This window comes from Alcaligenes pakistanensis, assembly GCF_014652815.1.
Taxonomy (GTDB): domain Bacteria; phylum Pseudomonadota; class Gammaproteobacteria; order Burkholderiales; family Burkholderiaceae_B; genus Alcaligenes; species Alcaligenes pakistanensis.
In genome coordinates this window covers 161,816-219,486 of record NZ_BMZN01000001.1, presented here as the reverse complement: position 1 = coordinate 219,486, position 57,671 = coordinate 161,816, and the positions used below count along the sequence as shown (strand labels likewise).

Genomic DNA, 57,671 nt, shown 5'->3' with positions numbered 1-57,671 from the left:
TCGAGGACTACTTTAAAGAGCAGCCTCAGGTCGAAAACATCATTGCCGTTCAGGGTTTCAGCTTTAACGGTAGTGGTTTGAACTCGGCTATCGCGTTTGTGCCCTTGAAGGATTTCAACGAGCGCAAAGGCAAGGAAAACTCGGCTCAGGCTATTTCCGGCAAAGCCATGGGTCAGCTGCTGTTTGGTTTGCCAGACTCGATGGTGATTGCGATTGTGCCACCGGCTATTTCTGCTCTGGGTAACTCCTCGGGTATTGATATGCGTCTGGAAGATCGGGGGGGCTTGGGGCATGATGCGCTGATGGCGGCAGCCGACCAGTTGCTGGGTCTGGCCAAGCAAAGCCCTGTGTTTGATCCGCAGAGCGTGCGTATCACAGGCTTGGGACCGGGCAAACAGATCCGTCTGGAAATCGACCGCGACAAAGCCGCTGCATTGGGTGTGAACTTTAGTGAAGCCTCGGCCTTGATTGGTGGCGCTTTGGGCTCTTCCTTTGTTGGTAAATTCACCAACCAGGGCCGGGTGCAGAGTGTCTGGGTACAAGCCGATGCGCCATACCGCATGACCATCGACGATGTACTGAAGCTGAACGCTCGCAACAGCGATGGCAAAATGGTGCCGTTGTCCGCTTTCGTGACGCAGACGACCGAACAGGGTCCTGTGCAGATCGTGCGCTACAACAGCTACGAGTCCGTGCGTATCAGTGGTGGTCCGGCGCCTGGCTACACCTCGGGTGAAGCCATGATCGAGATGGAAAACCTGATGAAGCAATTGCCTAACGGCTTGGGTGTGGACTGGACCGGTCTGTCTTATCAGGAACGTCAGGCTGCAGGTCAGTCCGGGATCTTGATGGGTCTGGCGATTCTGGTGGTGTTCATGCTGCTGGCAGCCTTGTACGAAAGCTGGGCTATCCCGCTGTCCGTGATGCTGGCTGTGCCACTGGGTATGCTGGGTTCGGTCTTGCTTGTATCCGGTCTGGGTATGCCTAACGACGTGTACTTCCAGGTGGGTATCGTGACGGTGATTGGCCTCTCAGCCAAGAACGCGATTCTGATTGTGGAGTTCGCCAAGGATGCCTACGCACGGGGTGCAACCCTGATCGATGCAACATTGGAAGCCTCCCGCTTGCGTTTCCGTCCTATTTTGATGACCTCCTTCGCCTTCGTGCTGGGTGTGGTGCCTTTGGCTACCTCCTCTGGCGCAGGTGCCGCCAGCCAGAACGCGGTTGGTCTGGGTGTGTTGGGTGGGATGTTGGCCGCAACACCGCTGGCTGTCTTGATGGTACCGACCTTCTTTGTCGTCATCCTCAAGCTCTTTAAAACCAAACCTCGTCTGTTTGGCGAAGCCGCTAAATTGCATGAGGAAGAACTGGCCAAGCAAGGTGCGCAAGAAGCCGGTTCGCAAGGAGGACAGCACTGATGTCTAGCATGTTTTTACGTAGCCCCTTGGTGCTGGCTGTGGCGTTTGCCTTGTCGGCTTGCTCGCTGGCGCCCAAGTATGAACGGCCCGACGCTCCTGTGCCCGCGCAATTCCCTCTGGCCCAGCAGGGCCAGGCGGATGCGGGGCAGGTGGCTGACCTGGGCTGGCGCGAGTTCTTTACGGACCCACGTCTGCATGCCCTGATTGAGCAGGCCGTGGAAAACAACCGCGACTTGCGTATCGCCACGCAGCGTATCGAAGAAGCACGTGCCATGTACGGTGTGGCGCGCAGTGACCAGTTGCCCAGCATTGGTGTGCAAGCGGCCCAGCAGGCCACTCATACTCCGGCCGAGCTACGTCCAGCAGGCCCCAATTCCGCTCCGGTGACGCGTACCTATCAGGCGGGTGTGGGTATTACAGCTTTTGAGCTGGACTTTTTTGGTCGGGTCCGTGATTTGGCTCGCGCGGCTCGTGAACAGTTCTTTGCGACCGAGCAGGCTCAACTCACAGCGCATATCGCGCTGGTAGCGGGTACCGCCGAAGCCTACTTTAAGGTGCGTACGGCTGAAGAGCTGCACGCCCTGATGACCAGTACCTTGCGTAGCCGTCAAGAGACACTGCGCTTGGTGCAATCCTCGTTTGATGCAGGTACGGTGTCTGCACTGGACCTGAATCAGGCCAAAGTGCAATACAACACGGTGCTTTCTGATATGCAGGCCGTGGAGCGGGATCGCCAGCGTGCCCTGAACGCCTTGCAAGTCTTGTTGGGTAGTGAGATCCCTGGCGACCTGCCGGCCGGCTTGCCATTTACCCGTGCGCAGCTGATGCCCAGCTTGCCCGTGGGTCTGTCGGCAGAACTGCTGGAACGTCGTCCTGATATTGTGGCTGCCGAGCACGTTCTGCGTGGTTCCAACTACAACATCGGTGCCGCCCGAGCTGCCTTCTTCCCACGTCTGAGCTTGACAGGTTTGTTGGGTTTCATGAGCCCCGAGATGGGGGGGCTGTTCAGTTCGGGTAACCGTTACTGGCAATTCCAGCCACAAATTACGATGCCGCTGCTCTCAGGCAGCACCTGGGCCAATCTGGATCTGGCCGAGGCTCGTCGTGATATCGCCATCAGCGAATACGAGAAGACCATTCAGGTGGCCTTCCGTGAAGTGGCCGACGCTCTGGCGGGCGAAGCCACCTATGGTCAGCAGATTGATGCTTTGCAAGCGGTTGATCAGGCCGCCAGCGAAGGTCTGCGTCTGGCCAAGCTGCGTTACGAAGTGGGTATAGACAGTTTCTTGCAGGTGCAAACGGCTGAAGTCAGCCTGTACAGCACTCGTCAAGCCTATATTCAAACGGGTTTGAATTCCCTGATGAACCGGGTGGAGTTGTACAAGGCTTTGGGTGGTGGCTGGACAGCAGAAACTGTCAAGCCTGAAACAAAGGCCCAGGACGCCGGGACAGCGCCGGAATAAACAGGCGATAATACGTCTAGTCATTCATCCCTGAAACTACGGAGGTCCTTGGGGAATGTTAGAACTGGGCGTCAATATCGATCATGTGGCGACGCTGCGCCAGCAGCGTCTGACCACATACCCTGATCCAATTCAGGCCGCTTTGCGAGCAGAAGAAGCCGGAGCGGACCTGATCACCTTACATCTGCGCGAAGACCGGCGTCATATTCAAGATGCCGACGTCGAGGCCATGCGCCCCGTGCTGCGTACCCGGATGAATCTGGAATGCGCCATCACCACCGAAATGCTGGACATCGCTTGCCGCATCAAGCCCGATGATGTCTGCCTGGTTCCCGAACACCGTGCCGAACTGACCACCGAGGGTGGGCTGGATGTGGTCGGCCGTCTGGATCAGGTCACAGCTGCTGTACAGCAGCTGCAAGCAGCCGGTATTCGCGTCTCGCTTTTCATTGATGCCGACCCTGCTCAAATCAAGGCCGCTAGCCAGGTGGGGGCGACCGTGATTGAATTGCATACCGGTACCTATGCGGATGCTCAAACGCCTGAGCAGGCCGCCAGCGAGCTGGAGCGTATTCGCGCTGGCATCGCTCAGGGTGTGTCGCAAGGTTTGCGTGTGAATGCGGGCCATGGCCTGCATTACGGCAACGTACAAGCCATTGCTGTCTTGCCGGGTCTGTCTGAACTGAATATTGGTCACGCCATCGTTGCCCAGGCTGTCTTTGATGGTTGGGAAAAGGCGGTGCGCGATATGAAGGCCTTGCTGGTGCGGGCCTGCGCCCCTGGCCAAGCCTGACTGAGCCCTGCCTTCAAGGCAGGGCACTCTTAACTGATTCTGGAAACACGATGAGTACTATTGATTCTTTATTGTCCCGCCGCTCCATCAAGCTGGTGCAAGGCCCCGGCCCGGGTGAGCAAGAGCTGGACCTGATTTTGCGTGCCGCTATGTGCGCGCCCGATCATGGCCGTTTGCAGCCCTGGCGCTTTTGCCTGATCCGTGGCGAAAATGTCCAAGCCTTGGGCGAGTTGGCTATTGCGGCCAACGAGCGTGCCGGTAATCCTTTGACTGAACAAAAAGCCGCCAGCGTACGTGCCTGGTTGGCCAAAGTCCCCATGTTGATCGCCGTGGCCAGCCACATCGATCATGGTGAAGAAAAAATCCCTGAATTGGAACGTGTGCTGGCCACCGGTGCTGCTGTCAGCAATATGCTGCACGCCGCTCATCAACTGGGCTTTGGTGCGTTCTGGAGTACTGGTCTGGGCACCTATGGCGAAGAAGTCCCCGAGGCCCTGGGTTTCGATTCTCTGGATTATCAATTTCTGGGCTTTGTGTCTGTCGGTACGCCTATTCACAAGCTGGGCCCTGCACAACGTCCCGAGCCCCAACAGTTCCTGACTGAGTGGCAAGCGGCCTAAGCGCTTGCCTGATGTTGAGCCGAATCTAAGATAGCGTCGGTTCACTGGCCTCACCCTGGTGGTGACTGCTGTGTGAAGTGAGAAGCCTGAATCCTGACTGGATTCAGGCTTTTTTTTGCCTGATGTTTTGGCAGTCAGGCCCACTGCCTAGAGAGGGACGGCGCGTGAATGTTCAAGCCCTATAGCCGCGAGGCGTAAACGGTTTCTGCTACGGCCTAGGGTTTGTACTGATAGGCATGCTTAGGGCCCGCTTTTATCATTATTCCATAGATCAGAATGACATTCCGTTAAACGGAATATCGATAGGAAAACAATGAAACGAATCAGCCCACAGTACCTGATGCTTCCCGACGGAGCCCAACTACATTACGTAGAAATGGGTCAGCCCTGCGCGTCGCGTCCATCGGTATTGATGTTGCACTCCTTGTTTTTCAATGCCGATATGTTCCAGCCAATGATTCAGTCATTGCAAAACGAATGGCACATTATTTGCCCCGATCACCGCAATCAGGGTCTGAGTACAGCCGGCCAAAAGGCCGCCACCATGCGTCAGCTGGCAGAGGACTATGCCTTTCTGGCTCAAGCTTTGTCGCTTTCTTCCTTACATGTCGTCGGCAGTTCCATGGGTGGCTATGTGGCTCAAGAACTGATGCAGTGCGCGCCGCAGCTCGTTTGCTCCGCCGTCCTGTCCTGCTGCACTTCCTTGGCAGAGCAGCAAAAAGAGCGCTTCGACCAGTTGGAGGCGCTACTGCGTCGCGATGGTGGTGCACCGTATGCATCGACCTTGTTGGAAACCATGTTTGGGGACGCGTTTCTCAACAGTACAGAACCGGCTGCGCTTGTCCAACGCGAGCAGTGGCGCAGTTTCTTTGGGGCTTTGCCTAGCGATATTGCCAATTCGGTGAACGGTGTGTTTTCCCGTCCTGACTACCAGTCCTATTTGGCCAGCAACCGTACCCCTCATTTCTTGATTAGTGGTGCCCTGGACAGAGCAAAAAAACCAGCTGATATGGAGCATATGAACAGCTTGCTTCCTGACAGCACGCATACGGTGTTTGAGCATTCAGGCCATACCCCGCCGGTGGAAGCGCCTGAGATGTTCGCACGACAGATTGAGCATTTTTGGAATCAAGTTAATTAATGTTGCAAGGATTAATTCATGCAAGCTAATGAATCTACTGTGCTGCCCAGCGCAATGGCGTTCGGTGAAAACGCACAGCCGATACACGATATTGCGTCTGACCAGCCCAGCCAGTTTGTCGTCAATGAAGGTGCTGTGTTGTTACGTGGCAGCGAGAGCCGCTCCAGCGGTAGCAAGGCTTTTCCGGTGCGTGAGGTCTGCATGGAAAGCGGCGCCCGTGACATGCAGGAAATGTTCTTCGGCCCGTTTGGAACGCTCTATAGCTTTTCCACCATCCATGTTTCCGCTGCACGCGCCACACCCTACACCTTGGGGTATGTGGATTTTCCCAATGGGGTGCGTGTGCTCGCTCATGTGCGCTGTGAAGACGTGAGTGCTTTGTATTGCGATATGCCCGTCAGCACCGCCACAGATGGCGTTGACTGGTTTGTAACTCCTACCTCGGCGGAGAAGTAAGGTGAGTGAAGCGTATGTAGTGGGCGCAGCCATGATTCCCATGGCACGTCATAAAGAGTCCAGTTATACCGGTTTGGCCCTGCCAGCCATCTTGAACGCCATGGCCAGCGCAGGCGTGCAGGCTGATGAGATTGATGCCGTGGTCTGCGGCCATGCCTTTGGCGGTATGTTGACAGGGCAGCGCCTGGTGAAAGAAATCGGCATTGGTACAGTGCCGGTCGTCAATTGCGATAACGCGTGCTCGGGTGGCGCAACGGCTATTCATCTGGCCTGGAAAGATATTCAGGCAGGTCGACACGATATCGTGCTGGTGATTGGTGTGGACAAGCTCACGCAGTTCGGTGGCGGCACCTTACCTTTGGTGCAGGAAGACCCTGAAGTGCAGCAAGGTTTGGTTATGCCAGCGGTGTATGGCATGCGTGCTCGTCGCTACCTGCATGAGCGCAATCTGGGACCAGAGATCTTGGCGCAAGTCAGTGTCAAGGCGCGTACTCACAGCAAACATAATCCCTACGCACAGTACCGGGATGCCCTGACTGTCGAGCAGGTGCTGGCATCGCGTCCAATTTGCGACCCGCTGACCTTGCTGCAGTGTTGTCCCACAGGCGATGGCGCTGCGGCCCTGATCATGGTGTCGGAACGTGCCTTGAAGCGTTTGCAGAAACCGGCCATGCGCGTTGCGGCTTCTGTTCTGCATTCCGGTCAGGCGACTAGCGGTTTTCGCGATATGACCCGTCCTGAGATCTCGGCTGAATCCGCCCGTGACGCCTACAAAATGGCGGGTATCACGGCTCAGGATCTGGACGCTGTGGAACTGCATGACGCGTTTACAATCGCCGAACTTATTTATTACGAAGCACTAGGTTTGTGTGAAGTTGGGCAGTCTGCTCAGTTCTTGCTGGATGGCCGTAGCACCTACGGCGGCGACGTGGTGGTGAACCCCAGTGGCGGTTTGCTGGCCAAAGGTCACCCGGTCGGAGCAAGTGGTGTCGCCCAAGCCGTGGAAATGTACTGGCAACTGACACATCAAGCTGGAGAACGTCAGGTACCCGATGCGCGTTATGCCCTGACTCACGTCACGGGCGGCGGGATTGCGGGCCTGGATCACGGTGCTTGTGCAATCCATATTTTTGAAGCCCAGGTATGACCACACAAAACACTTCTACTCCTGCTAGCTCAACCGGAACCGTGAGCCGTGCGCTACAGCTCTTGGCTGTTTTGGCCGAATCCAATGGCCCGGTCACCGTCAAGCAGGTGTCCGAGCAAATGGGCTTGGCCCCGTCAACGGCTCACCGCTTGCTCAATCTGTTGCGCAAAGAGGATTTCGTTGCGGTCGCTAGCGGTGGAAGTGGTTTGTACAGCATTGGGCCTGAGTTTTACCGAGTAGCGGCGCAGGTCATGAGTGCGGAATCCAGACCGGCGCTGGCGCAAAAGTCCTTGGATGAGATTGCCTCCGAGTTCAACGAGACCGTGTTGTTTGGCATGTATGCCGTCAGTGAGTCGGCGATGAACTTTGCGGCCATCGCCAGGGGCGAGCACAAGCTGCAATACCAGATTGATCTGCATAAACCCATGTCCCTGGTGTGGGGAGCGTCCGGCAAGGCGATTCTGGCTTACCTGGATCAGGACACGATAGAGCGTGTCTATGCCAAGGCCGAAACCTCGCCCGCCCAGGATGCGCCTTTGCCACCTTTGGAGACCTTGCTGGCAGATCTGCTGGAGGTACGCCAAAACGGCTATGCCCACAGCATGAGCGAGAAGCTGCCCGATGCACGCGGGGTAGCTGCACCTGTATTCGATAACCGCGGGATTGTGGGCTGTATCTGTTTGACCATGCCAACCACCCGTGTACCCAGTGCTGGTTTGAGTGCGATTACTGAAGCCGTTATTCACCATGCCGAAAAATTGTCCGAGATGTTCGGATACCGACATAGAAAAACCAAATGATGAGTTCTAGCACTACCGCCCAGCCTTTGGCAGGCTACAAGGTCATCGATCTGACCACGTTTTTGTCTGGCCCTTTCTGCACTCAGGTGCTGGGGGACTTGGGCGCTGAAGTGGTCAAGATCGAAGCACCGGAAGGTGATTCCAGCCGTGGTATTCCACCGCATTTTGTGGGCGAGGATAGCGCCTACTATCTCAGCATCAACCGTAATAAAAGCAGTCTGGCGGTCAATTTGAAAACCGCCGAAGGGCTGGACCTGGTTCGACAACTCATCCTGAAAGCGGATGTGGTTGTGGAGAACTATCGTCCCGGCGTGGCAACACGTTTGGGCCTGGACCCACAAAAGCTCTGCGAAGAGCGACCCGGCCTGGTCTGGGCCTCTATTAGTGGATTTGGTCAAACCGGGCCTGATCGTGACAAACCTGCGTACGACATGATCGTGCAGGCCTTGTCCGGTGTTATGAGTTTGACTGGAGAAGAGGGCAGACCTGCCGTACGCCTAGGCATTCCCGCTGGTGATACGGTGGCTGGCCTGTACGCGACGATCGCCATTAATGCCGCCCTGGCCGACCGGGAACGGAGCGGGAAAGGACGGATTATTGATGTGGCCATGCTCGACTGCCAGCTCGCCATGCTGTCGTACCAAAGCGCCTATGCCTTGATCGCCGATGTAATCCCCGCCCCGCAAGGCGCCAAGCATGATTCGATCCCGACTTACCGCTCGTTCCGCGGTGGCGATGGTCGGGAGTTTGTAGTCACGGCCAATACCGACAGAATGTGGCAAGGCTTGTGCCGTGTACTCGGTTTGGAGCGCCTGATTGAGGATGAGCGTTTCCAAAATGGCTCCAGCCGCCTGAAGAATAAAGAAGCGCTGTGGGAGTTGCTGGAAAATGCGTTCGCCCAACAAGCGGCTGCCTATTGGATTCCCTTGCTGGAAGAAAACAGTGTGCCTGTTGCACTGATCCAATCAGTACCTGAGGCTTTGGCGCACGCCCGCGCTTCAGAACGCAGCATGATTCTCGCGCTGCAAAATGAAGAGCACAGCATTGAAGTAGTGGGCAACCCCATCAAGTTTGTGGGCGCAGAGCCTGTGCCATCCAGCTTCCCTCCTAAGAAGGGTGCGGATGATATGCGTGTCTTGAGTGAGTGGTTAAGCCTGTCGGCTGATGTTGTGTCGTCTTTGCAGCGTGACGGCGTTCTGCTGAATAGTACGTGTACTCAGGCATGACAGCGCCTCTTGCCACGCTGCACTACCCAGGCTCCTTATTCGAGGTGGATAAGGGCACGGCAAGCGATGAGTGCGTGATTGCTTTGCACTCCATCGGGGTCGAAGCCCATTCATTCAGCAAATTGTTTGACCGCTTGGCTGTGACATATCCCTGCCTTAGCTACGATTTGCGTGGTCACGGCACGGCGCTGGCACTGTCGCAGTTTGACTTGAATAGATTGGTGGACGATGCCGTTCAGGTGGTGGAGTCGTGCCGCTTTGCCAAGGTCCATTTACTGGGACACTCCCTGGGTGGGGTGATTGCTGCTTTGGCGGCCGCCCGATTGGGTAACAGCATCTCGCATAAGGTGCAAAGTCTGAGCATTATCGCCAGCCCCCCTACGGGTTTAGCGGTGTTTGGCGAGCGTGCCCAGGCCATGCAGAACGAGAGCCGTCAGAGCATTGTAGAGAGCACGTTGCAGCGCTGGTTTGGCGGTTTGGAAGAAAGCCCCGCGCTTGTGGAGGCCATGCAGTACGCAGAGCAGCAACTGAACCGTGTTCCGGTCCAAAGCTTGGTCAGCAGTTGGCAAAGTCTGGCCCAGTTTTCTGGCTATGAGTCGTTGGGGGCACAGTTGCCCGCCACGTTGCTGGTGACCGGAGATCAGGATCTGTCTACGCCTGTCGCTGCTATGCAAGTCATCCTGGCTGCCTTGCACCAGGCCGACAAGACAGACACTGAGTTACACATTATTGAGGGGACAGGGCATATGTTGCCGCTTACCCCGCCCGATACCTTGATTGATGCGCTGATGACGCATTTCACCGTATCTGGAGCCACACACTTTCGCTAGGAACTGCCATGTCAGATTTTGTAGGTCGAATCGCTATCGTAACGGGCGCCGCAGCTGGCATAGGCCAGGCTGTCTGCCAGCATCTTTTAGAACTGGGCGCCATTGTGGGTGGAATTGACCGCCAGCCAGAGGGAATCCCTCAGGGGGTGACCCCCTTGATTGCCGACGTGACGGATCAGGAGTCCCTGAATCAGGCCGTTGCCGGATTTGCCCAGCAATATGGCCGTCTTGATGTATTGATCAACAATGCCGGTGTGAGCTTTGTGGGCACGATAGAAGATGGCAGCGATGAGGATTGGCTGCGTATTTTCAATATTAATGTGCTGGGCTATATGCGCAGTACCCGTGCTTGTTTGCCGCATTTGCGTCAGTCGAACACTGCTGTGATCGTCAATATGTCCTCGTGCACGGCAATCAATGGTTTGCCCGAGCGTGCCCTGTATTCGGCCAGTAAAGGAGCAATCCAGTCCATGACGCTGGCCATGTCAGCCGATTTGATTGCCGAGCATATCCGTGTGGTGGGCATTGCCCCCGCAACGGTAGACACTCCCTTCATGACCGAGCTGGCCAATCGTACCGCCGACCCCGAGGCCAAGCGTAATGAATTTCATCGACGCCAACCGACCGGGCAAATGGTACAGCCCGAAGAGGTTGCCCGTCTGGTAGCGCACGTCGCCCATCCGGGGGCGCTGTCCTATACCGGCACCATCATCAATATTGATGGCGGTATGGCCACATTGCGCATGCCTGCCTGAACACCTTAATACCCAAACAAATAAGGAACTATCGTGAGATTTGAAAATAAAACAGTGCTGATTACGGGTGCCGGCCAAGGTATCGGTCGTGCCTACGCACACGAATTCGCCAAGGCAGGTGCAGCGGTTGTGATCGCTGATTTGAATATTGAAAAAGCACAGGCTGTTGCAGCAGAGATTCTGGCGGAAAACGGCAAGGCACTGGCGGTGAAAGTAGACGTTTCGGACGATAAAAGTACGGCCGAGATGGTGGCGCAGGCGGTGAAGGCCTTTGGCACAGTGGATGTGCTGATCAACAACGCAGCCGTTTTCTCTACCTTGAAAATGAAGCCCTTTGAAGAAATCGATGCGGACGAGTGGGATTTCGTCATGGGTGTGAATGCCCGTGGCGTGTTCAATTGCGTCAAAGCCGTGTCGCCTTTCATGAAAAAACAGCAAAGCGGCAAGATCATCAACATTTCTTCCAGCGTTGTCGTGACGGGCCGTGCGAATTACGCCCACTACGTGGCCTCCAAAGGCGCCGTTGTCGCCTTGACCCGCGCGCTGGCTACCGAGCTGGGCGAGTACTGCATCAATGTGAATGCAATCAGCCCGCACGGCATCGTGACCGAAGTTCCACGCGACACCATTCGTCCAGAGCAATGGGATGCCATCATCGCCGCCCAGACCCTGAAACGTAAAGGGGATGTCAGCGACATGATTGGCGCAACCATGTTCCTGGCCTCCGATGACAGCAAGTACATCACCGGCCAGACACTGAACGTGGATGCTGGTCTGCGTTTTAACTAATCCAATTTAGCAAGAGGGCTTCCAAGCATGAGTGCACATAACTTTACCGTCACCCGCTCTTCAAACCGCAAACATCTTATCGCTGTGATTGATGGCCCGAACATGTCGAGCCTGGGTAAGCGCAGCAAAAAAGTCTATGGGAATATCCAGTCCTTGGATGAGCTCAAGGAGTGTGTGCGCAATTTTGGTGAGCAGCTGGGTGTAGAGGTGGAAAATTTTTCGTCCAACCACATGGGCGATATTTTGGAATACATACACGAATCTGCGCACCGGGTGGATGGCTACCTTATCAATCCGGCTGGCTTGACCACCATTGGTGAGGGTGTGCGCCATGCATTGGAAGACACCGAACTGCCCGTGATGGAAGTGCACTTCTCGAATATTGCTGCCGGTGCAGGCGCTGCCCGTGGTTTGGGTGGTGGCAGCATTCAGTCCAGCTTCACGCATACCGCAACCGGTATTTGTATGGGCATGCGTCATTACAGCTACCTGGCTGCACTGACCGCGCTGACCTTGGCCCTGGATGACCAGAGCTTCCTGGGTAGTGCATTGGCTCAGTCGTAATCCCTCTTCTTACATAACATTAATACGGAGGAAGACATGAAAAAGTTTTCTCTACTCGCTACCATTTTTGCCACGGTTGGTCTGTTCAGCAGCGCAGTTGCACAAGCCGAAATCAAACCTGTCACACTGAAATTTGCCCATATCTATGCGGCACAAGATCATTGGGGTCAAACCGCAGAACGCTTTAAGGCGGCGGTAGAAGAGCGTTCCGGCGGAAAAATCAAAATTAATATTGATGCCAACGGCTTGACCGGTGACTGGCCCCAGTCCATCGAGGGCTTGCGCATGGGCACCAATCACATCGTGCTGCAAAGCGTGGGCGCCTTGGACCGTTACGCCAAATCGGCCGGTGTTGAAGCTTACCCTTACCTGATTCGCGATATGGATCACTACCGTGCTGTGTATAACGGCACAGTGGGTCAAGAGCTGTACGACCAGATCACCAAGGAAAGCGGCTTCAAGCTGATGGGCGCGGCCTACCGTGGCGCACGTTACCTGACTTCGAATCGCCTGATTCAGAACCCGGACGATTTGCACGGCCTGAAAATGCGTGTTCCGCCACTGCGTATGTACCGCAGCACCTGGACCACACTGGGCGCCAGCCCGGTGCCGATGGGCATGGCTGAACTGTTCACCTCCTTGCAGCACGGCATGATCGATGGCCAGGAAAACCCCCTGGAAGTGATCAAGAACGTCAATCTGTTTGAAGTGCAAAAGAACGTGGCTGAAACCCAGCACACCATTGGCGCCATGACCTTGATCTACTCGGACGCTTACTTCAAGAAGCTGCCGGAAGAAACACGGCAAATTTTGCAGGAAGAGGGCGAGCGTGTGATGAAAGAAGCCACGGATCGCATGATCGTGGAAGAAGAAAACATGAAGCAGTTCCTGATCGGCAAAGGCATGGCATTTAACGCGGTAGACCGTGAGGCTTTTGGGACCAAGATCCAAGCTATGGATGCAGAGTTCCCCGAGCTGCAGGTCTGGCTGGACAAGATCCGCGCTGTTCAATAATGAAAAAATCGGGGCATGGCCTACCGTCATGCTCCGACCCCACTGGTAAAAGTTATGACAACTAACAACGTACCGACCAAAACAGAAAACTGGGCTGATAAAACCGCGTCTGTAATTGAAAAGGCGCTGGATTGGATTATCGGCACCATGATGTTTGTAATGTGTGCGGTTATTGCATGGCAAATCTTCTCGCGCTATGTCCTGAAAGATATGTCCTCCTGGAGTGAGGAGGTTGCCCGCTTCTTGATGGTGTGGATTTCCTTGCTGGGCAGTGCGGCTGTACTGCGCCGTAGTGGTCACGTCACGGTCACGATTTTGCTGGACCACATTTCAGCAAAGCTCAAACGGCGCGTCTTAGTTATTCGCGACCTGTTGATGTTGGCTACCTTACTCAGCATCACCTACTACGGTTGGGAATTTGCGCAAATCAATGCCGTTCAGCTGTCGGCCGCTATGGATATTCCCATGTCCTGGGTATATGCCTCTTTGTGGCTGGGGATGGGCTTGTGCGTAGTGATTTTGCTGTTGATCCGCTTGGGCACGCAGCCTGACTGGACCTCTGGCAGTACCGATGAGCATCCCTAAGTACGGAAAATACCTTTTATGATCACCGTAACCTTAATTACCCTTTTGACGCTCATCCTCATGCTGATCGGTATGCCGATTGGCTTTGCTATCACGGCGGGCGTACTGGCTGCCTTAGTGGCACTGGGTGACATCAGCCTGATGGCGGTTCCCCAGCAATTGTTCAGCGGCCTGGACAGTTTTTCCTTGCTGGCCATTCCTTTCTTTGTCTTGGCTGGTAGCTTGATGACTTCCGGCGGCCTGACCAGTCGACTGCTGGATTTTGCCAATGCCTTGTTGGGTCGCTTTAAAGGCGGCCTGGCCATGAGTGGCGTATTGGCCTCTGGCATGTTTGCCGGGATCTCCGGTTCCGCCGTGGCCGACACCAGTGCCCTGGGCCGCATCATGATTCCAGCCATGATTCGCTCTGGCTATCCTCCTGGCTTTGCCGGTGGCGTGATTGCTGCAGCGAACGTGGTGGCCCCCATTATTCCGCCGTCCATTCCGTTCATCGTTGTGGCCGTGCTGACGGGACAATCGATTACGACCTTGTTCCTGGCAGGTGTCGTGCCAGGTGTGCTGTATATGTTGTCCATGCTGGTGATGAGCTGGTGGATCAGTAAACGCAATAATTTCCCGACTCAAGGCAAAGCCTCGGGCCGCGAAATCTGGACGACGTTTAAAAATTCTGCCTTCGCGCTGTTGCTGCCCGTCTTTATTCTGGGTGGTATTCGCAGCGGCATTTTCAACATTACCGAAGCGGCCATCATGGCTGTGATTTACGCCCTGGTGGTCGGTACGCTGATCTACCGTCAGATCACGTGGAAAATCTTTGTCGATAGCTTGGTCGGTGCGGCCCATACCACCGCCGTGATCATGATTATCGTCGCAGCAGCACGTGTCTTTAGTTGGTTGTTGGCGTATGTCAGTATTCCTGAAGCCATTTCCGCCTTTGTATTGGAAAACATCAGCAACCCCCTGTTGTTCTTGTTGTTCGTCAATGTGCTGTTGCTGATTGTGGGCATGTTCCTGGAAACCAACGCGGCCTTGGTGATGTTGATTCCTGTGCTCTATCCCATTGCCATGAAACTGGGCATTGATCCTACACATTTCACGGTAGTTGCAGTGGTGAACCTGTGTATTGGTTTGATTACTCCACCAGCTGGTCTGTGCCTGAACATTTCCTCTTTGCTGGCGCGTATCTCTTTGGAGCGCGGTGTGGTCGGGATTGCTCCTTTCCTGTTTACCGCCTTGGTCGTGCTCGTTATTTTGACCTTGTTCCCACAAGTTTCGGTGTGGCTGCCTAATCTGATGGCTGGCTCTTAACCTATCTTGATGCGGGTGATGTATTGCTGCTTCTCAGACCCCTAAACGGGTTTGAGAAGCTTTTTTTGTGCAAGCGTCTGTGCGTTCTGGCTGCTGTGCTAGTTGCGTGAACCATGTACTGAGCAATGAGAGCCCTCCAGACCATCCAGAATCGGGCAGTCCGGCTGGTGATCCCCTTGGCATTGCTCGGCCAGTACGCGCAGCTTTGCAGCCATATCCAGCAGCAGGGCGGCGCGGCTTTCCAGTGTTTTGATATGGGACTGGGCCAGCTGCTTGACCTCGCTGCTGGGGCGTTGTTCATCCCGCCACAGGCTGGTCAGTTGCTGAATGTCGGCCAGATTGAAACCCAGGTCCTTGGCGCGAACAATAAAGAGCAAGGTATCCAGATCCCGAGTTTGATAGACGCGGTAACCATTGGCGGCCCGTTCGCTATTTAATAATCCCAGGTCTTCATAGTGCCGGATCATCTTGGGTGTCAGGCCGGTTACGCGGGCCGCTTCACTAATCAGCATGGGCTTTCCTCGGGCAGTGCAAGTGGACTGCGTTATGATTGAAAGGGTCAATTCTGCACATTGTAGAACGGGCGGTGAGGTAGGTCATTAGGCCCCTGATTGCCCCAGTACGAACTCAAGGAGCGTATATGAAAGAAATTCAGTGTGATGTGGCCGTGATAGGAGCGGGGACAGCGGGCATGACAGCGTATCGTACGGCCAAACGGGCTGGAAAAAAAACGCTGATGATCGAGTCGGGTCCCTACGGCACGATGTGCGCACGGGTTGGCTGCATGCCGTCCAAGCTACTGATTGCCGCTGCCGATGCGGCGCATCACGCGCGTCATACTGCTCCTTTTGGCGTGCATGTGGATGGCAATATCCGCATTGATGGCAAAGAAGTCATGGATCGGGTGCGCCGTGAGCGAGATCGTTTTGTGCAGTTTGTCCTTGATGATGTGGAAGGCTTTGACGCCGAAGACAAAGTGCGTGGCCATGCCCGCTTTGTGTCCGAGCATGTCTTGGAAGTGGACGATCACACCCGCATTACTGCAGGTCATGTGATTATTGCCACGGGTTCCTCGCCTGTGCGCCCCAAAGAGCTGGAAGCCTTGGGTGATCGCCTGATCAATAACGAAGACGTATTCAATTGGACGGACTTGCCCAAGCGGGTGCTGGTGGTGGGCTCAGGTGTTATTGGTCTGGAGTTAGGCCAAGCGCTGGCTCGTTTAGGCGTGGACGTTGCGATTATCAATCGCAGCCAAAGTCTGGCGGGTTTGTCTGACCCTGAGGTGCGCGAAGCGGGACGCGCTATTTTCACTCAGGAACTGAACTTGCGTGCCGATGTGGCCGTTCTGGGTAGTGAGCTGGTTGACGGCAAGGCGCGTGTGCGTTTGCAGATTGATGGCAAGGAAGTGGTCGAAGATTACGACTACGTGCTGGGTGCTGCAGGTCGCAGCCCCCAGCTGGACAATATGGGCCTGGAAAATACGCCGGTGCAATGGGATAGCAAAGGACGCGCGGTGTATGACACGGCCAGCTTGCAGCTTAAGGGCACATCCATCTATCTGGCGGGGGATGTCAATCAGCGTGCGCCTATTTTGCATGAGGCGGCTGATGATGGTCGTTTGGCCGCTCTGCAGGCTGTCAGCAATGGACAGGACGAACCTATGGCGCGTCGGGCCCGTATGGCGGTGGTCTTCAGCGACCCGCAGGTAGCGGTAGTCGGTACGCCCTTCAAGTCACTGCCAGAAGGCGCGGTGACGGGAAGCGTGAATTTTGGCAATCAAGGGCGCGCTCGCGTCATGCTGGTGAACCGTGGCTTGCTGCATGTGTATGCCGATAAGAATGGCACTTTTCTGGGGGCGGAGATGGTGGGGCCGCAGGCTGAGCACATTGCTCACTTGCTGGCCTGGTCTTTGCAGATGGGTCTGACGCTGGATCAAATGCTGGCTATGCCGTTTTACCATCCAGTACTGGAAGAAGGTCTGCGTACCGCCTTACGTCAGGCTCAGTCGGCTTTGCGAGACAAATAAACTGACATCGGTAAAGCTTGGGTGGTGCACTGCAAAACGGTGCGCCAAGCTGCTACTCAGGTAAAAGGCCAGAATTTGGCGCTTCCCTATGGCAGCAGACTACGCACGCCATCGGCCAGAACCTGTACAGATTCCGTATCGGGGGCCAAATACCGGGCCTTCCCTGTCTGATCGAAAATGTACACACCACGACTGTGGGAGACTTCGTAGTTTTCAGGCTTATTAGGGTCCGGCTTTTCTATTTGAAAGGCCACCCGGTAACGGCGTGCCAGATCCGTAATTTGTCTTTCCGATCCCGTTAGCCCGACGGTATGCTTGCCATCAAACGCGGCTACATAGCGGGCCAGTGAGTCGGGGGTGTCGCGGTGTGGGTCCACACTGACAAAGATGATGCGTACCTGCTCAGCATCACGACCTAGGTCTTCCATGACGGCACCGAGTTGAGCTAGGGTGGTCGGACAAATATCCGGGCAACTGGCATAGCCAAAAAACATCATGACGACTTTGTCTTTGAAGTCGTCCTGGGTGACGGTTTTGGGGCCAGCGGCTTGCAGAGAAAAGCGCAGATCAGGTAAGAAGCCACGTACGGGATGCAGATTGGCAGCGGCAACGCTGCCCGCCAGAAACAAGCCCAGCGCCAGCGTCAGGCCAAACTGCTTTAAGAAGACAAGAATGGGCTGGGCTGGGCAGGGTGTCATAGGCGTCCTCTGGGTTTAGGCGGGCTCTGGGGTAAGCCCGCTATGACGGAGCAGGGCGGTAATGGATGGATCGCGGCCACGGAAAGCGCGGAAGGAGTCGGCAGCAGGGCGCTCGCCCCCTACGGACAGAATCTCGCGCCAGAAGCGATGCCCCGTATTGCTGTCGAGCGTATCACGCGCCCCATCTGAGTGGGTATAGGCTTTTTCCTCAAAGGCCGAGTAGGCATCGGCCGACAGGACTTCTGCCCATTTGTAGCTGTAGTAACCCGCACCATAGCCGCCCGCAAACAAGTGCGAGAACTGATGCGGGAAACGGTGCCACTCGGGTGGAAACAGCACGGCTACTTCTTGGCGCACCTGACTGAGGATCTCCATGACAGCCTCGATACTCATGCCGCTGTCGCGCGAGTGGATCAACATGTCGAACAGGGAGAACTCCAGCTGACGCACCATTTGCATGCCGCTTTGGAAGTTGCGCGCCAGATTCAGCTTGTTGTAGAGCGAGCGGGGCAGATGTTCGCCAGTTTCGACGTGGGCGGTCAGCATCTGCACGACAGGCCATTCCCAGCAGAAGTTTTCCATGAACTGCGAAGGCAGCTCGATAGCGTCCCATTCCACGGCGGAGAAGGCCGAGGCGGCGGGATCGTCCACACGCGAGAGCAAGGTATGCAAGGCGTGGCCGGATTCATGGAACAGGGTGATCACATCGTCATGCGTCAGCAGGGCGGGGCGACCGGGCTGGGGTTCAGCGAAGTTGCACACCAGATAGGCAATCGGCAGGCACAGCTCTTCGCCCAGACGGCGGCGGCTACGCTCGCTATCAACCCAGGCACCGCCTTGCTTGCCTTGGCGGGCATGCAGGTCCATGTACAGATAGCCCAGCACTTTGCCATCCGATGCGATTACCTCAAAAGGACGCACAGCGGGATGCCAGGCAGGAATGTCGGCTGCACGCAGCGTCACGTCAAACAGGCGCTGGATTACTTTGAACAGGCCGCTTAGTACGGCAGGTTCCGTGAAGTACTGTTTGACCTCATCTTCCGAATAGGCGTAGCGCTGTTCGCGCAGGCGCTCGGCGCAAAAGGGCACGTCCCAGGCTTGTAATGTTTCCAGGCCCAGTTCTTTCTGGGCGAAGGCTTGCAGTTCGTCCAGGTCCTGGCGGGCATAGGGGCGGGCCTTGTTGGCCAGATCGCGCAAGAAGCTCATCACCTGTTCAGGGGTGTCAGCCATGCGGGTTTCCAGACGCATATGGGCGTAGCTGGCAAAGCCCAGCAGGCTGGCTTCCTGGGCGCGCAGGTCCAGCAAAGTTTCAATAGCCTGGGAGTTATCAAATTGAGCATCACCTTGCTCGGACGCAATGGTGGTGTAGGCTCGATACATCAATTCACGCAGTGTCTGATTGCGTGCGTATTGCATGACAGGCAAATAGCAGGGCATTTTCAGCGTCAGACGCCAGCCTGTTTGCTCATTGTCTTGTGCAGCACGTTGGGCAGCAGCCAGAACGTCATCGGGGACGCCGGCCAGCTCGGCCTGATCGGTGATCAGGTAATGCCATTGGTCAATGGCGTCCAGAACGTGCTCGGAGAACTGCTGCGAGGTCTGAGCCAGTTCGTCGGAAATACGGGCGTAGTCGTCACGCGCCTGGCCTTCCAGTTGCACGCCGCTCAAGCGGAAATCACGCAGGGCCAGGGTAATGATACGTTGGCGCTGGGGGCTTAGATTGGCGAACGCAGGGCTGTCTGCCAGGGCCTGATAACGCTGGAATAAAGGCCGGTTCAAGCCCACCCAGGTCGAGAACTCGCTCATGCGCGGCAAGCACTGGTTGTAGACCGTGCGCAGCTCGGGCGTATTGATGACCGAGTTCAGGTGACCGGCCACCGACCAAGCACGATACAAGGTTTCGGTGGCATCGGTGATGGGCTCGACGATGGTGTCCCAACTGGGTTCGCTATCGTCGTTGGAGACTGTGTCTACGGCTTGGCGGGCCAGCTCCAGTAGATGATCCACCGCCTGCTCAATGTGCTCAGGCTGGATGGCGGGATAGTCAATCAGGCTGTCGATAGGAACCAGTAAGGGATTTGTCGTCATAAACCGTTAGTTAATTTAAAGACTGATGTTGGCCGAGCGTTCGGCCGCTTCCAAGGTGTTGACCAGCAGCATGGCAATGGTCATGGGGCCGACGCCACCGGGCACGGGAGTAATGGCCGAGGCTACGGCGCTGGCGCTGGCAAAATCCACGTCACCGCACAGCTTGCCGTCTGCGCCACGGTTGATACCTACGTCGATCACGACGGCACCGGGCTTGACCATATCGCCAGTAATGATGCCGGGACGGCCAACGGCCGCCACCAGCACGTCGGCGCGGCGGGTTTGAGCCGCCAGATCGCGTGTTTTGGAGTTGCACAGGGTCACGGTGGCACCCGCAGCCAGCAAGAGCATGGCCATGGGTTTACCGACGATATTGCTGGCACCGACGATCACGGCTTCGGCACCGCGTAGCGTCACGTTTTCGGATTCCAGCATCTTCATGACACCGTAAGGCGTGCACGGTGCAAACAAAGGCTTGCCAGTCATCAGCATGCCCGCATTGCTGACGTGAAAACCGTCCACGTCTTTGTGCGGGGCAATGGTTTCAATGACCTTGTGCTCGTCCAGATGGGCGGGCAGGGGCAATTGCACCAGAATGCCGTGTACCGAGCTGTCCTGATTCAGGCGGGTAATCAGGGCCAGCAATTTGGTTTCGGTGGTGTCCGCGGGCAGGCGGATGATTTCGGACTTCAGGCCGGCGGCTTCGCAGGCCAGGCCCTTGTTGCGTACATACACCTGGGAGGCCGGATCTTCACCGACCAGCACCACGGTCAGACCGGCCTGGATACCGTGTTTTTGTTGCAAGGCCTGGACGCGTTGTGCGACGTCTTCCTTGATTTGAGCGGACAGCTTTTTTCCATCAATAATGCGAGCACTCATTTACGCATCCTCGGACTTGGTGAGGGCGATTTTCATGAGGTCGGCAACCGTAGTAACTTCCAGTTTTTCCATGATATTGGCGCGGTGCGCTTCGACAGTTTTAATGCTGATATTCAAGTCCCCAGCAATCTGCTTGTTCAGACGGCCGGCAACAATGCGCTCCAGCACTTGCTGCTCACGGGCGGTCAGGCGACCCAGGACTTCTTGTTGATCTTTTTGTACCTGCGCCTGCGAGGCGCGAGTCGTGGCTTGTTCGATCATGCGACCCACAATGGTGCGCAGATCGGCTTCGTTAAACGGTTTTTCCAGAAAATCGATGGCCCCTTTTTTCATGGTGCTCACGGCCATAGGCACGTCGCCGTGGCCGGTAATGAACACAATCGGGATAGACGATTTGCGGGCAATCAAGGCTTCTTGAAGCTCCAGGCCGCTCATGCCGGGCATACGCACGTCCACAATCAGGACGGCCACTTGTGCGGGGTCATAAGCGCCTAAAAACTCTTCGCCCGATGCAAAGCAGCGGACCCGGTAGCCGTTGGCTTCCAATAGCCAGCGCAAGGAGTCCCGTACGGCTTCGTCGTCATCGACTACGTAAATGGTGCATGGCATTTGCGGGCTGGTCATTCGGGTATCTCCAGTTTGTTATCAAGGGTGTCCGCTACATCGGGTGCCGCACAAGGTAGACTGAAACGGAAAATCGTTCCACCCTCTGGATTGCCGACTGCCCACAGGCGGCCGTGATGCGATTCAATAATTGTGCGACAGATATTCAGGCCCATCCCCAGGCCTTCGGACTTGGTACTGTAAAACGGTTCAAAGAGGCGCTCGGGATCTTTCAGGCCATGACCACGATCGATCACGGCCATCTCTAAAAGCGATTCTTGTTGGCTGATCACCAGGTGGAGCACGTGATGTTCACTGTGTTCCATGGCTTCGATCCCATTTTTGAGCAGATTCAATAATACCTGTTCTATGAGAATGGGGTCGGCAATGACGTCAGGAACGGGATCAGGAATGCTTAATTCGATCTCGATTTGGCGCTTGCGGGCGTCGATTTCAGCAAAGCTGACGGCGTTTTCCACAATACGCATCACTTTGGCACGGGTGCGGCGGGGTTCGCTACGCTTTACGAACTCGCGAATGCGGCTGATGATCTTGCCGGCACGCTCGGCTTGCTGCGCGGCTTTTTCTAGTGCGGCCAACAAGGTTTCGGGCTGATAGCGGCCGGACTTGAGCATAGCCACGGCCCCCATGCTGTAGTTATTGATGGCCGTCAGGGGTTGGTTCAATTCGTGCGCCAGGGACGAGGCCATTTCACCCATCGTGGTCAGGCGGCTGGTCAACTGCACTTTTTCCTGCTGGATTCGCGAGGCCTCTTCATGTTTGCGGCGGTCCGTAATGTCGCGCGCCACTTGCAGACGTACGCGGCGTCCGTCTGTCCAGGCCAGCATGCGATGGTGGACTTCAAACCAGCGGGCAGCGGACTCAGAGTAAATCTCCACGGTTTCATCGGTGAAGCGTCCCAGGCGGCCACCCAGCAATTCGGCGTGGCCGTTGGACTGGGCACCAAAGAAGCGACGATAGGTGCGGTTGGCAAACAGCAGCTCCAGACCGTCCGAGGTATCGGCCACTACAGAGATCGCATCGTCCAGACCTTCCAGCACCGTCATGAAACGCTCGTGTGCGGCGGTCAAGGCTTCGCGAATACGTTTAGGCTCGGTGATGTCCGTCATGGAAGTCATCCAGCCGATTTGTTCGCCGTTGGGGGCGCGCAGCGGCGAGACATACATACGGGCGGTAAAGCGCGAACCGTCACGACGTTGGGCTTCTACTTCCAAGCCACTGCTGGGGGTGCGGCCCGAGAGCAAAAGGTCCAGGGTTTCCTGATGCTGTTGATGACGGCCCGGTAACCAGTAAGGGAAGGGGGCGGTGCGTCCAACCAGATCGGCCTCGTTCCAGCCGATCATCCTACAGAAAGCCGGGTTCACATACGCAATGCGCCCCTGCATATCAAAAACGCGCATCCCGGTGGACATGGAGTTTTCCATGGCACGCCTAAAACCGGTCTCGGCTGTCTGGGCGGCTTCGGCATGGGTGCGAAAACGGGTGTAGCGCCAGAGCGCCAACAAGCTGACCACAATCACCAGAGACAGGGCCAGGATCACCATCATCAGGCGTTGCTGACGTGTTTCCTGGTCGATGGTCACAAACATGACGCTATCGTTTTGCAGGCGTTGCAGCCACAGGAACACCCCCATGACACAGAGGTAGAGAAACAGCACAACAACCGGTGTCAACCAATAGAATCCGCGGCGATTCTGTTTGGCCTGATCATAGAAGGTTGAAGGGATGAGAGACTTTTTAGAATGAGTGGCCATGACTGCACGAATAGGAGTATGGCTGGATTGTAATGTAGCGCTATTTTTTTTAGTGATATTTCGTATTATGAAAACACATACCATAAAATGAAATTTCGCTTGAGCGTTTGAGCGTTCTTTCCTAGAATGGTTCGGTGCAGGCGTACCCCGCCTTGAACGCTCACAGTCCGCAAAACCCGCTTCGGTCAGGATCGCTTTACTTCTTATTAGATGGGCGGCTCAGCGTCGAGCAAGACCGGACTACTACCACATATATGGAGACACTATATGTCCTCAACCCAAGACAATAGTTCGGCTCAGGTCAGTCAAGACCAAGCCCTAGAAACAAAAGAGTGGCTTGACGCCCTGGAAGCGGTGGTGGATCGCGAAGGCCCGGCCCGCGCCCATGATCTGATCGAGAAGCTGATCGATCTGGCCCGCCGTTCCGGTGCCCACATCCCGTTCTCGCCCAACACGGCTTATGAGAACACAATTCCTCCCGGCCTGGAACCTGCCCATCCCGGTAATCTGGTTCTTGAAGAGCGTATCCGTTCCTACATTCGCTGGAACGCCATGGCCATGGTCGTGCGCGCTAACCGCGAAACCCCGCCCGATGGTGGTGGTCTGGGCGGTCACATTGCCTCGTTTGCCTCGCTGGCCACCATGATTGGCTGCGGTCAAAACCACTTCTGGCACGCCGAGACCGAAGATCGCGGCGGCGATATGGTGTTTTTCCAGGGCCACTCATCGCCCGGTATCTACGCCCGCGCCTTCATGGAAGGCCGTATCTCCGAAGATCAGCTGAATAACTTCCGTCAGGAAGTTGATGGCAAAGGCTTGCCGTCCTACCCGCATCCTAAGTTGATGCCCGAATTCTGGCAGTTCCCCACCGTCTCCATGGGCTTGGGCCCACTGATGGCGATTTACCAGGCTCGTTTCCTGAAGTACCTGCATGCCCGTGGCATTGCTGATACCAGCGGCCGTAAAGTTTGGGTGTTTCTGGGCGACGGCGAGATGGACGAACCCGAATCCTTGGGCGCCATTGGTCTGGCTGCACGTGAAAAACTGGACAACCTGATTTTCATCGTGAACTGTAACTTGCAGCGTCTGGACGGTCCTGTGCGCGGTAACGGCAAGATCATCCAGGAACTGGAAGGCACCTTCCGTGGCGCTGGCTGGAACGTGCTCAAGCTGATTTGGGGTGGTTATTGGGATCCCTTGTTGGCTCGCGATAAAGAAGGCATTTTGCGCAAAGTCATGGAAGATACCGTGGACGGCGAGTACCAGGCCTACAAAGCCAACGACGGTGCCTACGTTCGTGAACACTTCTTTGGCAAGCACCCCAAGCTGCTGGAAATGGTCAGCCGCATGAGCGACGAAGATATCTGGCGCTTGAACCGTGGTGGTCATGATCCACACAAAGTGTTTGCAGCCTTTGATTCGGCCAGCAAGCACGAAGGTCAGCCTACCGTCATCCTGGCCAAAACCATCAAAGGTTACGGCATGGGTCACGTTGGCCAAGCCAAGAACCCTTCGCACCAGCAAAAGAGCCTGGATCTGGACGCCGTGCGCGAATTCCGCGACCGTTTCAATATCCCGGTTCCTGACGACAAATTGGAAGAGCTGCCGTACTTTAAGCCTGCCGACGATTCGCCAGAAATGCAGTACTTGCATGCCCGTCGCCAAGCCTTGGGTGGTTACCTGCCTAAGCGCCGCAACAAGGCCGACGAACAGCTGACCGTACCTACACTGGACGCGTTCAAGCCCATGCTGGAAGCGACTGCCGAAGGCCGTGAGATTTCCACGACCCAAGCGTTTGTGCGTTTCTTCAACACCTTGCTGCGCGACAAGCAAGTAGGCCCTCGTGCTGTACCTATCCTGGCTGACGAATCCCGTACGTTTGGTATGGAAGGTCTGTTCCGTCAGATCGGTATTTACGCACCTGAAGGCCAGAAGTACACCCCGGTTGATAAAGACCAGGTCATGTACTACCGCGAAACGGCCAACGGTCAGTTGTTGCAGGAAGGTATTAACGAACAGGGTGCATTCAGCTCCTGGATTGCGGCGGCGACGTCGTACTCCAACAGCAACCGCATCATGATCCCGTTCTTCATTTACTACTCCATGTTCGGCTTCCAGCGCTTTGGCGACTTGGCCTGGGCAGCGGGTGACATGAAGGCGCGTGGTTTCGTACTGGGCGGCACCGCTGGTCGTACCACTCTGAACGGTGAAGGTCTGCAGCACGAAGATGGTCACAGCCATATTCAGTCCTCGCTGATTCCTAACTGCGTATCCTACGACCCCACTTTCTCGCACGAAGTGGCTGTCATCATGCAGCACGGTTTGAAGCGCATGGTTCAAGACCAGGAAGACGTGTACTACTACGTCACCCTGATGAACGAGAACTACGCTCAGCCAGGCTTGGTCGATGGCGACGAAGACGGCATTTTGCGCGGTATGTACAAATTCAAGTCCGTGGCCAAAGACAGCAAGCTGCGCGTTCAGCTGATGGGCTCGGGCACGATTTTGCGCGAAGTCATCGCTGCACAAGATTTGCTGGAAAAAGACTGGGGCATTGGCTCTGATGTCTGGAGCGTCACCAGCTTTACCGAATTGCGTCGTGATGGTCTGGATTGCGAACGTGCTGCTTTGTTGAACCCGGAAGGCAAGGATCTGCCCGTACCGTACGTGACCACTCAGCTGCAGAAAACCGACGGTCCTATCGTGGTCTCTACCGACTACATCAAGGCCTACGGCGATCAGATCCGTCCGTTCGTGCCTAAGGATCGCACCTACAAAGTGCTGGGTACTGATGGTTTCGGCCGTTCCGACTTCCGCTTCAAGCTGCGTGAGCACTTTGAGGTTGATCGTCACTTTGTGGTGTTGGCTGCTCTGCGTGCGCTGGCTGAAGAGGGCAAGATTCCATTTAGCAAAGCGTCCGAAGCGATTGCCAAATATGGCATCAATCCTTCCAAGGCTAACCCGCACCACGCATAAGGGACTGAACCATGAGCAATATCATTCAAGTCAAAATCCCGGATATCGGTGCTGACGACGCTGTCGAAGTGATCGAAATTCTGGTTAAGGAAGGCGAGACCATTGAGGTCGAACAGAGCCTGATTACAGTGGAATCCGACAAGGCTTCCATGGAAATCCCATCGTCTGCCGCTGGTGTGGTCAAGTCCATCAAGGTCAAGCTGGGCGATAAGGTCAAGGAAGGCAGTCTGGTTCTGGAACTGGAAGCCGCAGAGGGCGCACAGGCTGCGCCTGCTGCCGAGCCTGCCAAGGCCGAAGCAGCTCCCGCTCCTCAAGCCGAACCCGCCAAAGAAGCGGCTCCGGCAGCTGCTGCTGCCGCCCCAGCGGGTGCTGAGCAGCAGGTGACGGTGCAAGTGCCTGATATCGGCGACGCCCGCGATGTGGACGTGATCGAAATCATGGTTCAGGTCGGTGACACCATTGAGGTGGACCAAAGCCTGATCACCGTGGAATCAGACAAAGCGTCCATGGAAGTGCCGTCCTCACACGCTGGTGTGGTGACAGCCGTCAAAGTAAAGCTGGGTGACAAGGTTAGCCAAGGTAGCGACATTCTGGAGGTAACCGTACAAGGTTCCGCTCCGGCTGCCGCGCCTGCCAAACAAGCTGAAGCCGCAGCCGCGCCTGTGGAGGCTCCGGCCGCCGCAGCGCCAGCCGTTGCTTCGTCCTCGGTCGTGGTCGGAGCTGGTGCACCTGCTCCTGAGCGTGTGTCGCCTACGGCTGCGTTTGCTCAGGCTGACGCTACCTTGCGCAACCTGCCTCATGCCTCGCCTAGCGTGCGTAAGTTCGCGCGCGAATTGGGTGTGGACCTGGGTAAGGTTCACGGTTCGGGCAATAAAGGCCGTATTACGGTTGATGACGTGCGCGGCTTTGTGAAGCAAGCCATGGCAGGTGGTGCGGCGCCGGTAACGGCTGCCGGTACCGCTGCTCAAGTCGGTGGTCTGGACGTTCTGGCATGGCCTAAAGTCGACTTTGCCAAGTTTGGTGAGGTCGAGACACGTGCTTTGTCGCGTATCAAGAAAATCTCGGGTGCCAACCTGCATCGCAACTGGGTCATGATCCCTCATGTCACCAACAACGATGTGGCGGACATCACCTCTTTGGAAGCCCTGCGCAAAGAGCTGAACGAGGAATTCAAGAAATCCGGTGCTCGCGTCACCATGCTGGCTTTCGTCATCAAGGCGGCCGTTGCTGCCCTGAAGAAATTCCCCGAGTTCAATGCCTCGCTGGACGGCGACAATCTGGTGCTGAAACAGTACTACCACATCGGCTTTGCGGCTGATACGCCTAATGGCCTGGTGGTTCCTGTTATCCGTGATGCCGACAAGAAAGGCCTGCTGGATATCGCCCGCGAAACAGGCGAACTGGCTGCTGCTGCTCGTGATGGCAAGCTGAGCGCTGCGCAAATGCAAGGCGGTTGCTTCACCATTTCCTCGCTGGGCGGTATTGGCGGTACGGACTTCACACCCATTATCAATGCGCCAGAAGTGGCCATTCTGGGTCTGTCGCGTTCCTCCATGCAGCCTGTCTGGAATGGTAAGGAATTCGAGCCTCGCTTGATGCTGCCACTGTCCTTGTCCTACGATCACCGCGTCATTGACGGTGCTTCGGCGGCCCGTTTCAATGCCTTCTTGGCAACGATGCTGGCTGATTTCCGCCGCATCGCACTGTAAGGAGTTGCCATGAGTCTGATTGATCTGACAGTCCCCGATATCGGTGACTCCGGCGAGGTCGATGTTATCGAAGTGCTCGTGCAAGTAGGCGACACGGTCGAGGTCGAGCAAAGCCTGATTACGGTCGAATCCGACAAGGCCTCCATGGAAATCCCTGCCGCACAGGCAGGGGTGATCAAGGAGCTGCTGGTCAAAGTGGGCGACAAAGTCTCCCAGGGTTCGGCTATTGCCAAAATCGAAGTGGCTGAGGGCCAAGCGGCTCCGGCCGCCGCTGCCAAACAGGACACGCCTAAAGCGGCTGTTCCCGCGGCCGCTGCAGCCCCGGCTGCTGCGGCCGCACCGGCTCCCCAGGCTGCCAGCCATCAGGGCGGCTCGGATGATTCCGTGGATGTGGTCGTGCTGGGCGCAGGCCCCGGCGGCTACAACGCAGCCTTCCGTGCGGCTGATCTGGGCCTGAAAGTGGCTCTGGTCGAGCGTTACAGCACCTTGGGTGGTGTGTGTCTGAACGTGGGTTGTATTCCTTCCAAGGCTCTGCTGCATACTGTGGCGGTCTACGAGGAAGCCAAATCCCTGGCAACGCACGGCATCAAGTTCGGCGAAGCGCAAATCGATATCGATGCGCTGCGTGACTACAAGAACAAGGTGATCGGCAAGCTGACCGGTGGTCTGGCCGGTATGGCCAAGGGCCGCAAGGTACAGGTAGTAGTCGGTAACGGCCAGTTCCTGGACCCCAATCACATCGAAGTGACCGCCAATGACGGCACCAAGAAAGTGATCAAGTTCGGTTCGGCCATTATTGCGGCCGGCAGCCAGTCGGTAAAACTGCCGTTCCTGCCTGATGATCCACGTGTTGTGGATTCCACGGGTGCTCTGGAACTGAAGTCTGTGCCCAAGCGCATGCTGATTGTGGGTGGTGGCATCATCGGTCTGGAAATGGGTACGGTGTACTCGGCTCTGGGCGCACGCCTGGACGTGGTGGAAATGCAAACCGGCTTGATGCCGGGTGCAGACCGCGACGTGGTCAAGGTGTGGGAGAAGATGAACAAGCACCGCTTCGATCACATGATGCTGGAAACCAGCACGGTGGCTGCTGAGGCACGTGAAGATGGCATCTGGGTTACGTTTGAAGGCAAGAACGCTCCGGCTGAGCCACAGCGTTACGATCTGGTTCTGCAAGCCGTGGGCCGCTCGCCCAATGGCAAGAAGGTCGGTGCCGAGAAAGCCGGTGTGCAGGTGACGGACCGTGGTTTTATCCAGGTCGATCAACAGCAACGTACCAACGTGCCGCACATCTACGCGATTGGCGACATCGTGGGTCAGCCCATGCTGGCGCATAAGGCCGAGCATGAAGCGCATGTGGCCGCTGAAGTCATCGCCGGTGAAAAATCTTTCTTTGACGCTCGAGTGATTCCTTCGGTGGCCTACACCGATCCGGAAATTGCCTGGGTGGGTCTGACAGAAGATCAGGCCAAGAAAGATGGCATCAAGGTCGAGAAGGGCGTATTCCCCTGGGCTGCATCCGGTCGCGCAATTGCGAACAACCGCGACGAAGGCTTCACCAAGGTTCTGTTTGATGCTGAAACTCACCGTATCGTGGGTGGTGGTATCGTCGGCACCAACGCAGGCGAACTGATTGGTGAGCTGGTCTTGGCAATTGAAATGGGTGTAGATCCCGTTGATTTGGCTAAATCCATCCACCCGCACCCCACCTTGTGCGAGTCGGTCAGTAAAGCGGCCGCCATCGTTGAAGGGACCTGCACGGATTTACCGCCCGCACGTCGCAAGTAATACCAGTGTCAGCCTAGTTGTTAAGGCGTGCTGGACCACGGCAGGTGCTATCATCAGCGCCTGCCGTTTTTTTTTGTAATTGGTGTTGTCAATGACTAATCCTGTTCTGAAAGCCGACTCCTCGTTGAGCGAGTGGCTGTCCTATTTGGAAACCTTGCATCCTTCGGCCATTGATTTGGGACTGGGGCGGATTCGCGAGGTTGCCGAACGTCTGAACTTGAAGCTGGATTCGGTAGTCATTACGGTAGGTGGCACCAATGGCAAAGGCTCGACCTGCGCCATGCTGGAAGCGATTTTGCTGGCGGCGGCCTATAAGGTGGGCGTGTATGCCTCGCCGCATCTGGTGCGCTACAACGAACGTATTCGTCTGAATGGCGAAATGGCTGATGATGCGCAGATCACGGCGCAGTTTGCCCGCATCGATGCCGCTCGAGGCGAGCTGACGCTTACATACTTCGAGTTCTCCACGTTGGCGGCCCTGTTGCTGTTTCAGGAGCAACGCGTTGATGTGGCCGTGCTGGAAGTGGGCCTGGGTGGACGGTTGGACGCCGTCAATATCATTGATGCGGATTGCTCAGTCATTACCAGCATCGATATCGATCATGCTGAGTACCTGGGCAATACCCGGGAGCAGGTGGCCTGGGAAAAGGCCCATATTTTCCGCAAGGATCGTCCTGCAATTTGTGCCGACCCGATTCCACCCCAGACCATGCTGGACTATGCCGAGGAAGTTGGTGCCCAGTTGTGGCTGTTTGGTAAAGATTTCAACTATTCGGGCGACCGTCAGCAATGGGCTTACGGTGGACGCAATCAGCGACGTGCCGCTTTGGCGTATCCAGCCTTGCGAGGCGCTAACCAATTACTGAATGCCTCTGCGGCGTTAGCGGCCCTTGAATCTTTGCATCCCCGACTGGCCGTGCCAGCACAAGCTGTGCGCGCAGGATTGTTGCGTGCGCAGACGCCGGGTCGTTTTCAGATTCAGCCCGGTTTGCCATGCATCATTTTCGATGTCGCCCATAATCCCCATGCTGCTGCGGCTCTGGCGCAGAACCTGGATAATATGCCGGCTTATCCCAAAACCATTGCGGTGGTGGGAATGTACAAGGATAAAGATGTGGACGGGGTGATCGCCCGTATGGCAACACGTATTGACCATTGGATGTGTGCCAGCCTGGAGGGGCCTCGCAGTTTGTCGGGTGACGATTTGGCGGCGCATGTTCGTACTGTGCTAGCCCAAGGAGAGGCGCCTGATGATGTACTGGCACCGGAAGCGGAATCCAGTGCTCATCGCCCCGGAGTTCGGCCTGCGGCTCGCGCTTCGGTCAGTAAAGCGTCAGCCGTCGTATCCAGTTACAACAGTCCTCAGCTCGCTTACGAGGCGGCACTAAAAGAGGCCAGTGACAATGATAGAATTGTCGTGTTTGGCTCGTTTGCGACGGTAGGGCCGATTCTTGAAGCCGCAAACAGTCGTTCATCTTCCTGAATATCGGTAAGACTGCTTATTTCATAGGTCTAGGGCTCATGGGTTTATTTTCACGTAACGATACTTCCTCATCGTCGGGTCGCCGCTCGAGTTCTTCCAGCGATTCACAATTATCGGAACTGCGTGGACGGGCTCGACGCCGTCTGATCGGCGCGCTCGCCCTGGTTCTGGCGGTTGTGGTGCTGGTTCCTATGCTGACCGCTGATAAAACGCCACCCGAGCCGGAGCAATCCCTGGCTTTGGGGCCTATTGGTCAAACGACAGGGCAGGGGACAGTGCAGCAGCCTCGCCCCGGTGAGTTGATCGTGCAGGAAAACACGTCCACTCCGGCGATCGAGCAGCCCGATGAGCCGCTTGTCACCGACCCCTCCAGTACAGATGGCAGTGTGGCCGTACTCAATCCCGGTCTGGAAACTGATCCGGCCCATGTCACCACAACGACACCTCCTCCAGTCAGCACGCCGACTCCCGTGCCAGCACGCCCAGAACCTGCCAAACCGGTAGAAAAGCCCAAGCCTGTTGAGAAACCAAAGCCTACTCCACCGGCACAGGGTAATCGCACGGATGATGGTTCCTATGCCTTGGCTTTGCTGGAAGGTCGTACCCCAGACAAACCCGCCCCTGCTGCCAGCAAGCCTGCTGTGCAGCAAGGCAACTTCATTTTGCAGATCGTCGCCTATTCCAACCAGAACGATGCCCAGTCGCGTCGTGATCAGCTGGTATCGGCCGGTGTGACCAACGCCTATATAGAAACGGCACAAAGCGGTGGCAAGCCAACCTATCGTTTGCGCGTGGGACCGTTCCCTACCCGTGAAGCGGCTCAGGCAGCCCAGGCCCGCTTGCGCTCACTCGGTTACGAGAACAGTTTTATCTCGGCTAAGTGAGCAGCTTCGACTATATCGTCCTTGGAATTGTGGGTGTGTCAGGCCTGCTGGGCCTGATACGCGGATTGATCAAGGAAGTTCTTTCGCTCAGCGCCTATTTGTTGGCTTTCATGGCCGCAATCTGGTGGGGGCCACGCACATCAGGCTGGATACAAGTCTGGATAGAAAACGGCTTATTACGTACGGCTTTGGCCTACGGAGCCGTTTTTTTTATGGTCTTGTTGCTGGTGGGCTTATTGAATATGCTGCTGGCGAGTCTCATAGAGCAAACGGGTTTGACGCCTGCCGATCACGGCCTGGGCGGTTTGTTTGGTTTGGCTCGCGGTGTGCTGCTGGTACTGATTCTGGTGATCTTGGCCGGGCATACCGATTTACCTAAAGAACCGTGGTGGGAGCAGGCCAAGCTGGCCGAGCCTGCGATCCGCGCGGTGCAGTCGATTAAGGCCATGCTGCCGCCGTCTTTGGCAGAATGGCTACCTTATTGAGAACACACTAACGGGAACCAATCATGTGTGGAGTTGTAGGGGTTGTTGCGCGTAACCCTGTAAATCAGTTGATCTATGACAGTTTGCTCTTGTTGCAGCACCGCGGGCAGGATGCGGCGGGGCTGGCGACCTGGCACGACCAGTTTTTCAGCATGCACAAAGCCTTTGGGCTGGTGCGGGACGTGTTCCGCACCCGTAATATGCGCTCCTTGCCAGGTAATAGCGGCATCGGCCATGTACGTTACCCTACCGCAGGCTCCAGCCAGAGCGTAGAAGAGGCACAGCCGTTTTACGTCAATGCTCCTTTTGGCATCAGCTTTGTGCATAACGGCAATCTGACTAACTGGCGCCAACTGCGCGAAGAGCTGTTCACTATTGACCGTCGCCATATCAACACCAACTCAGACTCCGAGGTTCTGTTGAACGTGTACGCTCACGAACTGCAGCGCGCCGCAACAGGTCCCGAGCTGTCCCAGGACGAGGTTTTTGAGGCGGTTGCAGCCGTTCATCGCCGTGCGCGCGGCGCGTATGCCGTGGTCTCGCAAATTGCCGACTTCGGTCTGGTAGCCTTCCGTGACCCTAATGGGATTCGCCCTCTGTGTCTGGGTCGCAATATGACCGACAAAGGCGAAGAGTGGATGGTGGCCTCGGAATCGGTCGCCGTGACCGGTTGTGGTTTCGAGTTGATCCGCGATGTGGAGCCCGGCGAGGCCATTATTGTAGATCTGGACGGCAATTTGACCAGCCGTCAGTGCGCTGAGAACCCACGACTGAATCCCTGTGTCTTTGAGTACGTGTACTTCGCCCGTCCGGATTCCACCGTTGATGGTGTGTCGGTCTACGATGCTCGTTTGCGTATGGGTGTGTACCTGGCTGAAAATGTCGCCAAGAACCTGCGTCTGGCTGATATCGATGTGGTTATGCCCATTCCGGACTCGGCACGCCCTTCGGCAATGCAATTGGCCGCGCATCTGAAGCTGGATTACCGCGAAGGCTTCATCAAGAACCGCTACATCGGTCGCACCTTCATCATGCCTGGTCAGGAAGTTCGTAAGAAGTCCGTGCGTCAGAAGCTGAGCGCGATTCCGATGGAGTTCCGTGGCAAGAATGTGCTGTTGGTGGATGACTCCATTGTGCGTGGCACCACCAGCCGTCAGATTGTCGATATGGCACGTGCTGCCGGTGCTAACAAGGTGTTTTTTGCTTCGGCCGCACCACCGGTACGTTTTCCGAACGTATACGGCATTGATATGCCTACCGTATCTGAACTGATCGCCACCGGTCGCGATGTAGATGATGTGGCCAAGGAGATCGGTGTGGATGGTCTGGTGTATCAAGACCTGCACGATCTGGAGCAGTCCCTGCGCGATTTGAACCCTCGCTTTGCGGGTTTTGAGTCTTCCTGCTTTAGTGGTGAGTACGTGACAGGCGATGTGGATGAGGCCTATTTGAATCTTTTGGCTGAAGGCCGTGAGAATGGTCGTGATGTACCGGATGTGACCGATTGATAGCCTTGTGCTGTGCTGGAATAGAAACCCGCTTTTATAGCGGGTTTTTTTATATTTTTATTTTTTATGTGTTTTTTTATTTTTATAAGAATTTTTATTTTTTATTTAGGTTTTAATTATTAGCCAATTTTATAAAATAAAACTATCTTCTTTTGGTTTTTAATAATTATCTATTCGTTTTTTTATTTTGGATTCTTTGTGAATTAACTTATATTTTCTTTGTTTCTTTCGATGAATCATGAGCGCAGCTGCTCAGTCTATCTGGATGCAAAGATGAAAGATCTAAATGGAAATACAGAATCGGACTTGGCATTGGGTATAGCTGATGTGAACGCCGAGCACCATAACAAGGCTTCGTCCCAAATTAATTTTCCTGTTTTACATCAATTTCTTGAACAGGCCTTGAGCCGGAATCAAGTCATGGGGGCCGTGGTGCTGGTAGCGTATCAAGGCCAATTGTTATTGAACTTTGCGGGCGGCTGGGCAGATAAAGAACGTGTTCAAGTCATGCAAGAAGAGACGGTATTCAGATTGGGCTCGCTGAGCAAGTCAGTCAGCTCCTGGATGACGTTGTGTTTGATCGAGCAGGGGCTTATGTCCTTGAAGGACCGAATTACCCGCTATCTTCCTCACTTTTCTCCCTGCTTCGACGCCATTTGCCCGCCTATTTCTATTCATCATCTGCTTACCCATACCTCTGGACTTAGTTATCGTTTTATCGATGGAGAGGATGGCTTATATGCGCAGGCTCAAATCAGTGATGGTGTGGATCGTCCTGATCTGGATTGGCAGGAGAATTTCCGTCGAATCAGTTCTGTGCCACTGCGATTCTCACCTGGTACAGGCTGGCGTTACTCTTTAGGTGTCGATGTAGTCGGGCAGGCCTTGCAAACCGCGTCGGGGAAAGGCTTGCCAGAGCTGTTGGAAGATACGATCAGTCGCCCTTTGGGTTTGAGGCACTGTTCCTTTTATGTGCGGGACCATTTTCAGATGGCCGCCCATTATCAAAATCAGGCAGGGCGTTTGACACGTGTAGACCGTGTATTGGATCTGGGTATTGGGGTATTGCGATTTGATGAAAAGAGCATGTCGCAGCCGTCTTCTCCCGTTTATGCCGGAGGGTCCATGTTGGGTTCCGGTCCTGATCTGATGCGCATATTGCTGGCACTGCGTAACGGTCATTTGCTATCCGACGCGGGCTATCAGGCGCTGTTGACGGATCATGTGCCGTATTCCTCCAAGTGTATGTGGCGCGATTGGGGCTATACCTATGGTGCTGCTATTTCCAGGCAAGAGCCGGATCAGGCCATGCCCATGTCGGCTGGCAGCCTGCAATGGGTGGGTGCTTTCGGGCAGAAGTGGATGTTTGACCCGCAGCAAGATGTGATTATTGTCAGCATGACCAATACCGCCCCAGAGGGTTTGTTTGGTGCCTTTCCAGATCAGGTTCGAGATGCCGTTTATAGGGATCTGGGTTTGATGCCAGCCTAGTTGTACAAGCTACAAAAAAGCCCTGCTGGAAGCAGGGCTTGGTGTGCATGGGGCGTGCAGTAGGGGGTCAAGCGTTGGGGCGTTTGACCAGTGCAAGCAGCACACCCAGACCTAAAATAATAAACAGGCCCAGGCTCCAGTATGCGTATTCAATCCCGAGCAAAGGTTGGCGGGCATCCATGCAAGAGGCATAGATACCAAACAGCCACGGCAGTCCGCTTTCCAGGCCAGATTGGGTAATGAAGCGATCAGCAAAGGTTTGGTCGCAACTGAACAAATGCTGGGCGACTGAGACCTGATACCAGGCCGCCAGAATACCGCCTACGGCGGTTGCCAAGGCCAGCAAGCTGGCGACTGTGGAGCTGCGCGGATGGCCTAATTGACGCAGTACACCCGCGGCCAGACTGAACAGACCCAAGACAATGAATATCAGGCGCTGCAACACGCACCAAGCGCAGGGCGGGATGCTGAAGAAGTGCTGGGAGATCAGGGCAACGCCGACTGCCAAGAACGACAGCAGGGCGATCAGGTAGTAGGGCACAGCAGACTGGCGAAGAGAAGCGGCCATGGTATTAGGTGGGGCTCAAAGAGTAAAAGGTAGATGCTTCGTGCAGCAAACCCAGGAAAAGTTCATGGAAACCGGCCCAGGTAATTTGTACGCCCAAACACAAAAGAATGAAGGCGGACAGGCGCATCACGACAGCCGTGCCATTTTTACCCAGCTTATACAGAAATTGCGATGCAAAACGTAAGGCCAGAAACACAATAAAACTGGCGGCTGCAATGGCGGGCAGGGCTCCGGCCAGTTTGCTCATCGTTCCAGTGACCGAATTGTCATGCAAGGTTGCGCCTACTGTCAGGGCCGCCGACAGCGAGCCGGGACCGCACAGCATGGGGAAGGTCAGGGGGTAAAAAGCCTTGGAGCGAATTTGCTCCCAGGAGTAGGACTCGGCCATATTCTGGGCATGGGCTGCATCAAAGTCCGAGGCATTGATCAAGCGCCAGGCTGTGCCAATGACCAGCAGGCCCCCGCCGATACGAATAATGGGCAGGGAAATGCCGAAGAAATTCAGCACGATATTGCCGGCCACCATGGCAACGGCCAGCATGATGAAAATATTGATGGAAACCTTCTTGGCCAGACGAGAGCGGTCAGGAACACTGGCGCCTTCGGTCAGGGTCAGGAAGATGGGGGCCGCCGCGGGCGGGTTGAGCATGGGCAACAGCGTTGCCAAGGCAAACAGAAAGCTGCGGCTGACATCAGCGAGTACGGAGGAGATTTCCATTAAGACGGGGTAGCTTGTTGAGAGAGGGCTAAGCGTACATCGCGCTCCAGGCGCAATTGATTACGGTTTTGTTCCAAAGCGGCACCACTAAGGATAAAGACGTCTTCAACACGGTCGCCCAAGGTCATGACTTTGGCAGAGCGCAATCGTACGTCGTGGTGCTCGAAGACTTGGGCGAGACTGTACAACAAACCTCGTCGGTCTGTGGCACTTAGCGTCAAAATCCAGTCTTGGCCCTTGTCATCTGGGCGCAGGTCTACAGTGGGCTGGATGGGAAAGACGCGTGCCCGGCGCGAGCGTACGTCGCGATAGTGATAGTTCGTGTATTCGATTGGGGGTAGGTCCTGCTCCAGAGCCTGGCATAGCTCGGTTTCAATCAGCAAGGGGTCGCGTCGCAAGGCGTGATCATAGGCAGGCAACATAACAATAAAGCTATCCAGCGCCCAGCCATGGCGGGTGGTGTAGATGCGGGCGTCCTGAATGCTGACGGCCTGGCTGTCAAAGTACCGACAGATGCGCAGAAACAGGCCGCTGGCGTCTTTGGTATAGACCAGGACCTGCAAGGCATCGGTTTGCCCAGCAGGGCGAATACGTACTATGGGCGTCAGGCTGTGGGCCTGGTGATACAGCTGTATCGTGTGCCAGGCAATTTCACTGGCGTCGTGGCGCAGGAAATACGGTTTATCCAACCACTGCCAGAAATCTTCGCGAGCATCATCTAGCAGCCCGGCCATGCGTATCTCGCCAGCCGCATCGCGCTTGCGCTGATCCAGCACGGATACGCCATCTTTGGCCTGACGTCCCAGCGCGGCCAGCGTCAGGTTATACAGGTCTTCCAGTAGCTTGCCTTTCCAGGAATTCCAGACTGTGGGACTGGTGGCGCGGATATCGGCCACGGTCAGCAGATATAGGGCGGTTAAACGGCGCTCTGTACCCACGGTTTGCAGGAATTGGAAGATCACATGTGGATCGCTCAGGTCACGCTTCTGGGCCACCTGCGACATGCTCAGGTGTTCACGGACCAAAAAAACAACCAGTTCGGCATCGACGGGCATCAGGCCATGATCCTGGCAGAATGCCAGTGCGTCCTGGGCGCCGAGTTCGGAATGGTTGCCGCCGCGTCCTTTGGCAATGTCATGAAACAGGGCGGCGATGTATAGCAGCCAATGACGGTCAAAGCTGCTCATCAACTGGTTGGCCATGGACAGCTCTTCGCTGTGCTCAGCCATGGTAAAGCGGCGCAAATTGCGGATGACTTTCAGGGTGTGCTCGTCCACGGTGTAAGCATGGAACAGGTCGTGCTGCATCTGGCCCACCACACGTCGGAAGACGGGCAAGTAACGAGGCAGCAGATTGAGCAGGTTCATCAGCCGCAGCGTATGCACAATACCTTTGTTCTGCTGCAAAATTTCCAGAAACAGGCGTCGATTACGCGGTTCAGTCCGGAATTTGGCATCGATCAGGCGGCGAGCATGCCATAAGGCGCGCAAGGTATCTGCTTTCAAACCACGTAGATTGGGCTGCTGCTGTAAGTGCAGCATGGCCACAAAGATCTGGGAGGGATCGCGCTCAAAGCCATCAGGCTGGCGCAGCTCAAGCTGGCCGTGATGAATCTGGAAGTGCGGGTCCAAAATCTGCGGAGCTTGGTCTGTTTGCGGAAACAGGTGCTCTTCGATGCTGCGCATCAAGATCAGATTGAGCTGGCTGACAATTTTGGCCGCCCAGTAGTAGCGCTGCATCAGCAATTCACTGGCACGGCGGGTGGCGGTGGGCTGAAATCCGTAGATTTCCGCCAGGCGGGGCTGCAGGTCAAAGAGCAGTCTGTCTTCGGCGCGGCCTGTCAGCAAATGCAGTTCGATGCGCAGACGCTTGAAGGCTTCTTCTACACGTTGCAAGGCTTTCAGTTCTGGCTGGGTCAGCAGCTCGGACTGCGCCACATCGACCCAGGTACGGCCCAAACCAGCGGCGCGAGCCATCCAAAGCAGCACTTGCAGATCGCGCAGGGCGCCTGGAGACTCTTTGCAGTTAGGCTCCAGGGAATAGGGCGTATCTTGCAAATGCGCGTGGCGCTGTTGTTGTTCCGCTTGTTTGGCTAAAAAGAAAGCCTGGGGGTCCATCTGGCTTTGCAGCTGCTGCTGTGCATGACGAAGCAGCAGCCGTGAACCCGCCAGCCAGCGGCTTTCCAACATCGCGGTTTCAGTGGTGATGTCTTGGCTGGCCTGCTCCAGGCATTGGGCGGCTGTAGCCACATTGTGGCTAGGGGCCAGACCTATGTCCCACAGGGCTGCAATCAGGGCCTGGATGCGATCAATATCCTGCGCATTGGGCTCACGCTGCAAAAGGATCAGCAAGTCCACATCCGAATGCGGATACAGCTCACCACGGCCATAGCCACCCAGGGCAGCCAGGCTGGCCTGGTGGGGCAGTGGATAGCGGTCTAGCAGCTCACGCAGGCCCTGGTCGCAGATCTGGCACAGGCTTTTCAGCAGGCGATCGCAATGCAAGTCCTGCCGGAAGCGCTCGTAGGCCCGAGCCCGGCGGCCAGTAATTCTGTCGCGAAGCTGGGCCAGGAAGGACATGATTACGCCTTGATGATGGCCGGAGGGGCAGGCATGCCGGGCGAGACGGTCAGCACTTCGTAGCCGGTGTCGGTGACCAGTACAGCGTGCTCCCATTGTGCCGACAGGCTGTGATCACGGGTAACAACCGTCCATTGGTCCGCCAGGGTGCGCAGTTCGCGACGGCCAGCGTTGATCATGGGCTCAATGGTGAAGATCATGCCGGTCTCCAGTTTGATACCGGTGCCGGGTTTGCCGTAATGCAGTACTTGTGGGTCCTGATGGAATTTTTGGCCCACGCCGTGTCCGCAATATTCGCGTACCACGGAAAACCCTTGTTTTTCGGCGTGCTGTTGAATGGCGTGGCCCACATCACCCAAGGTGGCGCCGGGTTTAACCTGATCAATACCCAGCCACATACATTCATAGGTGGTTTCGGTCAGGCGACGGCCCAGGATGCTGGGCTCTCCGATATAGAACATACGGCTGGTGTCACCAAACCAGCCATCTTGAATAATGGTGACGTCCATATTCAGAATGTCGCCATTTTTCAACACTTTATCGCCGGGAATGCCGTGACAAATAACGTGATTGACGGAGGTGCAAATAGAGCCTGGGAAGGGCGGATAGCCGGGGGGCGCGTAGCCAACCGTAGCGGATTTCACCCCTAGTTCGGCGATGCGCTCCTTACACAGGCGGTCCAACTCGCCGGTGGTGACGCCTGTTTTGACGAAGGGAGTCAGGTAGTCAAGGATGGAGGCCGCCGTCTGGCAAGCAGCGCGCATTTTATCGAGATCAGTGGGGTCTGTGACGAGAATACTCATAGCAACTTGAACAGGTCTATTGAAAAATAGTAGAATTATAGGCTTTTGTGAATTTTGCAGTGGCGCATCGGCCGGTTTAGGCCTTTGAACACCGCGCCGTATCTGGGTTTTCTCTATCTTGGCCGCTTGGATTTCAGACGATCTACATCGTTCAGGTCGGGTGAGTCGGGTAGCAGCGAAGCGAATACGGGCAAGATTCACAACGAATAGATGGCCAGCGGGTCTCAGGAACAGTCGCTAGTCGCAAATGCGATCACAGCAGCGCTAACAGCAGGATGGTTAGACAAGGCAGCCAGGCTGACTTGCACATTCAGTGCTGCAGCCCGGTTCTTGTTCAACACGTGCTGGCCAATCCAATCCTCTAGGATACACCTGCGAACAGTGCGCTGTATGCAGGGGGTGACCAGAAAAGTTACAGGCTTGGGCCCGGCGGGCGGATATTTCATCTGCTTGACGGCGCGAGTCCGTTGTAGTGCAGGCGTACGCTCATGTTGGGCGACGTTTTATTGTAGTTAAGTTGTAAATCGCGTGACTGCCCGTCTCGGGGTGTCTGGAATGCGGCGAAAGCTGCGGCCCTTACCGGATACCGGGTAGTTACAAGACCAAACCCTTGGAGAACTTTATGTCTTTAATGCGTGAAATGCTGGAAGCTGGTGTGCACTTTGGCCACCAAACCCGTTACTGGAACCCCAAGATGGCTCCGTTCATCTTCGGTCAACGTAACAACATCCACATCATCAACTTGGAAAAAACCGTCGTCCAGTACGAGGAAGCAACCAAGTTTGTGCGTCAATTGGCTGCTCGTGGCGGCAATGTTCTGTTCGTTGGCACCAAGCGTGCTGCTCGCGAACTGGTGGCTGCTGAAGCCGAACGTTGTGGCATGCCTTTCGTTGACAGCCGTTGGCTGGGTGGCATGATGACCAACTTCAAGACGGTCAAAACCTCCATCAAGCGTCTGAAAGAAATGGAAGGTCAGTTGGCTGAAGGCCGTCTGGAAACCATGAGCAAGAAAGAAGCCCTGATGTTCGAGCGCGAACTGGAAAAGCTGAACAAGGCTATCGGTGGTATCAAAGACATGAACACTTTGCCTGAAGCACTGTTCGTGATCGACGTTGGCTACCACAAGATTGCTGTGGCTGAAGCTCGCACACTGGGTATCCCAGTGGTGGCCGTGGTTGATACTAACCACTCGCCAGAAGGTCTGGATATCGTGATTCCAGGTAACGATGACTCGGCCAAGGCTATTGCCCTGTACGCCCGTGGTATGGCTGACGCCGTGTTGGCTGGTCGCGAACAGAACCTGAACGGTCTGGTTGAAGAGATCGCTGCTGATGAAGAGTTCGTCGAAGTTCAGGCTGACGCTCAGGAGTAATGGGTTCACGGCTGTCTGCCAGACACATTAAGTTGTCATGGCAGGCAGCTACAGTGGCCTTTCGTATCGCCCCGGCTTGCCGGGGCATGTTCTACAGAATTGGAGAGAATCGTGGCTCAAATCACCGCATCGATGGTTAAAGAATTGCGCGAGAAGACTGACGCGCCCATGATGGAATGCAAAAAAGCACTGACCGAAGCCGATGGCGACATGGCCCGTGCTGAAGAACTCTTGCGCGTGAAGCTGGGCAGCAAGGCGAGCAAAGCCGCTAGTCGCGTGACTGCTGAAGGCCTGGTTTCGGTTTACATCGCTGACGATGCCAAGACTGGCTCCGTGGTTGAAGTGAACTGCGAAACCGACTTTGTTGCCAAGAACGATGATTTCATCGGTTTTATCAACGACGTCGCCCAACTGGTTGCCAAGCACAACCCCGCTGATCTGGCTGCTCTGGCTGAACTGCCACTGGCTGACAGCAACGTTGAAACCGTGCGCACCGCACTGGTTGGCAAGATTGGTGAGAACATCTCGATCCGTCGTTTCCAGCGCTACGAAACAGCCGGCCAGCTGGCCAGCTACATTCACGGTGGCAAGATCGGCGTATTGGTTGATTTCGCCGGTGGTGACGAAGAAGTCGGTAAAGATCTGGCCATGCACATCGCTGCCACTCGTCCTAAAGCACTGGATGCTTCGGGCGTGGACGCTGCCGAAATCGAAGCCGAGCGCTCTGTTGCTGCTCAAAAAGCCGCTGAATCGGGCAAGCCTGCTGACATCGTTACCAAAATGGTAGATGGCGCTGTGGCCAAGTTCCTGAAAGAAGTGACTCTGCTGAGCCAGCCTTTCGTCAAGAACGACAAGCAAAGCGTGCAGCAAATGCTGGACGAGAAAAAAGCATCGATCGCTGGCTTTACCCTGTACGTTGTGGGTGAAGGCATTGAAAAGCGTGTTGAGGATTTCGCTGCTGAGGTAGCTGCTGCTGCCGGCCAAGCTTAATCTAGTTGGTTTTTTCAGGGCAGGCACCGTAGTGGCGGTGCCTGCCCTGCTGCTTTACACTCTCTTCTGTCTTCGTCACTTGGAATCCCACCCATGACTACCCCTCTTTACAAACGTGTCCTGTTGAAGCTTTCCGGCGAAGCGCTGATGGGCGAGGACTCGTTCGGTATTAATCGCAGCACAATCATTCGTATGACGGAGGAGATCGCCCAGGTTGCCCAGTTGGGGGTACAACTGGCTATCGTGATTGGCGGGGGCAATATCTTTCGCGGCATCGCACCCGGTGCCCAGGGCATGGATCGTGCCACGGCCGACTATATGGGCATGATGGCCACCGTCATGAACGCGCTGGCTTTGCAAGACGCCCTGAAGCACCGAGGCCTGGATGCCCGCGTGCAATCTGCTCTGAATATTGAGCAGGTGGTCGAGCCTTACATTCGTCCCAAAGCATTGCGTTATTTGGAAGAAAATAAAGTTGTTATTTTTGCGGCTGGCACGGGTAACCCGTTTTTCACCACTGATACGGCAGCGGCGTTGCGCGGTGCTGAAGTGGGCGCGGAAATCGTACTGAAAGCCACTAAAGTCGATGGCATCTACAGTGCCGACCCTAATAAAGACCCAGGCGCGACCCGTTATGCCCGCATCAGCTTTGACGAGGCCATTGTGCGTCGTCTGGAAATTATGGATGCAACCGCGTTTGCCTTGTGCCGTGATCAGAAATTACCGATTAAGGTATTTTCCATCAACAAGCCCGGCGCGTTGACGCGTGCGGTTTGTGGCGAGGACGAGGGTACCCTGGTTCACGTTTAAAGTTATAGGAATTTAGTCCATGAGTCTTTCCGATATTAAAACATCGACCGATAACCGTATGGGCAAGTCCCTGGAGTCTCTCAAGACGGGCTTGGCCAAAATTCGTACTGGCCGCGCTACGGCAGGCTTGCTGGATCATGTTCAGGTCGAATATTACGGTTCAATGGTTCCTGTCAGCCAAGTGGGTAACATCACGGTGGTCGACGCCCGTACCCTGAATGTACAGGTGTGGGAAAAGCATATGGCTGGCCCGATTGAAAAAGCCATTCGCGACAACGAGCTGGGTTTGAACCCTATTTCCATGGGTGAGAGCATTCGTGTTCCTATGCCTGCCTTGACCGAAGAGCGTCGCCGCGATTTGGCCAAAGTGGTGCGTGGTGAAGGCGAAGATGCCAAAGTGGCGATTCGCAATCTGCGTCGGGATGCCAATGACACGCTCAAAAAGCAAGTTAAGGACAAGGAAATCTCCGAGGACGACGAGCGTCGTGCTCAGGAAGAAGTCCAGAAACTGACAGACAGGTATGTGGCTGAGGTCGACAGGCTGATTGCCCAAAAAGAAGCCGAGATCATGACGGTCTAACGGCTCTTAAACAGGTGGCTAGGTGATTTCTTTCAGTTCTACCCAAACTATTCCGGAACACGGTCAGGTTCCCGGCCACCTGGCGATTGTCATGGACGGCAATGGGCGATGGGCTACCCGTCGTCTGTTGCCACGCACGGCAGGTCATTTGCGGGGTGTGCAAACCGTCCGACGCATTGTCGAGTCCTGTGGTGAGCTTGGCGTGCGTTATCTGACCCTCTTTGCTTTTAGCTCCGAGAACTGGCGACGACCTCCTGAAGAGGTGTCCTTGTTAATGGGGCTGTTCGTCAAGATGCTGCAAAAAGAAGTGGCAACACTGAAAAAAAACGGCGTCCGACTTCATATCATTGGCGAGTTGTCCGCTTTCAGCGAGGAGTTGCGTGAGCTGATTGCCGATGCGCAAGAAAAAACGCGCGATAACGACACCTTGCATTTGACGATTGCTGCCAATTACGGCGGTCGCTGGGATATTTTGCAGGCGACCCAAAAAGCGTTGGCAGCTCATCCCCATTTGGTCGATCATCCCGAACAGCTGGATGAGGCCATGTTCAGCCCCTATTTAGCGATGTCTTACGCTCCTGAGCCGGATTTGTTCATCCGCACGGGCGGAGAGCGTCGTATTTCCAATTTTCTGATCTGGCAGATGGCCTACACCGAGCTGTACTTCACCGACGTGTACTGGCCGGATTTTGACCGGGCGCAGTTGGAGCAGGCCTTCGAGTGGTATCGTGGTCGCGAACGGCGCTTTGGGCGCACCAGTGCCCAGGTGCAGGGTTCGCCCGCGCCTTGACGGAGCCTTATCTATGTTGAAACAACGAGTCATCACTGCCGTGATCATGCTGATCATTTTGGGCGCGGCCATGCTTGCTCCGGTACGCTGGCCATTGTTGGCTATTTTTGTTGTGATGAGCTCCCTTGCCTGCTGGGAGTGGGAGCGCCTGAGCCTGTCGCTGGAACAGCAACGCTGGGCCTGGCCCTTGGCCTTGCTCAACGGAGCCCTGATGCTGTGGCTTAGCGTGTACTGGTACGACACAGGGCCACAAGGACAGGCCGCGGATTTGGTCTATCGCGCTTTGGTGCCACTGGTGGCGGCATTGTGGGTGCTGGGAGCCACAGGCCTGGTCTTGCAGGGACAGGCAAGCCAACGTGCGCAAGGCGTTCTGTTGAGCGTGATGGGTGTGTTGGCTCCTTTGGTCGCGTGGGCAAGCCTGTATCTGTTTTTGCATACGCAGGGCATCATCTATGTGCTTTCTTTACTGGTCTTGATCTGGGTGGCCGATATTGCCGCTTATTTTGCGGGCCGTGCTTTTGGCAAAGCCAAGCTGGCGCCGCGTGTCAGTCCCGGTAAAACCTGGGCGGGCGCCATAGGTGGGATGGTCGCGGCAGCTCTGTGGATGGTGATCAGCGCCAATTGGCCTGGCAGTTTTGCAGCCGATGTGCTGCAGCGTGGCGGCTGGGTAGCGACAGCTGCTTTGGGTGTTGCCCTGGCCGCCTTGTCGATTGTTGGTGACTTGTTTGAGTCCCTGCTCAAGCGTCGTGCCGCTGTTAAAGATTCCAGTCAGTTATTGCCCGGCCATGGCGGGGTATACGATCGCATCGATGCGTTATTGCCCGTAGCGCCCGTGGCTTTGCTTTTAAGTGGGACATGGCTCTTTTGATCCTGTGTGGATTTAAAGTGTTTGCCTCAAGGAACGACTTATGAGTTTCCAGCATGTTTGTGTGTTAGGAGCCACCGGCTCTATTGGTGTCAGCACACTGGATGTGATTGCCCGCCATCCGGACCGGATGGCTGTCTATGCCTTGAGCGGGCACAGCCGCATGGAATTGCTGGCTCAGCAAGCCCGTGACAGTGCCGCCCGTGTGGTTCTGGTGCCCGATGACGCGGCACGCAGCCGTTTTCTGGCGGCCTGGCAGGGCGGCGTCCTGCCCGAAATTCGGGTCGGGGCTCAAGCTCTGGCCGATACCGCGGCAGATCCTCACGTGACCACCGTGATGGCGGCCATTATTGGGGCGGCGGGTTTACCTTCTGCCCTGGCCGCAGCCCGTGCCGGCAAGCGTCTCTTGCTGGCTAATAAAGAAGCCTTGGTGGCTGCCGGGCGTATTTTTATGCAGGCGGTGCAAGAGGGTGGGGCGCAGTTGCTACCCATCGATTCCGAGCACAGCGCGATCTATCAATGTCTGGCCGGTGAGTTACCTGCTGAGCCGGGCCAGCCTGTAGTGGGCCTGCGCCGATTATTGGTGACAGCCTCGGGCGGGCCATTTCGTTCGCGTAACTTGTCTGAATTGGAGGCGGTTACGCCGGAGCAGGCTTGTGCTCACCCGAACTGGAGTATGGGGCGCAAGATTTCCGTTGATTCGGCCACCATGCTCAATAAAGGTCTGGAAGTCATCGAAGCGCACTGGTTGTTTTCTGTGCCAGTTGATCAGATAGATGTCGTCGTACATCCGCAAAGCGTCATCCACTCCATGGTCGAGTACATAGATGGTTCGGTCATGGCGCAGCTAGGCCAGCCTGATATGCGTACTGCCATTGCCTACGGCCTTGGCTTTCCTGAGCGTCTGTATAGCGGCTTGGGCTTGCTGGATTTGGCCACCATGGGTCGTCTGGACTTTGAGCAACCCGATTTTCTGCGCTTCCCCTGTTTGAAACTGGCTTACGACGCCTTGCGCAGCAGCCAAGCGGCGTGCGTGACCTTAAACGCCGCCAATGAAATTGCGGTGGACCGGTTTCTGGAAAGGCAGATTGGCTATACTCAGATTCCGGCCGTCATTGAGCATTGTTTGGACAGGCTTAATGGCCGAGCCAGCCAGGCCCTGGATGCCCTGGATGGTGTCCTGGAGCTGGATAGCGAAACCCGTTCGCTAGCGCTGGATTACTGTCGTCTTTCTGCGCGTATTTAACAGGAATTAACATGTTTTTCACCGTTCTGGCTTTCTTGGTAGCCTTGGGCGTGCTGGTGACTTTTCACGAGCTGGGCCACTACTGGGTTGCACGCCGTTGCGGTGTCCGTGTAGAGCGTTTTTCTATTGGTTTTGGCAAGGTGCTGTATCGACGCCTCGATAAGAACGGCACCGAATGGGCTGCATCGGCCCTGCCTTTAGGCGGCTACGTCGCCATGCAAAATGATCCGCCTGCCCATGCAACGCAGGCGCAGATCAATGAATCCTTTAATCACAAACCACTTCGACAGCGGGCCGCGATTGTGCTGGCCGGCCCAATGGCGAACCTGATTCTGGCGGTTATCATCTACGCCTTTGTCGGTTTGCTGGGTACCCAGGAGCCAATCGCCCAGATTGGTCCCGTCCCAGCAGAGACGCCGGCGGCTCAAGCAGGTTTTCAGGCCGGCGATCGGCTGATCTCGGTCGATGGCAAAACGGTTGATTCCTGGCTACAAGCACGCTGGGCCTTTATGGATGCCTTGTCCTCGGGTGGCGAACTGCAGGTAGGGGTGCAGGACGCTCTTGGGCAAGAGCAAAATCGTTACCTGACTTTGCCGGCTGGCGAAATCCTGCCTGATGGAAGAGACTTGATGGCCCAGGCGGGGCTTATGCTTCGTCCTGCTCGCTCTATCGTCCAAGAGGTGTTTAAAGACAGTGCGGCCGAACAGGCGGGCTTACAGAAAGACGATGTAATCCTCAGACTGGACAGTTTGGTCGAGCCTGGTATCAGCCAGTTTGTCCAAAAGGTGCAACAATCGGCAGGTAAAACCCTGGAGCTGGACGTGCTGCGGGCGGGCGAAATTCAACGCTTGCTGGTCACCCCCCAGGGCGACGCAGATACGCAAGGCCGTATTGGTGCGCAGGTAGCCATGGATATGCCCATGACGCTGGTGCGTTATGGCCCCATTGAGAGTGTGCAGCGCGGTTTTTCCCGTACGGGGCAGACCTTCTGGTTCTCTTTAAAGATGATCGGGCGCATGATTACCGGGGAAGTCTCTGTACGTAATGTCAGCGGGCCGGTTACTATTGCGGATTATGCAGGTCAGACGGCGCGTATTGGCTTTATTGCCTACTTGAATTTCTTGGCCCTGATCAGTATTAGCATTGGTTTACTCAATTTATTGCCCGTACCTATGCTGGACGGGGGGCATCTACTGTACTATGCCATCGAAGCCGTGCGCGGCAAGCCGGCTTCCGAGCGTATGATGCTCGTCGGTCAGCGCGTGGGCCTGGCCTTGTTGGCCGTGCTGATGAGTATTGCTTTTTTTAATGACATCACCCGTCTTTTCAGTTGAGAGCGGGTGGCATACAATTTCCAACCATTTGACCGACCAAGGATTGTCCAGGATGTCGTTTAGCCGGAAACCTACTTTTGCGTTGCGTGTTCTGCCTTTATTGGTAGCAAGTCTGCTTGCTCCTGCCTTGGCGAATGCATTTGCACCGTTTGTCGTGCGCGATATTCAAGTCAACGGTATCCAGCGGGTCGACCCTGGCGCCGTGTTCGCGTCTTTGCCTGTCAAGGTTGGTGAGTCCTTCTCGGAAGAGCAAGCGGCCGACGCGATTCAGCGTCTGTATGCCACAGGCTTTTTCAGTGACGTGCAAATTGACACCGGCACTAACGTGCTGATCGTCAATGTCAAAGAGCGCCCGACCATTGCTTCCGTGTCCTTTAACGGTATGCGCGAGTTCGACGCCAAGAATATTACCAACTCCCTGGCTCAGGTAGGCTTTGGAGAAGGCCGGGTATTTGACCGTTCCATGTTGGAACGCGCCGAATTTGAACTGAAGCAGCAATACCTGTCCAAGGGCAAATACGGTGTGGAAATCACGCCTATCATCACGCCTTTGCCACGTAACCGTGTGGGCGTGAGCTTTGACATCTTTGAAGGTGGTCTGGCCAAGATCAAGGAAATTCGCATTGTAGGTAGCGAAGCTTTCTCGCAGGGCGACCTGCTCGACCAGATGGAACTGACCACCTCGGGCATGATGACCTGGTACACCGGTACCGACAAATACTCCCGCGAGAAGCTGGAAGGCGATATGGAGCGTATCCGCTCCTACTACCTGAATCGTGGCTTCCTGGAGTATTCGGCCGAGCCTCCACAAGTCTCTATCTCGCCTGACCGTAAAGACATTTTCATTACCCTGACCATTCATGAAGGTCAGCCCTACACGCTGAACAGCGTGAAGCTGGCCGGTGATCTGCTGGGTCTGGAAGACAAGATCCAGCCACTGGTTCAGCAGAAAGAAGGCGAGGTGTTCTCCTCGGATAAAACCAGCGGTACGGTTAAAGCCATTACCGACTACTTGGGTGGCCTGGGCTATGCGTTTGCAAACGCCAACCCCAATCCGGTGCTGGATCGCGAGAATCACACTGCGGACCTGACTTTCTACGTTGACCCAGGTCGTCGCGTCTATGTCCGCCGTATCGAGGTGGGTGGTAACGTCCGCACCCGCGATGAAGTGGTGCGTCGTGAAATGCGCCAGCAAGAGGCCGCTTGGTACGACTCGGATGCTATCAAGTTCTCGCGTGACCGTGTGGACCGCCTGGGCTACTTTAACGAAGTGGACGTGAACACTAAACCAGTTCCCGGTTCGCCTGACCAGGTGGACGTGAACGTGGCCGTTCAGGAAAAACCGACCGGCCTGGTTAACCTGGGTATTGGTTACGGTTCCACCGATAAATTGATGCTGTCGGCAGGTATCAGCCAGGACAATATTTTCGGTAGCGGTAACAGCCTGTCCTTACAGGTCAACACCAGTAAAGTGAACCGCGCCGCAGTGATCAGCCACACCAATCCGTTTTGGACTGGCGACGGCATCAGCAAGACCACTTCCATTTACTACCGTCGTACTACGCCTTACCAGTCCAACGATGGTTGGGGTGATTACCAGAACACGGCAATCGGTGGCGGTCTGAACTTTGGTGTGCCTATCTCTGAATACGACCGCGTATTCATGGGTGTGAATTTCGAGCACAACAAGCTCTCGCGTCTGAGCCCGGAGTACACACCACGTGCCTATCAGGATTACGTGAATGAGTACGGCGAAGGCACCAATACCTTTATTTTCAACCTGGGTTGGTCCAAAGATACCCGCGACAGCGCTATTGCACCTAACAAGGGTAGCCTGACCAGTCTGTCGGCTGATATGGGTACGGTGGACCTGCGCTACTACATGTTGCGCGCCAGCCACCAGCACTACATTCCACTGGGCCGTGCGTACACCTTGGCTCTGAACGGTGCGATTGACTACGGTCGCAGCATTGGTGGCAAGTCATTCCCAGTGATTAAGAACGTGTATGCCGGGGGTATTGGTTCGGTACGTGGCTACGAAGGGGCTTCCCTGGGTGGCCGAGACACTTTGACGGGTGACTATCTGGGTGGCTCGCGTCGTATGATCGCCAACGCTCAGTTGTACCTGCCATTCCCGGGTGCATCGCGTGACCGTACGCTGCGTTGGTTCGTCTTTGCCGATGCCGGTAAAGTGGACAACACCAGCGGTGGTTGCCCAATGGGTCGACCCGATCGTGTATCGGAAGACCCATGCGGCTGGAAATACGCTGCAGGTTTGGGCTTGTCCTGGGAATCGCCACTGGGTCCTCTGCAGTTGTCTTACGGCCGCGCCTTGCGCGCCAAGGAAGGCGACGATAAGCAGGCCTTCCAGTTCCAGATTGGTACCGCTTTCTGATGTTCGTGTTTAGTGGCACAATTGCACTATTCTGCAGCCTAATTAGCAAGGTAGATTTTTCATGAAGTCAAACATCGCATTAAAACTTACAAACATCGCCCGCAGCTTGTCGCGTGGCAATAAAGCGCTCGTTCTGGCTGCCGCGCTGGGTGTCGGCGCCATGACCGCTGCACCTGTTGTTCAGGCACAGACCAAAATTGGTTTTGTCAGCACAGAGCGCATCTTGCGTGATTCCAAGCCGGCTAAAGCGGCTCAGACCAAGATCGAAGCCGAGTTCAAACGCCGCGACGAAGAACTGGAGCGCTTGGCTAATAACCTGCGCTCGCAAGCTCAGAAATTCGACAAGGACGCCCCTGTGCTGTCCGAGTCCGACCGTGTGAAGCGTCAGCGTCAGCTGGCTGATCTGGACTCCGATTTGCAGCGCAAGCGCCGCGAATTCCAGGAAGACTTCAACCGTCGTCGTAACGAAGAGTTCTCGGCCATTGTTGAGCAGGCTGATGCCGCCATCAAGCGTATTGCTGACTCCCAAGGCTACGACCTGATCATCCAGGACGCCGTCACGGTCAGCCCACGTGTGGATATCACCGAGGAAGTCCTGAAAGCACTGGGCGGTTGATGCACTATGCCGGTATTGCTGAACGTTGATCAGGCTGTACAGCTGTCTGAACTCATAGACGCCATCAACAAGACCGGACTGGATTGCAAGCTGCCAGAAGGCATTAAAGAGCCTACGCCCCGGATTCGGGGCCTAGGCTCTTTGCTTTCTGCGGGCCCGGAGGAAATCAGCTTTCTGTCCAATCCCAAAATGCAGGATCTGCTGGAGCAGACATCTGCTGCAGTGGTGATTTTGACGCCGCAAGTCTATGAAGGCCTGAGCGCCACACCCTCTTTTGTGCCGGTCCTGTGCTCGCAACCTTATCTGATGTATGCGCTGTTGGCGCAGCGTTTTGATCAGGTGCGTATGGCGGATTTGCCCGCCGGTATTCATCCCAGTGCGGTCATCGATCCCAGCGCTCAATTGGGCGAAGGTGTGTCGGTGGGGCCCTTCTGTGTGGTGGAAGCCGGGGTTCGCATTGGGCGCGGCACGCGCCTGGGAGCGCACTGTGTTATCGGTGCAGGCTCCACCTTGGGCCAGGATGGTCTACTGCATGCGCGTGTCACTCTGTATCACCAGGTGCATATTGGCGATCGCGTCATTCTGCATTCGGGCGTCGTGCTGGGGGCAGACGGTTTTGGTTTTGCGCCGGATCCTGTGAAAGGAAAGGGTGCCTGGGCCAAGATTGCGCAGATCGGCCACGTGCGCATTGGTGATGATGTTGAAATTGGTGCCAATACCACGGTCGATCGTGGTGCGCTGGATGACACCGTGCTGAGCGACGGCGTCAAGCTGGACAATCAAATCATGATCGGGCACAACGTGCAGGTCGGCGAGCACACCGCCATGGCGGCTTGTGTGGGGGTGGCCGGCTCGACCCAAATCGGGGCGCGTTGCACGATTGCGGGGGCAGCCATGCTCTCGGGGCACTTGGTTTTGGGCGACGATGTACACGTCTCTGGCGGTACGGCTGTCACGTCCAATATCAGCCAGCCTGGACGTTATACAGGGGTGTATCCCTTTGCTGGACACCAGGACTGGCAGAAAAATGCTGCCGTATTGGGGCAACTGAGCGGTTTGCGTCGTCGTCTGCGTTCTTTGGAACGTCAACAGGCTGATGGTGCAAACGAATCATCTGAACATATCAATAAACAAAAATAAGCAGGACAGGACAATGGAACTCGACATTCGACAAATTATGGATCGCCTTCCTCATCGTTACCCGATGCTGCTGGTTGATCGCGTCTTGGAACTGGTGCCCGGCAAGAGCATCGTCGCCATTAAAAACGTGTCGATGAATGAACCCTTTTTTACCGGGCACTTTCCGCATATGCCGGTGATGCCAGGGGTTTTGATCATTGAAGCCATGGCTCAGGCAGCGGCCTTGTTTTCCTTTACCGATCCCGAAGATCCGTACGCCAAAGTGGACAATAAATTGGCCTACTATCTGGTTGGTGTGGATGGGGCTCGTTTTCGCAAGCCTGTTATGCCGGGCGATCAATTGCGTCTGGAAGTCGTTGCTGACCGGATCAGCCGCGCTTTGTGCAAGTACACCGGCCGTGCACTGGTCGACGGCCAGGTGGTTGCTGAAGCCAAAATTATGTGTGCTATCCGTCAATTGGAAGAGTGATTTATGCGTATTCATGAAACGGCCATCATCGAAGCAGGCGCAACGCTGGCAGATGATGTTGAGGTCGGGCCCTACAGCATTATTGGGCCCAATGTCACGATTGGTGCAGGCACGAAAGTTGGCCCTCACTGCGTGATTGATGGGGTGACCACAATCGGTCGCAACAACCATTTTTACCGTTTCTGCTCCATCGGGGGCATGCCGCAAGATAAGAAGTACGCTGGAGAACCGACTCGCCTGGAAATGGGCGATGGCAATATGGTGCGTGAGTACGTCACCATCAATACCGGTACGGTGCAAGACGTAGGCGTGACCCGTGTTGGCAATGACAACTGGATCATGGCCTACACTCATATTGCGCACGATTGCCAGATTGGTAATCACACGATTATTGCCAATAGCGTCCAGCTGGGTGGTCACGTGCATATTGGCGATTGGGCTATCTTGGGTGGCTTGACTGCCGTGCATCAGTTTGGCCGTATTGGTGCGCATAGCATGATTGGTGGTACCAGCTCGGTACGCCAGGATATTCCTCCTTACGTCATTGGTGCGGGCGATCCGTTCCGTCCGGTTGGCGTTAATAGCGAAGGCCTGGGTCGTCGTAATTACTCGGCTGAAGCGATTTCTGCCGTCAAGGAAAGCTACAAACTGCTGTATCGCCGCAAACTGACGGTTGAGCAGGCGGTGGAGCAAATGCAGGTGTTGCAGCAAGCACAGCCTGATTGCCGTGACGCAGTACAGCTCATGATCGACTTTTTGAATGACTCCAGCCGGGGCATTTGCCGACCATGAGCAACGCCTCTAGCCCATTAGCGGCACGCTCAGCCGACTCGGGGCACACTGAGGCCAAAAAACGGGATCTGCGAGTGGGAATGGTAGCGGGGGAGCCTTCTGGTGATTTACTGGCGGCTCGCATCATTCAAGGCCTGCGCCAGGGTAGCCCTGGTATGCAGGTGGAAGGCATAGGCGGCCCAGAGATGGCTGCCCAGCAATTCCACCAACACTATCCCATGGATGCCTTGACGGTCTTTGGTTACGTCGAGGCCCTCAAACGTATTCCGGGCTTGGTTTCCACCTATTTGGGCATGCGCAATCACTATTTGCGCCAGCGTCCTGATGTGTTTGTGGGGATTGATGCACCAGACTTCAATTTACGCCTGGAGCATCGTTTGCGCCAGGCAGGCGTGCCCACGGTACATTTTGTGGGGCCTTCGATTTGGGCCTGGCGCTACGAGCGTATCCACAAAATCCGTGAAGCGGTTTCCCACATGCTGGTGCTGTTTCCTTTCGAGACCGAGATCTACGAAAAGGAAGGTATTCCCGTGACCTATGTGGGGCATCCACTGGCTGCCAATATTCCCTTGCAGCCGGATAAGGCTGATGCACGCCGCCGTCTAGGACTGCCGGAGTCAGGCCGTATCCTGGGTGTGTTGCCGGGTAGTCGCTCGTCCGAGGTCAAGATGTTGTCGCCGCGTTTTTTGCAAGCGGTACAAATCTTGCAGGATCAAGATCCTGATCTGACGATTCTGGTTCCGATGGTGAACCCCAAACGCAGGCAAGAGTTTGAAGAGGCGCTGGCACAGCATCCAGTACGCAATTTGCACCTTGTTGATGCCAATACCGCCGGTATCCGCGAACCGGATTCGGAAGGGGTGGTACGTCCACCCGCCTGGACGGTCATGGAAGCCAGTGATGCGGTTTTGGTCGCCAGTGGGACAGCCAGCCTGGAAACGGCGCTATACAAGCGTCCTATGGTTATTTCGTATGTACTCAGCCCCATGATGGAGCGCATCATCCGGTGGAAATCCGGTCAAGATAAGCCATACGTGCCTTGGGTAGGCTTACCTAACGTACTGGCCCGTGATTTTGTGGTGCCAGAGTTGTTGCAAGAGGATGCCCAACCGCAGAAACTGGCGCAAGCGTGTTGGAAAGCCTTAAGTGATCAGGATTATGTGGCACATATCGAGCAAGTCTTTACTGCTATGCATTTGACCTTGCGCCGTGATACGCCGGCTTTGGCGGCAGATGTTATTTTGAAGATGGCGCGTGGATGAAGCAGCTGGATTTATTAGTCAGTGATGCCTCGGCTGGACTGGTGGCGGGTTTGGATGAGGCGGGCCGTGGTCCCCTGGCCGGCCCGGTTTTTGCCGCTGCCGTTATTCTGGACCCCAATAATCCCATTGAAGGCTTGAATGACTCCAAGAAATTGACGGCCAAGCGGCGCGATGCGCTGGCGGTGTTGATCAAGGAGCGTGCGATATCCTGGGAAATTGCCAGCGCGACTGTGGCGGAAATTGATGACATCAACATCCTGCATGCCGCCATGCTGGCGATGCAAAGAGCGTGCAATGGCCTGAGCGTCAAACCGGAGCAGGCTTTAGTCGACGGTAACCGCATTCCGACTGGTTTGTGTTGTCCGGCTGAAGCCATTATCAAAGGGGATGCAAGCCATGCGGCCATTGCCGCTGCGTCCATTTTGGCTAAAACAGCTCGTGATGCGGTTTGTCTGGAATTGCATCGTGATTATCCCGAGTACGGGTTTGATCAACACAAAGGGTACGGCACCGCTTTGCATCTGCAACGCTTGTCCCAGCATGGACCGTGTCCAGAGCATCGTCGAAGTTTCGCGCCGGTACGCGCATCGTTTTTAGGTAAGCTGAAGAATGAGGCTGATTGAATCCAAAGATAATGCACTGTTCAAACGAGTGCAGCGCCTGGCTCACGACAAACGTGAGCTGGACGGAGACGATCAACTGATTTGGCTGGAAGGCATCCATCTGTGCCAGATGTGGCTGGAGCGGCGCGGCTTGCCCGAGCTGGCAGTGTTTGAGATGGACCGTCATTCAGAAGAGCTGCTGGAATTGGCTCGTTTTCTACCGGGCCATAGCGGCGTTATTTTCAACTCCACCTTGATGAATGCCGTCTCGCAGGTCGGCCAAGGCCAAGGGATAGGTTTTATCGTGCGTGTTCCCCGGACACCGGGCGGGAGCATCCCGATGGGCCGTGCAATTTTGCTGGATCAGGTTCAGGACCCCGGCAATGTTGGAACTGTATTGCGTACTGCAGTGGCAGTAGGTTTGGAGGCCGTATACCTGACGCCAGGCTGCGCCAGTGTGTGGTCACAAAAAGTGCTGCGCAGTGCCCAGGGCGCTCATTTTTCTATTCAACTGCATGAGCAAGTGGACGGAGTTGAATTGTTGGAAAAAGCCGCCTTGCCTGTGTTGGTAACCTCACTGGGGCCAGAGACTCAGGACTTGTACGATACGGCCTTGCCGGACAAAGCGATTTGGGTCTTCGGCAATGAAGGGCAGGGCGTCAGCCCGGCTTTGTTGGCCAAGGCCAGCCAGCGCGTATTTATCCCCCAGGCACCTGGGGTCGAGTCCTTGAACGTCGCCATCGCCACTGCCCTGTGTCTTTACGAGCAGCGACGCCAGCATAGCCGCTAGCCGTAGTGGCCTGCAAACCATCAAAATAATGCAGCTGTGCAGGGTAATCCTGTCTTGATGTTGCACTGATACCTGCTTGTAAAATCAGCTCAATCATTTAATACGGCGCCTAGTTATCAGTACGCTCACGCCTAGTGTATGACTGACTGGGTGCCTGTCTGCTTGCGGCTTGGAAACGACCGCATTGTCCTGTTGTATCGCTACATCGTTGGTATCCGGCTGGATTCTTAATCCTTGTTTTTTCAGATGAGGTCAACAATGAAACTGAGCGAATACGCGACTTATGATGCCCTGGCTTTGTCTGAGCTGGTCGCCAAGAGACAAATCAGTGCCCTAGAGTTGAGCCAGGTGGGCAAAAAAGCCATCGACGCACTTAATCCCAAAATCAATGCGGTGGTAGAGAGCTGGGATGCCGAGCTGGACCGGAACGCCGACCCCGACTCTGTTCTGTACGGCGTGCCTTTCTTGATCAAAGACCTGGCCATCACCATGAAGGGCAAGCGCTACGAGCTGGGCAGCAAACTGGCACAAGATAGGGTTATGGATGCGGATAGCACCTTGATGCGGCTCTACAAGGAGGCTGGCCTGCTCACGCTGGGACGCACCACGACTTCGGAGTTTGCCATCAGCACAACGACCGAAGCCCGCTGTGTAGGGCCGACCTTGAATCCCTGGAACCCGGCCTTTAATGCTGGTGGCTCAACCGGTGGTTCAGCGGCCGCTGTTGCGGCGGGGATGGTACCTCTGGCCCACGCGACCGATGGCGGTGGCTCTATCCGGGTGCCTGCGGCGGTAAATGGACTGTTTGGTTTAAAACCTACCCGGGGGCGGGTCTCTAGCGGCCCTTTGCAAGATGAGGTCTGGAGTGGCCTGCTGGCTCATCTGGGAGTCAGTCGCAGCGTACGCGATAGTGCCGCTTTATTGGATGCCATCAGCCGCCCCGGTATTGGGGAGCCGTATTACACGACAGCGCCCCCGCACAGTTTTTTGTCCTCAGTTAAAAAACACCCGGGGTCCTTGCGCATCGGCCTGATGCTGGATCCGCCCAGCGGAGACAAGACCCAATCCATGATTGCCGCTAAAGCGATTGACATGGCCTCGGTGCTGGAATCGCTGGGCCATAAGGTCGAGCCCTTGCAGTTTGATTCTGGAGTCAGCTGGGAGGCTTTTGTGCATGCTAATGCTCAGTTCTGGAATGTGAATACAGCCGCGTGGATAGACAGTATCGCGGCAGAGACTGGCCGCCCGATTGATGAGGCGTATTTAGAAAAAGCCACCCTGGCGGCCTATGCCTACGGCAAGAAGATCACGGGCATTGATATCTTGGGGGCGATTGCGGTACGCAATACCGTGTCGCGTAATCTGGGTGCCTATTTTCAGACTTACGACGTGCTGATGACGCCCACCGTGCCCACGTTACCGATGAAAATCGGCGAATACAACAAAGCACAGGACAATGTGGATGGTTTGGGCTGGATTGCTCACGTGTTCCGGCAGGCACCGTTTGCGGCGCTTGCCAATATCAGTGGCTCGCCTTCCATGTCCGTGCCTGCCGGGCAGGATGTCGCAACGTCTTTGCCCATAGGGATGATGTTTACGGCCGGTTATGGTCAAGAGTGCATGCTGTTTGGTTTGGCAGGGCAACTGGAGA

52 protein-coding genes (1 of these 52 cut by a window edge) are annotated in these 57,671 nt (G+C 55.7%); 42 read left to right on the top strand and 10 right to left on the bottom strand.

Features of this window, described 5'->3' with window-relative positions; translation table 11 throughout:
• The 16 genes from IE156_RS01015 to IE156_RS00940 form a co-directional block, all read left to right on the top strand.
• Positions 1 to 1,418: the end of a multidrug efflux RND transporter permease subunit gene (locus tag IE156_RS01015; protein WP_189390641.1), read on the top strand. Its footprint begins 1,777 nt before the window's first position; only the last 1,418 of its 3,195 coding nucleotides appear in the window; its start codon lies off the left edge, out of view; its stop codon occupies positions 1,416 to 1,418.
• Positions 1,418 to 2,881: an efflux transporter outer membrane subunit gene (locus IE156_RS01010; RefSeq protein ID WP_189390640.1), complete on the top strand. Its 1,464-nt coding sequence runs from the start codon at positions 1,418 to 1,420 to the stop codon at positions 2,879 to 2,881. Before IE156_RS01015 ends, IE156_RS01010 begins: the two co-directional genes overlap by 1 nt.
• A gap of 55 nt (positions 2,882 to 2,936) precedes the next feature.
• Positions 2,937 to 3,674: a pyridoxine 5'-phosphate synthase gene (gene pdxJ / locus IE156_RS01005; protein WP_189390639.1), complete on the top strand. Its 738-nt coding sequence runs from the start codon at positions 2,937 to 2,939 to the stop codon at positions 3,672 to 3,674.
• Between the two features lie 50 nt (positions 3,675 to 3,724).
• On the top strand, positions 3,725 to 4,294 hold the full coding sequence (locus IE156_RS01000; RefSeq protein WP_189390638.1) for a nitroreductase family protein: 570 nt from the start codon (positions 3,725 to 3,727) through the stop codon (positions 4,292 to 4,294).
• Between the two features lie 313 nt (positions 4,295 to 4,607).
• On the top strand, positions 4,608 to 5,435 hold the full coding sequence (locus IE156_RS00995; RefSeq protein WP_189390637.1) for an alpha/beta fold hydrolase: 828 nt from the start codon (positions 4,608 to 4,610) through the stop codon (positions 5,433 to 5,435).
• 18 nt (positions 5,436 to 5,453) lie between these two features.
• On the top strand, positions 5,454 to 5,891 hold the full coding sequence (locus tag IE156_RS00990; protein ID WP_229840818.1) for a Zn-ribbon domain-containing OB-fold protein: 438 nt from the start codon (positions 5,454 to 5,456) through the stop codon (positions 5,889 to 5,891).
• A gap of 1 nt (position 5,892) precedes the next feature.
• Positions 5,893 to 7,038: a thiolase family protein gene (locus IE156_RS00985; protein ID WP_189390636.1), complete on the top strand. Its 1,146-nt coding sequence runs from the start codon at positions 5,893 to 5,895 to the stop codon at positions 7,036 to 7,038.
• A complete protein-coding gene (locus IE156_RS00980) occupies positions 7,035 to 7,838 on the top strand; it encodes an IclR family transcriptional regulator (protein WP_189390635.1) in 804 nt (267 codons plus the stop codon). The genes IE156_RS00985 and IE156_RS00980 overlap by 4 nt, the downstream gene beginning before the upstream one ends.
• Complete coding sequence (locus tag IE156_RS00975; RefSeq protein WP_189390634.1) at positions 7,835 to 9,064, top strand: CaiB/BaiF CoA transferase family protein; 1,230 nt, start codon at positions 7,835 to 7,837, stop codon at positions 9,062 to 9,064. Before IE156_RS00980 ends, IE156_RS00975 begins: the two co-directional genes overlap by 4 nt.
• Entirely contained in the window at positions 9,061 to 9,894 is an 834-nt protein-coding gene (locus IE156_RS00970; RefSeq protein ID WP_189390633.1) for an alpha/beta fold hydrolase, read from the top strand. Before IE156_RS00975 ends, IE156_RS00970 begins: the two co-directional genes overlap by 4 nt.
• A gap of 8 nt (positions 9,895 to 9,902) precedes the next feature.
• Positions 9,903 to 10,649, top strand: a complete 747-nt coding sequence (locus IE156_RS00965) for an SDR family NAD(P)-dependent oxidoreductase (protein WP_189390632.1) — start codon at positions 9,903 to 9,905, stop codon at positions 10,647 to 10,649.
• A gap of 33 nt (positions 10,650 to 10,682) precedes the next feature.
• Entirely contained in the window at positions 10,683 to 11,438 is a 756-nt protein-coding gene (locus IE156_RS00960; RefSeq protein WP_189390631.1) for an SDR family NAD(P)-dependent oxidoreductase, read from the top strand.
• Positions 11,439 to 11,465: 27 nt separating this feature from the next.
• Positions 11,466 to 12,002, top strand: coding sequence for a type II 3-dehydroquinate dehydratase (locus tag IE156_RS00955; protein ID WP_189390630.1), 537 nt, complete (start codon positions 11,466 to 11,468; stop codon positions 12,000 to 12,002).
• Positions 12,003 to 12,038: 36 nt separating this feature from the next.
• Positions 12,039 to 13,016 (top strand): TRAP transporter substrate-binding protein, encoded by a 978-nt coding sequence (locus IE156_RS00950; RefSeq protein WP_189390629.1) that lies wholly within the window; start codon positions 12,039 to 12,041, stop codon positions 13,014 to 13,016.
• A 54-nt stretch (positions 13,017 to 13,070) separates the two neighbouring features.
• A complete protein-coding gene (locus IE156_RS00945; protein WP_189390628.1) occupies positions 13,071 to 13,601 on the top strand; it encodes a TRAP transporter small permease in 531 nt (176 codons plus the stop codon).
• An 18-nt stretch (positions 13,602 to 13,619) separates the two neighbouring features.
• The gene (locus IE156_RS00940; protein ID WP_189390627.1) at positions 13,620 to 14,906 is read left to right on the top strand and encodes a TRAP transporter large permease; all 1,287 of its coding nucleotides are present in this window, start codon (positions 13,620 to 13,622) and stop codon (positions 14,904 to 14,906) included.
• A 98-nt stretch (positions 14,907 to 15,004) separates the two neighbouring features.
• Here IE156_RS00940 and IE156_RS00935 read toward each other — a convergent pair whose 3' ends face one another.
• A complete protein-coding gene (locus IE156_RS00935) occupies positions 15,005 to 15,418 on the bottom strand; it encodes a MerR family transcriptional regulator (RefSeq protein ID WP_189390626.1) in 414 nt (137 codons plus the stop codon).
• Positions 15,419 to 15,546: 128 nt separating this feature from the next.
• Here IE156_RS00935 and IE156_RS00930 point away from each other — a divergent pair, with 128 nt between their 5' ends.
• Positions 15,547 to 16,932, top strand: coding sequence for a dihydrolipoyl dehydrogenase (locus tag IE156_RS00930; protein ID WP_189390625.1), 1,386 nt, complete (start codon positions 15,547 to 15,549; stop codon positions 16,930 to 16,932).
• A gap of 86 nt (positions 16,933 to 17,018) precedes the next feature.
• Here IE156_RS00930 and IE156_RS00925 read toward each other — a convergent pair whose 3' ends face one another.
• From IE156_RS00925 to IE156_RS00905, 5 genes are read right to left on the bottom strand one after another with little or no spacing between them, the layout of a single operon-like run.
• Positions 17,019 to 17,630, bottom strand: a complete 612-nt coding sequence (locus IE156_RS00925; RefSeq protein ID WP_189390624.1) for an SCO family protein — start codon at positions 17,628 to 17,630, stop codon at positions 17,019 to 17,021.
• Positions 17,631 to 17,645: 15 nt separating this feature from the next.
• Positions 17,646 to 19,718: a M3 family metallopeptidase gene (locus IE156_RS00920; RefSeq protein WP_189390623.1), complete on the bottom strand. Its 2,073-nt coding sequence runs from the start codon at positions 19,716 to 19,718 to the stop codon at positions 17,646 to 17,648.
• A 15-nt stretch (positions 19,719 to 19,733) separates the two neighbouring features.
• Positions 19,734 to 20,597 (bottom strand): bifunctional methylenetetrahydrofolate dehydrogenase/methenyltetrahydrofolate cyclohydrolase FolD, encoded by an 864-nt coding sequence (gene folD / locus IE156_RS00915; protein WP_189390622.1) that lies wholly within the window; start codon positions 20,595 to 20,597, stop codon positions 19,734 to 19,736.
• Positions 20,598 to 21,221 carry a response regulator transcription factor gene (locus IE156_RS00910; RefSeq protein ID WP_189390621.1) on the bottom strand — a complete coding sequence of 208 codons (624 nt, stop codon included), beginning with the start codon at positions 21,219 to 21,221 and terminating at the stop codon, positions 20,598 to 20,600. It abuts the gene before it with no gap.
• A complete protein-coding gene (locus tag IE156_RS00905; protein ID WP_189390620.1) occupies positions 21,218 to 22,975 on the bottom strand; it encodes a PAS domain-containing sensor histidine kinase in 1,758 nt (585 codons plus the stop codon). The genes IE156_RS00910 and IE156_RS00905 overlap by 4 nt, the downstream gene beginning before the upstream one ends.
• Before the next feature lie 267 nt (positions 22,976 to 23,242).
• Here IE156_RS00905 and aceE point away from each other — a divergent pair, with 267 nt between their 5' ends.
• The 8 genes from aceE (at position 23,243) to IE156_RS00865 (ending at position 35,299) form a co-directional block, all read left to right on the top strand.
• Complete coding sequence (aceE, locus tag IE156_RS00900; RefSeq protein WP_189390619.1) at positions 23,243 to 25,951, top strand: pyruvate dehydrogenase (acetyl-transferring), homodimeric type; 2,709 nt, start codon at positions 23,243 to 23,245, stop codon at positions 25,949 to 25,951.
• A gap of 11 nt (positions 25,952 to 25,962) precedes the next feature.
• Positions 25,963 to 27,660 (top strand): dihydrolipoyllysine-residue acetyltransferase, encoded by a 1,698-nt coding sequence (aceF, locus tag IE156_RS00895; protein WP_189390618.1) that lies wholly within the window; start codon positions 25,963 to 25,965, stop codon positions 27,658 to 27,660.
• Positions 27,661 to 27,669: 9 nt separating this feature from the next.
• Positions 27,670 to 29,448 carry a dihydrolipoyl dehydrogenase gene (gene lpdA / locus IE156_RS00890; protein ID WP_189390617.1) on the top strand — a complete coding sequence of 593 codons (1,779 nt, stop codon included), beginning with the start codon at positions 27,670 to 27,672 and terminating at the stop codon, positions 29,446 to 29,448.
• A 91-nt stretch (positions 29,449 to 29,539) separates the two neighbouring features.
• Complete coding sequence (folC, locus tag IE156_RS00885; RefSeq protein ID WP_189390616.1) at positions 29,540 to 30,931, top strand: bifunctional tetrahydrofolate synthase/dihydrofolate synthase; 1,392 nt, start codon at positions 29,540 to 29,542, stop codon at positions 30,929 to 30,931.
• Positions 30,932 to 30,969: 38 nt separating this feature from the next.
• Positions 30,970 to 31,815: an SPOR domain-containing protein gene (locus IE156_RS00880; protein ID WP_189390615.1), complete on the top strand. Its 846-nt coding sequence runs from the start codon at positions 30,970 to 30,972 to the stop codon at positions 31,813 to 31,815.
• On the top strand, positions 31,812 to 32,300 hold the full coding sequence (locus IE156_RS00875) for a CvpA family protein (protein WP_094196828.1): 489 nt from the start codon (positions 31,812 to 31,814) through the stop codon (positions 32,298 to 32,300). The genes IE156_RS00880 and IE156_RS00875 overlap by 4 nt, the downstream gene beginning before the upstream one ends.
• A 23-nt stretch (positions 32,301 to 32,323) precedes the next feature.
• Positions 32,324 to 33,808 (top strand): amidophosphoribosyltransferase, encoded by a 1,485-nt coding sequence (gene purF / locus IE156_RS00870; RefSeq protein WP_189390614.1) that lies wholly within the window; start codon positions 32,324 to 32,326, stop codon positions 33,806 to 33,808.
• Positions 33,809 to 34,081: 273 nt separating this feature from the next.
• The gene (locus tag IE156_RS00865) at positions 34,082 to 35,299 is read left to right on the top strand and encodes a serine hydrolase domain-containing protein (RefSeq protein ID WP_189390613.1); all 1,218 of its coding nucleotides are present in this window, start codon (positions 34,082 to 34,084) and stop codon (positions 35,297 to 35,299) included.
• A gap of 67 nt (positions 35,300 to 35,366) precedes the next feature.
• On the opposite strand, the gene IE156_RS00860 is transcribed toward IE156_RS00865, so the two are convergent.
• The 4 genes from IE156_RS00860 to map are packed head-to-tail and all read right to left on the bottom strand — an operon-like array spanning position 35,367 to position 39,967.
• Positions 35,367 to 35,867 carry a disulfide bond formation protein B gene (locus tag IE156_RS00860; RefSeq protein WP_189390612.1) on the bottom strand — a complete coding sequence of 167 codons (501 nt, stop codon included), beginning with the start codon at positions 35,865 to 35,867 and terminating at the stop codon, positions 35,367 to 35,369.
• 4 nt (positions 35,868 to 35,871) lie between these two features.
• Positions 35,872 to 36,585: a MarC family protein gene (locus tag IE156_RS00855; RefSeq protein WP_189390611.1), complete on the bottom strand. Its 714-nt coding sequence runs from the start codon at positions 36,583 to 36,585 to the stop codon at positions 35,872 to 35,874.
• Complete coding sequence (locus IE156_RS00850; protein WP_189390610.1) at positions 36,585 to 39,164, bottom strand: [protein-PII] uridylyltransferase; 2,580 nt, start codon at positions 39,162 to 39,164, stop codon at positions 36,585 to 36,587. The genes IE156_RS00855 and IE156_RS00850 overlap by 1 nt, the downstream gene beginning before the upstream one ends.
• A 2-nt stretch (positions 39,165 to 39,166) precedes the next feature.
• Entirely contained in the window at positions 39,167 to 39,967 is an 801-nt protein-coding gene (map, locus tag IE156_RS00845) for a type I methionyl aminopeptidase (protein ID WP_189390609.1), read from the bottom strand.
• Between the two features lie 622 nt (positions 39,968 to 40,589).
• On the opposite strand from map, the gene rpsB reads away from it, so the two are divergent.
• The 17 genes from rpsB to IE156_RS00760 form a co-directional block, all read left to right on the top strand.
• Complete coding sequence (rpsB, locus tag IE156_RS00840) at positions 40,590 to 41,339, top strand: 30S ribosomal protein S2 (protein WP_189390608.1); 750 nt, start codon at positions 40,590 to 40,592, stop codon at positions 41,337 to 41,339.
• A gap of 111 nt (positions 41,340 to 41,450) precedes the next feature.
• Complete coding sequence (tsf, locus tag IE156_RS00835; RefSeq protein WP_189390607.1) at positions 41,451 to 42,329, top strand: translation elongation factor Ts; 879 nt, start codon at positions 41,451 to 41,453, stop codon at positions 42,327 to 42,329.
• 93 nt (positions 42,330 to 42,422) lie between these two features.
• Positions 42,423 to 43,139 carry a UMP kinase gene (gene pyrH, locus IE156_RS00830; RefSeq protein WP_189390606.1) on the top strand — a complete coding sequence of 239 codons (717 nt, stop codon included), beginning with the start codon at positions 42,423 to 42,425 and terminating at the stop codon, positions 43,137 to 43,139.
• 19 nt (positions 43,140 to 43,158) lie between these two features.
• Positions 43,159 to 43,719 (top strand): ribosome recycling factor, encoded by a 561-nt coding sequence (frr, locus tag IE156_RS00825; protein ID WP_189390605.1) that lies wholly within the window; start codon positions 43,159 to 43,161, stop codon positions 43,717 to 43,719.
• A gap of 25 nt (positions 43,720 to 43,744) precedes the next feature.
• On the top strand, positions 43,745 to 44,509 hold the full coding sequence (uppS, locus tag IE156_RS00820) for a polyprenyl diphosphate synthase (protein WP_189391348.1): 765 nt from the start codon (positions 43,745 to 43,747) through the stop codon (positions 44,507 to 44,509).
• A 13-nt stretch (positions 44,510 to 44,522) separates the two neighbouring features.
• Complete coding sequence (locus tag IE156_RS00815; RefSeq protein ID WP_189390604.1) at positions 44,523 to 45,377, top strand: phosphatidate cytidylyltransferase; 855 nt, start codon at positions 44,523 to 44,525, stop codon at positions 45,375 to 45,377.
• Between the two features lie 40 nt (positions 45,378 to 45,417).
• Positions 45,418 to 46,620: a 1-deoxy-D-xylulose-5-phosphate reductoisomerase gene (locus IE156_RS00810; RefSeq protein WP_189390603.1), complete on the top strand. Its 1,203-nt coding sequence runs from the start codon at positions 45,418 to 45,420 to the stop codon at positions 46,618 to 46,620.
• Positions 46,621 to 46,631: 11 nt separating this feature from the next.
• A complete protein-coding gene (gene rseP, locus IE156_RS00805; protein WP_189390602.1) occupies positions 46,632 to 47,954 on the top strand; it encodes an RIP metalloprotease RseP in 1,323 nt (440 codons plus the stop codon).
• Positions 47,955 to 48,006: 52 nt separating this feature from the next.
• The gene (gene bamA, locus IE156_RS00800) at positions 48,007 to 50,349 is read left to right on the top strand and encodes an outer membrane protein assembly factor BamA (protein WP_189390601.1); all 2,343 of its coding nucleotides are present in this window, start codon (positions 48,007 to 48,009) and stop codon (positions 50,347 to 50,349) included.
• A gap of 61 nt (positions 50,350 to 50,410) precedes the next feature.
• Entirely contained in the window at positions 50,411 to 50,965 is a 555-nt protein-coding gene (locus IE156_RS00795) for an OmpH/Skp family outer membrane protein (RefSeq protein ID WP_189390600.1), read from the top strand.
• A gap of 6 nt (positions 50,966 to 50,971) precedes the next feature.
• Complete coding sequence (lpxD, locus tag IE156_RS00790) at positions 50,972 to 52,105, top strand: UDP-3-O-(3-hydroxymyristoyl)glucosamine N-acyltransferase (RefSeq protein WP_189390599.1); 1,134 nt, start codon at positions 50,972 to 50,974, stop codon at positions 52,103 to 52,105.
• 13 nt (positions 52,106 to 52,118) lie between these two features.
• The gene (gene fabZ / locus IE156_RS00785) at positions 52,119 to 52,574 is read left to right on the top strand and encodes a 3-hydroxyacyl-ACP dehydratase FabZ (RefSeq protein ID WP_189390598.1); all 456 of its coding nucleotides are present in this window, start codon (positions 52,119 to 52,121) and stop codon (positions 52,572 to 52,574) included.
• A 3-nt stretch (positions 52,575 to 52,577) separates the two neighbouring features.
• Positions 52,578 to 53,366 (top strand): acyl-ACP--UDP-N-acetylglucosamine O-acyltransferase, encoded by a 789-nt coding sequence (gene lpxA, locus IE156_RS00780; RefSeq protein ID WP_189390597.1) that lies wholly within the window; start codon positions 52,578 to 52,580, stop codon positions 53,364 to 53,366.
• An 80-nt stretch (positions 53,367 to 53,446) separates the two neighbouring features.
• Positions 53,447 to 54,628, top strand: a complete 1,182-nt coding sequence (lpxB, locus tag IE156_RS00775; protein ID WP_229840998.1) for a lipid-A-disaccharide synthase — start codon at positions 53,447 to 53,449, stop codon at positions 54,626 to 54,628.
• Positions 54,625 to 55,251: a ribonuclease HII gene (gene rnhB, locus IE156_RS00770; RefSeq protein ID WP_189390595.1), complete on the top strand. Its 627-nt coding sequence runs from the start codon at positions 54,625 to 54,627 to the stop codon at positions 55,249 to 55,251. The genes lpxB and rnhB overlap by 4 nt, the downstream gene beginning before the upstream one ends.
• Complete coding sequence (locus IE156_RS00765; protein ID WP_189390594.1) at positions 55,238 to 56,020, top strand: TrmH family RNA methyltransferase; 783 nt, start codon at positions 55,238 to 55,240, stop codon at positions 56,018 to 56,020. Before rnhB ends, IE156_RS00765 begins: the two co-directional genes overlap by 14 nt.
• A 258-nt stretch (positions 56,021 to 56,278) precedes the next feature.
• On the top strand, positions 56,279 to 57,671 hold a 1,393-nt coding region (locus tag IE156_RS00760; RefSeq protein ID WP_189390593.1), incomplete at its 3' end, for an amidase.

What these genes read in the sequence shown, in the direction of transcription:
- IE156_RS00765 (WP_189390594.1), top strand. Translation starts at nt 55,238, where the DNA reads ATGAGGCTGATTGAATCCAAAGATAATGCACTGTTCAAACGAGTGCAG.
- IE156_RS00980 (WP_189390635.1), top strand. Translation starts at nt 7,035, where the DNA reads ATGACCACACAAAACACTTCTACTCCTGCTAGCTCAACCGGAACCGTG.
- IE156_RS00910 (WP_189390621.1), bottom strand. Translation starts at nt 21,221, where the DNA reads ATGACCAGCCCGCAAATGCCATGCACCATTTACGTAGTCGATGACGAC.
- lpxA (WP_189390597.1), top strand. Translation starts at nt 52,578, where the DNA reads ATGCGTATTCATGAAACGGCCATCATCGAAGCAGGCGCAACGCTGGCA.
- bamA (WP_189390601.1), top strand. Translation starts at nt 48,007, where the DNA reads ATGTCGTTTAGCCGGAAACCTACTTTTGCGTTGCGTGTTCTGCCTTTA.
- folD (WP_189390622.1), bottom strand. Translation starts at nt 20,597, where the DNA reads ATGAGTGCTCGCATTATTGATGGAAAAAAGCTGTCCGCTCAAATCAAG.
- purF (WP_189390614.1), top strand. Translation starts at nt 32,324, where the DNA reads ATGTGTGGAGTTGTAGGGGTTGTTGCGCGTAACCCTGTAAATCAGTTG.
- aceF (WP_189390618.1), top strand. Translation starts at nt 25,963, where the DNA reads ATGAGCAATATCATTCAAGTCAAAATCCCGGATATCGGTGCTGACGAC.
- IE156_RS00995 (WP_189390637.1), top strand. Translation starts at nt 4,608, where the DNA reads ATGAAACGAATCAGCCCACAGTACCTGATGCTTCCCGACGGAGCCCAA.
- pdxJ (WP_189390639.1), top strand. Translation starts at nt 2,937, where the DNA reads ATGTTAGAACTGGGCGTCAATATCGATCATGTGGCGACGCTGCGCCAG.
- fabZ (WP_189390598.1), top strand. Translation starts at nt 52,119, where the DNA reads ATGGAACTCGACATTCGACAAATTATGGATCGCCTTCCTCATCGTTAC.
- IE156_RS00965 (WP_189390632.1), top strand. Translation starts at nt 9,903, where the DNA reads ATGTCAGATTTTGTAGGTCGAATCGCTATCGTAACGGGCGCCGCAGCT.
- IE156_RS00795 (WP_189390600.1), top strand. Translation starts at nt 50,411, where the DNA reads ATGAAGTCAAACATCGCATTAAAACTTACAAACATCGCCCGCAGCTTG.
- folC (WP_189390616.1), top strand. Translation starts at nt 29,540, where the DNA reads ATGACTAATCCTGTTCTGAAAGCCGACTCCTCGTTGAGCGAGTGGCTG.
- IE156_RS00880 (WP_189390615.1), top strand. Translation starts at nt 30,970, where the DNA reads ATGGGTTTATTTTCACGTAACGATACTTCCTCATCGTCGGGTCGCCGC.
- IE156_RS00935 (WP_189390626.1), bottom strand. Translation starts at nt 15,418, where the DNA reads ATGCTGATTAGTGAAGCGGCCCGCGTAACCGGCCTGACACCCAAGATG.
- IE156_RS00945 (WP_189390628.1), top strand. Translation starts at nt 13,071, where the DNA reads ATGACAACTAACAACGTACCGACCAAAACAGAAAACTGGGCTGATAAA.
- rpsB (WP_189390608.1), top strand. Translation starts at nt 40,590, where the DNA reads ATGTCTTTAATGCGTGAAATGCTGGAAGCTGGTGTGCACTTTGGCCAC.
- IE156_RS00860 (WP_189390612.1), bottom strand. Translation starts at nt 35,867, where the DNA reads ATGGCCGCTTCTCTTCGCCAGTCTGCTGTGCCCTACTACCTGATCGCC.
- IE156_RS00865 (WP_189390613.1), top strand. Translation starts at nt 34,082, where the DNA reads ATGAAAGATCTAAATGGAAATACAGAATCGGACTTGGCATTGGGTATA.
- IE156_RS01010 (WP_189390640.1), top strand. Translation starts at nt 1,418, where the DNA reads ATGTCTAGCATGTTTTTACGTAGCCCCTTGGTGCTGGCTGTGGCGTTT.
- IE156_RS01000 (WP_189390638.1), top strand. Translation starts at nt 3,725, where the DNA reads ATGAGTACTATTGATTCTTTATTGTCCCGCCGCTCCATCAAGCTGGTG.
- IE156_RS00930 (WP_189390625.1), top strand. Translation starts at nt 15,547, where the DNA reads ATGAAAGAAATTCAGTGTGATGTGGCCGTGATAGGAGCGGGGACAGCG.
- rnhB (WP_189390595.1), top strand. Translation starts at nt 54,625, where the DNA reads ATGAAGCAGCTGGATTTATTAGTCAGTGATGCCTCGGCTGGACTGGTG.
- IE156_RS00815 (WP_189390604.1), top strand. Translation starts at nt 44,523, where the DNA reads ATGTTGAAACAACGAGTCATCACTGCCGTGATCATGCTGATCATTTTG.
- lpxB (WP_229840998.1), top strand. Translation starts at nt 53,447, where the DNA reads ATGGTAGCGGGGGAGCCTTCTGGTGATTTACTGGCGGCTCGCATCATT.
- map (WP_189390609.1), bottom strand. Translation starts at nt 39,967, where the DNA reads ATGAGTATTCTCGTCACAGACCCCACTGATCTCGATAAAATGCGCGCT.
- IE156_RS00970 (WP_189390633.1), top strand. Translation starts at nt 9,061, where the DNA reads ATGACAGCGCCTCTTGCCACGCTGCACTACCCAGGCTCCTTATTCGAG.
- IE156_RS00975 (WP_189390634.1), top strand. Translation starts at nt 7,835, where the DNA reads ATGATGAGTTCTAGCACTACCGCCCAGCCTTTGGCAGGCTACAAGGTC.
- IE156_RS00940 (WP_189390627.1), top strand. Translation starts at nt 13,620, where the DNA reads ATGATCACCGTAACCTTAATTACCCTTTTGACGCTCATCCTCATGCTG.
- rseP (WP_189390602.1), top strand. Translation starts at nt 46,632, where the DNA reads ATGTTTTTCACCGTTCTGGCTTTCTTGGTAGCCTTGGGCGTGCTGGTG.
- IE156_RS00920 (WP_189390623.1), bottom strand. Translation starts at nt 19,718, where the DNA reads ATGACGACAAATCCCTTACTGGTTCCTATCGACAGCCTGATTGACTAT.
- IE156_RS00950 (WP_189390629.1), top strand. Translation starts at nt 12,039, where the DNA reads ATGAAAAAGTTTTCTCTACTCGCTACCATTTTTGCCACGGTTGGTCTG.
- IE156_RS00990 (WP_229840818.1), top strand. Translation starts at nt 5,454, where the DNA reads ATGCAAGCTAATGAATCTACTGTGCTGCCCAGCGCAATGGCGTTCGGT.
- frr (WP_189390605.1), top strand. Translation starts at nt 43,159, where the DNA reads ATGAGTCTTTCCGATATTAAAACATCGACCGATAACCGTATGGGCAAG.
- lpxD (WP_189390599.1), top strand. Translation starts at nt 50,972, where the DNA reads ATGCCGGTATTGCTGAACGTTGATCAGGCTGTACAGCTGTCTGAACTC.
- IE156_RS00810 (WP_189390603.1), top strand. Translation starts at nt 45,418, where the DNA reads ATGAGTTTCCAGCATGTTTGTGTGTTAGGAGCCACCGGCTCTATTGGT.
- lpdA (WP_189390617.1), top strand. Translation starts at nt 27,670, where the DNA reads ATGAGTCTGATTGATCTGACAGTCCCCGATATCGGTGACTCCGGCGAG.
- IE156_RS00925 (WP_189390624.1), bottom strand. Translation starts at nt 17,630, where the DNA reads ATGACACCCTGCCCAGCCCAGCCCATTCTTGTCTTCTTAAAGCAGTTT.
- IE156_RS00955 (WP_189390630.1), top strand. Translation starts at nt 11,466, where the DNA reads ATGAGTGCACATAACTTTACCGTCACCCGCTCTTCAAACCGCAAACAT.
- pyrH (WP_189390606.1), top strand. Translation starts at nt 42,423, where the DNA reads ATGACTACCCCTCTTTACAAACGTGTCCTGTTGAAGCTTTCCGGCGAA.
- IE156_RS00905 (WP_189390620.1), bottom strand. Translation starts at nt 22,975, where the DNA reads ATGGCCACTCATTCTAAAAAGTCTCTCATCCCTTCAACCTTCTATGAT.
- IE156_RS00855 (WP_189390611.1), bottom strand. Translation starts at nt 36,585, where the DNA reads ATGGAAATCTCCTCCGTACTCGCTGATGTCAGCCGCAGCTTTCTGTTT.
- IE156_RS00850 (WP_189390610.1), bottom strand. Translation starts at nt 39,164, where the DNA reads ATGTCCTTCCTGGCCCAGCTTCGCGACAGAATTACTGGCCGCCGGGCT.
- aceE (WP_189390619.1), top strand. Translation starts at nt 23,243, where the DNA reads ATGTCCTCAACCCAAGACAATAGTTCGGCTCAGGTCAGTCAAGACCAA.